Annotated in this window: 51 protein-coding genes (2 of these 51 only partly in view); 20 read left to right on the forward strand and 31 right to left on the reverse strand. The window is 74.8% G+C overall.

Going from position 1 to position 56181, the window contains the following annotated elements:
* The 6 genes from ACIGO8_RS05945 to ACIGO8_RS05970 form a co-directional block, all read left to right on the forward strand.
* Positions 1-1324, forward strand: partial view of a rhodanese-like domain-containing protein gene (locus ACIGO8_RS05945; RefSeq protein ID WP_399724512.1) — the 3' portion only. It extends 47 nt beyond the left edge of the window; 1324 of the gene's 1371 nt are visible here — the last part of the coding sequence; its start codon lies beyond the left edge, outside the window; its stop codon occupies positions 1322-1324.
* Between the two features lie 326 nt (positions 1325-1650).
* Positions 1651-2766 (forward strand): YncE family protein, encoded by a 1116-nt coding sequence (locus tag ACIGO8_RS05950; protein ID WP_399724515.1) that lies wholly within the window; start codon positions 1651-1653, stop codon positions 2764-2766.
* A gap of 85 nt (positions 2767-2851) precedes the next feature.
* Entirely contained in the window at positions 2852-3334 is a 483-nt protein-coding gene (locus ACIGO8_RS05955; protein WP_399724518.1) for an NUDIX hydrolase, read from the forward strand.
* A 186-nt stretch (positions 3335-3520) separates the two neighbouring features.
* Positions 3521-4390, forward strand: a complete 870-nt coding sequence (locus ACIGO8_RS05960) for a DUF6585 family protein (protein ID WP_399724521.1) — start codon at positions 3521-3523, stop codon at positions 4388-4390.
* Between the two features lie 101 nt (positions 4391-4491).
* The gene (locus ACIGO8_RS05965; protein WP_399724524.1) at positions 4492-5733 is read left to right on the forward strand and encodes a phosphodiester glycosidase family protein; all 1242 of its coding nucleotides are present in this window, start codon (positions 4492-4494) and stop codon (positions 5731-5733) included.
* 119 nt (positions 5734-5852) lie between these two features.
* Entirely contained in the window at positions 5853-6650 is a 798-nt protein-coding gene (locus ACIGO8_RS05970) for a VOC family protein (protein WP_399724527.1), read from the forward strand.
* A gap of 96 nt (positions 6651-6746) precedes the next feature.
* Here the strand turns inward: ACIGO8_RS05970 and ACIGO8_RS05975 are convergent, their stop codons facing one another.
* The 6 genes from ACIGO8_RS05975 to ACIGO8_RS06000 form a co-directional block, all read right to left on the reverse strand.
* Positions 6747-8285, reverse strand: a complete 1539-nt coding sequence (locus ACIGO8_RS05975) for a hypothetical protein (protein ID WP_399724529.1) — start codon at positions 8283-8285, stop codon at positions 6747-6749.
* A gap of 213 nt (positions 8286-8498) precedes the next feature.
* On the reverse strand, positions 8499-8693 hold the full coding sequence (locus ACIGO8_RS05980; RefSeq protein ID WP_399724532.1) for a hypothetical protein: 195 nt from the start codon (positions 8691-8693) through the stop codon (positions 8499-8501).
* A 180-nt stretch (positions 8694-8873) separates the two neighbouring features.
* Positions 8874-9959, reverse strand: coding sequence for an acyl-CoA dehydrogenase family protein (locus ACIGO8_RS05985; RefSeq protein WP_399724535.1), 1086 nt, complete (start codon positions 9957-9959; stop codon positions 8874-8876).
* Positions 9956-11152, reverse strand: a complete 1197-nt coding sequence (locus tag ACIGO8_RS05990) for an acyl-CoA dehydrogenase family protein (protein WP_399724538.1) — start codon at positions 11150-11152, stop codon at positions 9956-9958. The genes ACIGO8_RS05985 and ACIGO8_RS05990 overlap by 4 nt, the downstream gene beginning before the upstream one ends.
* Complete coding sequence (locus tag ACIGO8_RS05995; protein ID WP_399724539.1) at positions 11149-12117, reverse strand: NADPH:quinone oxidoreductase family protein; 969 nt, start codon at positions 12115-12117, stop codon at positions 11149-11151. The genes ACIGO8_RS05990 and ACIGO8_RS05995 overlap by 4 nt, the downstream gene beginning before the upstream one ends.
* Positions 12118-12209: 92 nt before the next feature.
* Positions 12210-12869 (reverse strand): helix-turn-helix domain-containing protein, encoded by a 660-nt coding sequence (locus ACIGO8_RS06000; protein ID WP_399724542.1) that lies wholly within the window; start codon positions 12867-12869, stop codon positions 12210-12212.
* Positions 12870-13011: 142 nt separating this feature from the next.
* On the opposite strand from ACIGO8_RS06000, the gene ACIGO8_RS06005 reads away from it, so the two are divergent.
* Together ACIGO8_RS06005 and ACIGO8_RS06010 are read left to right on the forward strand one after the other, a co-directional pair.
* On the forward strand, positions 13012-13923 hold the full coding sequence (locus tag ACIGO8_RS06005) for an SDR family oxidoreductase (protein ID WP_399724545.1): 912 nt from the start codon (positions 13012-13014) through the stop codon (positions 13921-13923).
* 105 nt (positions 13924-14028) lie between these two features.
* Positions 14029-14808 (forward strand): VOC family protein, encoded by a 780-nt coding sequence (locus ACIGO8_RS06010; RefSeq protein WP_399724548.1) that lies wholly within the window; start codon positions 14029-14031, stop codon positions 14806-14808.
* Positions 14809-14896: 88 nt separating this feature from the next.
* On the opposite strand, the gene ACIGO8_RS06015 is transcribed toward ACIGO8_RS06010, so the two are convergent.
* The 13 genes from ACIGO8_RS06015 to ACIGO8_RS06075 all read right to left on the reverse strand — a co-directional run bounded on the left by ACIGO8_RS06015 (position 14897) and on the right by ACIGO8_RS06075 (position 28243).
* Positions 14897-15730 (reverse strand): enoyl-CoA hydratase/isomerase family protein, encoded by an 834-nt coding sequence (locus ACIGO8_RS06015; protein WP_399724551.1) that lies wholly within the window; start codon positions 15728-15730, stop codon positions 14897-14899.
* A 66-nt stretch (positions 15731-15796) separates the two neighbouring features.
* Entirely contained in the window at positions 15797-16558 is a 762-nt protein-coding gene (locus tag ACIGO8_RS06020) for a PIG-L deacetylase family protein (protein ID WP_399724553.1), read from the reverse strand.
* A 60-nt stretch (positions 16559-16618) separates the two neighbouring features.
* Entirely contained in the window at positions 16619-17512 is an 894-nt protein-coding gene (locus tag ACIGO8_RS06025) for an SIS domain-containing protein (RefSeq protein WP_399724556.1), read from the reverse strand.
* A gap of 81 nt (positions 17513-17593) precedes the next feature.
* Entirely contained in the window at positions 17594-18739 is a 1146-nt protein-coding gene (locus tag ACIGO8_RS06030; RefSeq protein ID WP_399724558.1) for a substrate-binding domain-containing protein, read from the reverse strand.
* Between the two features lie 246 nt (positions 18740-18985).
* Positions 18986-20299 carry an alpha/beta fold hydrolase gene (locus ACIGO8_RS06035; RefSeq protein WP_399724561.1) on the reverse strand — a complete coding sequence of 438 codons (1314 nt, stop codon included), beginning with the start codon at positions 20297-20299 and terminating at the stop codon, positions 18986-18988.
* A 102-nt stretch (positions 20300-20401) separates the two neighbouring features.
* The gene (locus ACIGO8_RS06040) at positions 20402-20803 is read right to left on the reverse strand and encodes a VOC family protein (RefSeq protein WP_399724563.1); all 402 of its coding nucleotides are present in this window, start codon (positions 20801-20803) and stop codon (positions 20402-20404) included.
* 221 nt (positions 20804-21024) lie between these two features.
* Positions 21025-21855, reverse strand: coding sequence for an ammonia-dependent NAD(+) synthetase (gene nadE / locus ACIGO8_RS06045; protein ID WP_399724566.1), 831 nt, complete (start codon positions 21853-21855; stop codon positions 21025-21027).
* Between the two features lie 51 nt (positions 21856-21906).
* Positions 21907-23073, reverse strand: a complete 1167-nt coding sequence (locus tag ACIGO8_RS06050; RefSeq protein ID WP_399724569.1) for a sulfite oxidase — start codon at positions 23071-23073, stop codon at positions 21907-21909.
* A 104-nt stretch (positions 23074-23177) separates the two neighbouring features.
* On the reverse strand, positions 23178-24776 hold the full coding sequence (locus tag ACIGO8_RS06055) for a molybdopterin-dependent oxidoreductase (RefSeq protein ID WP_399724572.1): 1599 nt from the start codon (positions 24774-24776) through the stop codon (positions 23178-23180).
* A 227-nt stretch (positions 24777-25003) separates the two neighbouring features.
* A complete protein-coding gene (locus ACIGO8_RS06060; RefSeq protein WP_399724574.1) occupies positions 25004-25918 on the reverse strand; it encodes an amino acid ABC transporter permease in 915 nt (304 codons plus the stop codon).
* Complete coding sequence (locus ACIGO8_RS06065) at positions 25915-26580, reverse strand: amino acid ABC transporter permease (RefSeq protein WP_399724577.1); 666 nt, start codon at positions 26578-26580, stop codon at positions 25915-25917. Before ACIGO8_RS06065 ends, ACIGO8_RS06060 begins: the two co-directional genes overlap by 4 nt.
* Positions 26581-26596: 16 nt before the next feature.
* The gene (locus tag ACIGO8_RS06070; RefSeq protein WP_399724580.1) at positions 26597-27436 is read right to left on the reverse strand and encodes a glutamate ABC transporter substrate-binding protein; all 840 of its coding nucleotides are present in this window, start codon (positions 27434-27436) and stop codon (positions 26597-26599) included.
* 51 nt (positions 27437-27487) lie between these two features.
* On the reverse strand, positions 27488-28243 hold the full coding sequence (locus ACIGO8_RS06075; protein ID WP_399724583.1) for an amino acid ABC transporter ATP-binding protein: 756 nt from the start codon (positions 28241-28243) through the stop codon (positions 27488-27490).
* Between the two features lie 253 nt (positions 28244-28496).
* Between ACIGO8_RS06075 and ACIGO8_RS06080 the strand changes: the two genes are divergently transcribed.
* Positions 28497-29222 (forward strand): hypothetical protein, encoded by a 726-nt coding sequence (locus tag ACIGO8_RS06080; RefSeq protein WP_399724586.1) that lies wholly within the window; start codon positions 28497-28499, stop codon positions 29220-29222.
* A gap of 89 nt (positions 29223-29311) precedes the next feature.
* The gene (locus tag ACIGO8_RS06085; RefSeq protein WP_399724589.1) at positions 29312-29770 is read left to right on the forward strand and encodes a cyclic nucleotide-binding domain-containing protein; all 459 of its coding nucleotides are present in this window, start codon (positions 29312-29314) and stop codon (positions 29768-29770) included.
* Between the two features lie 52 nt (positions 29771-29822).
* Here ACIGO8_RS06085 and ACIGO8_RS06090 read toward each other — a convergent pair whose 3' ends face one another.
* Entirely contained in the window at positions 29823-30299 is a 477-nt protein-coding gene (locus ACIGO8_RS06090) for a GNAT family N-acetyltransferase (protein ID WP_399724591.1), read from the reverse strand.
* A gap of 347 nt (positions 30300-30646) precedes the next feature.
* On the opposite strand from ACIGO8_RS06090, the gene ACIGO8_RS06095 reads away from it, so the two are divergent.
* The 4 genes from ACIGO8_RS06095 to ACIGO8_RS06110 all read left to right on the forward strand — a co-directional run bounded on the left by ACIGO8_RS06095 (position 30647) and on the right by ACIGO8_RS06110 (position 33770).
* Positions 30647-31984, forward strand: coding sequence for a diacylglycerol/lipid kinase family protein (locus tag ACIGO8_RS06095; RefSeq protein WP_399726749.1), 1338 nt, complete (start codon positions 30647-30649; stop codon positions 31982-31984).
* Positions 31977-32633, forward strand: a complete 657-nt coding sequence (locus tag ACIGO8_RS06100; RefSeq protein ID WP_399724594.1) for a phosphatase PAP2 family protein — start codon at positions 31977-31979, stop codon at positions 32631-32633. Before ACIGO8_RS06095 ends, ACIGO8_RS06100 begins: the two co-directional genes overlap by 8 nt.
* Positions 32634-32766: 133 nt before the next feature.
* Complete coding sequence (locus ACIGO8_RS06105) at positions 32767-33294, forward strand: MerR family transcriptional regulator (RefSeq protein ID WP_399724597.1); 528 nt, start codon at positions 32767-32769, stop codon at positions 33292-33294.
* Between the two features lie 44 nt (positions 33295-33338).
* A complete protein-coding gene (locus ACIGO8_RS06110) occupies positions 33339-33770 on the forward strand; it encodes a PPOX class F420-dependent oxidoreductase (protein ID WP_399724601.1) in 432 nt (143 codons plus the stop codon).
* Between the two features lie 82 nt (positions 33771-33852).
* On the opposite strand, the gene ACIGO8_RS06115 is transcribed toward ACIGO8_RS06110, so the two are convergent.
* The 9 genes from ACIGO8_RS06115 to ACIGO8_RS06155 form a co-directional block, all read right to left on the reverse strand.
* On the reverse strand, positions 33853-34569 hold the full coding sequence (locus ACIGO8_RS06115) for a GntR family transcriptional regulator (RefSeq protein WP_399724604.1): 717 nt from the start codon (positions 34567-34569) through the stop codon (positions 33853-33855).
* A 41-nt stretch (positions 34570-34610) separates the two neighbouring features.
* Positions 34611-35570 (reverse strand): ornithine cyclodeaminase family protein, encoded by a 960-nt coding sequence (locus tag ACIGO8_RS06120; protein WP_399726751.1) that lies wholly within the window; start codon positions 35568-35570, stop codon positions 34611-34613.
* Positions 35571-35680: 110 nt separating this feature from the next.
* The gene (locus ACIGO8_RS06125) at positions 35681-36790 is read right to left on the reverse strand and encodes a proline racemase family protein (protein ID WP_399726754.1); all 1110 of its coding nucleotides are present in this window, start codon (positions 36788-36790) and stop codon (positions 35681-35683) included.
* A gap of 11 nt (positions 36791-36801) precedes the next feature.
* The gene (locus tag ACIGO8_RS06130; RefSeq protein ID WP_399724607.1) at positions 36802-37806 is read right to left on the reverse strand and encodes a proline racemase family protein; all 1005 of its coding nucleotides are present in this window, start codon (positions 37804-37806) and stop codon (positions 36802-36804) included.
* 16 nt (positions 37807-37822) lie between these two features.
* Complete coding sequence (locus ACIGO8_RS06135) at positions 37823-38731, reverse strand: dihydrodipicolinate synthase family protein (RefSeq protein ID WP_399724610.1); 909 nt, start codon at positions 38729-38731, stop codon at positions 37823-37825.
* A 131-nt stretch (positions 38732-38862) separates the two neighbouring features.
* Positions 38863-40395: an FAD-dependent oxidoreductase gene (locus tag ACIGO8_RS06140; RefSeq protein ID WP_399724613.1), complete on the reverse strand. Its 1533-nt coding sequence runs from the start codon at positions 40393-40395 to the stop codon at positions 38863-38865.
* Complete coding sequence (locus tag ACIGO8_RS06145; RefSeq protein ID WP_399724616.1) at positions 40376-40687, reverse strand: (2Fe-2S)-binding protein; 312 nt, start codon at positions 40685-40687, stop codon at positions 40376-40378. Before ACIGO8_RS06145 ends, ACIGO8_RS06140 begins: the two co-directional genes overlap by 20 nt.
* A gap of 11 nt (positions 40688-40698) precedes the next feature.
* Positions 40699-41853, reverse strand: a complete 1155-nt coding sequence (locus ACIGO8_RS06150; protein ID WP_399724619.1) for an NAD(P)/FAD-dependent oxidoreductase — start codon at positions 41851-41853, stop codon at positions 40699-40701.
* Positions 41854-41920: 67 nt separating this feature from the next.
* On the reverse strand, positions 41921-44248 hold the full coding sequence (locus tag ACIGO8_RS06155) for a collagenase (RefSeq protein WP_399724622.1): 2328 nt from the start codon (positions 44246-44248) through the stop codon (positions 41921-41923).
* 226 nt (positions 44249-44474) lie between these two features.
* On the opposite strand from ACIGO8_RS06155, the gene ACIGO8_RS06160 reads away from it, so the two are divergent.
* The 3 genes from ACIGO8_RS06160 (at position 44475) to ACIGO8_RS06170 (ending at position 47990) form a co-directional block, all read left to right on the forward strand.
* Positions 44475-45065 carry an HD domain-containing protein gene (locus tag ACIGO8_RS06160; protein WP_399724625.1) on the forward strand — a complete coding sequence of 197 codons (591 nt, stop codon included), beginning with the start codon at positions 44475-44477 and terminating at the stop codon, positions 45063-45065.
* Positions 45066-45118: 53 nt separating this feature from the next.
* Positions 45119-45712 (forward strand): TetR/AcrR family transcriptional regulator, encoded by a 594-nt coding sequence (locus ACIGO8_RS06165; protein WP_399724628.1) that lies wholly within the window; start codon positions 45119-45121, stop codon positions 45710-45712.
* Positions 45713-45914: 202 nt separating this feature from the next.
* Positions 45915-47990 (forward strand): discoidin domain-containing protein, encoded by a 2076-nt coding sequence (locus tag ACIGO8_RS06170; RefSeq protein WP_399724630.1) that lies wholly within the window; start codon positions 45915-45917, stop codon positions 47988-47990.
* A gap of 92 nt (positions 47991-48082) precedes the next feature.
* On the opposite strand, the gene ACIGO8_RS06175 is transcribed toward ACIGO8_RS06170, so the two are convergent.
* Together ACIGO8_RS06175 and ACIGO8_RS06180 are read right to left on the reverse strand one after the other, a co-directional pair.
* The gene (locus tag ACIGO8_RS06175; protein WP_399724633.1) at positions 48083-49975 is read right to left on the reverse strand and encodes a glycoside hydrolase family 5 protein; all 1893 of its coding nucleotides are present in this window, start codon (positions 49973-49975) and stop codon (positions 48083-48085) included.
* 119 nt (positions 49976-50094) lie between these two features.
* Entirely contained in the window at positions 50095-51387 is a 1293-nt protein-coding gene (locus tag ACIGO8_RS06180) for a YncE family protein (RefSeq protein WP_399724635.1), read from the reverse strand.
* 301 nt (positions 51388-51688) lie between these two features.
* Between ACIGO8_RS06180 and ACIGO8_RS06185 the strand changes: the two genes are divergently transcribed.
* The 3 genes from ACIGO8_RS06185 to ACIGO8_RS06195 form a co-directional block, all read left to right on the forward strand.
* Positions 51689-52894, forward strand: a complete 1206-nt coding sequence (locus tag ACIGO8_RS06185; protein ID WP_399724638.1) for a sensor histidine kinase — start codon at positions 51689-51691, stop codon at positions 52892-52894.
* Positions 52882-53523: a response regulator gene (locus ACIGO8_RS06190; protein ID WP_399724641.1), complete on the forward strand. Its 642-nt coding sequence runs from the start codon at positions 52882-52884 to the stop codon at positions 53521-53523. The genes ACIGO8_RS06185 and ACIGO8_RS06190 overlap by 13 nt, the downstream gene beginning before the upstream one ends.
* A 189-nt stretch (positions 53524-53712) precedes the next feature.
* Positions 53713-56181: the 5' portion of an AAA family ATPase gene (locus tag ACIGO8_RS06195; RefSeq protein ID WP_399724644.1), read on the forward strand. The gene runs 612 nt beyond the window's last position; only the first 2469 of its 3081 coding nucleotides appear in the window; its start codon is at positions 53713-53715; the stop codon falls past the right edge of the window.

Raw genomic sequence — 56181 nt, forward strand, 5'->3', positions numbered from 1 at the left:
CTATCTCCTGGTCAGCGGCGACGAGGCCGTGGTCGTCGATCCGCAGCGCGACAGCTGGGAGTTGGCCGAGCGCTGCGCCCGGCGCGGGGTGCGCATCCGGTACGTGCTGGAGACGCATGTGCACAACGACTACGTCTCCGGCGCCCTGGAGCTGCGGGCGGCGACCGGTGCGGTGGTGGCCGGCCCGGCCCGCGCCCCGTACGCCTTCGACCATCTGCCGCTGGCCGAGGACGACGAGATCACCGTCGGCGACGTCACCGTACGGGCGATGGAGACGCCCGGGCACACCGCCGAGCACACGGCCTACCTCGTCCTCGACGAGCCCGGTGGTCCGCCGGCCGCCGTGTCCGCCGTGTTCACCGGGGGCAGTCTGCTCGTCGGCAGCGCGGGCCGCACCGACCTGTCCGGTGCCGGGCACACGGAGGAACTGGCCCGCGCCCAGTACCGCTCGCTGCGGCGGCTGACGCTCCTGCCGGACGCGACCCGGGTGCTGCCGACGCACGGCGCGGGCAGCTCCTGCGCGGCCGGGCCGGTGTCGCGGGCCCGCGACCGTACGACGACCGTCGGGGCCGAGCGGCGCGGCAATCCGGCGCTCGCGCCGCCCGACGAGACCGCGTTCGTGGCGCGGCGCGCCACGGGACTGCCGCCGTATCCCGCGTACTACCGCCACATGGCGCGCCTCAACCGGTCCGGGCCCGCCGTCCTCGGCGGCCCGCCCGCGGCCCGGCCGCTGTCGCCCGCCGTGGTGGCCGGCCTCGCCGGTGAGGGCGCGCAGATCCTGGACGGGCGCGGGCGCGCGGCCTTCGCCGCGGGGCACGTGCCCGGGTCGCTGTGCGAGGAGCTGGACGACCGCTTCGCGAGCCTGGTCGCGGAGGTCGTCCCCTTCGGCACCCGGCTCGTCCTCGTCCTTCCCGAACCGGAGGAAGAGGCCGCGCGGGAAGCGCTGGTCCAGCTGCTGCGGATCGGCTACGAGAACGTGGCCGGAGTGCTCGCGGGCGGCACCGGGTCGTGGGAGGCGGCCGGCCGGCCGCTGCGGACGTTCCCCACCGCGGACGCCACCGAGCTGGCCGCACGGCTCGGCGAGGTCCTGGCCCTCGACGTGCGCCCGGACCGGCCGGAAGGCGGAGTGCCCGGCACGCTGGCCGTCCCGCTCGCCGAACTTCCCGCGCGGGTGGGCGCCTTGCGCCGCGACCGGGAGATCTGGCCCTTCTGCGGCAGCGGGCGCCGCGCGTCCGTCGCGGCCGGCCTGCTGGCCCGCGCGGGCATCCCGGTCCGCCCCGTGACGCACGGCGGCGCGGCGGACCTGATGGGAGGCAGAGGTTGACGGGGTCGGGCGCGGGCGCGGCCCTTTCGGCGGGCTGCCGGCGCCGGCGCGCATCTTGCGGCGTCCGGCCGAGCGCCGGGCGGACCGGGCCGGGCGCCGGGCGGTCGGGCGGCCCGGACCAGGCAACCGGGCGGGCCGGGCGGTCGCGCGGCCCGCCCGGCAGATCGGGCCGACCGGGTCGGCTCGCGGGTCGGCCAGGGTGGCGACGGGCGGGTCGGCCGATCGGCTGATCCCCGGCGGCGGAGACCGGCGGAGCATGGGAGACGGAGGCCGGCCGGGCAGGCGGGCCGTTCCTCGTCCCTTACGCGTCCGCCGGGAGTCCGCCGATGAACCGCACCCGTGTCCTCGCCGTGCTGTCCCTCTCCGTCGCGCTGCTCGCCGGGTGCGCGCAGGGCGGCGGCGAGCCCGCGCGGGCCGACGGCGGCGGCCGGCCGGCCGCGCCCACGGCGAAGGCTCCCGCCGGCGGCACACCGAAGGGCACGCTGCTCGTGGCGGACTTCGGCGCCGACACGGTCAGCTTCGTGGACCCGGCGCGCGGCGCGTTCGACTCCGTGCGGGTCGGGACGGCGCCGTACGGGCTCGTCGTCGGCGCCGACGGACGGGCCTGGGTGGCCACCGCCGAGGGCGTGGCCGTGGTGGACACCAGGAGCCGTACGCGCCTCGCCCTCGTCCCGTACCGGACCGCGACCGGTCCTGCGACCACCGGCGAGTACCGGGGCGGCGGCATGGGCATCGCCCTCGCGCCCGACGGCCGCCGGGTCTACGTCGGCGTCAACGTGCCCGGCGACAACGGCGTCCTGGAGGTGATCGACACCGGCTCGCTGCGCGTCACCGACCGGGTGCCGGTCGGCCGGCGGCCCTTCGACGTCGACGTCGCGCGGGACGGCTCCGAGGTGTACGCCACGGGCCACGACTCCTTCGACGTGACCGTGGTGCGCGCCGACACGCTGCGGACCCGGCGGATCGAGGTGGCTCCGTACGGTACGGAGGGCGGGCTCGGCTCCTGGCTGAAGCCGCACTACGCGGCGGTCCGGCCCTCGGACGGGCGGCTGCTCCTGCCGTTCGAGGGCGAACGGCTCGTCGTCCTCGACCCGCGCACCGGCCGCTCGGAGATCCTGCGGATGACGGCCGACACCCACCAGCACGGTGTCACGGTCACGCCCGACGGCACGCTGCTCGCCGTCGGCACCGGTCCGATCGACCCGGCCGTCGACCACGGGCCCTCGCTCACCGTGCGCGCGCCCGACGGCGCCGAGCGGGTCTTCCCGCTGGACGGCCCGCACGAGGACGTCGCCGTCTCGGCGGACGGCCGCACGGCCTACGTCACGGGCGGCTTCACCCGTGACGGTTCCTGGGACGGCCTGACGGTCGTCGACCTCACGCACGGCTCCTCGCGCCGGCTCGCGGCCGGGTCCCGGCCGCTGGGGATCGCCGTCCTCTGAGCCGTAGAGGGGCAGGGAGTGTCAGAGCCGTGGTGTTGGCTGGGAGCCGCAGCTGCCGACCCGCACCACCGCACGAGGAGACGCCATGACCGCACCCGCCCACCGCAACGCCCAGCCGCCCGCCGCCCAGGCCTCCCTCGGCGCCGGCGTCGTCGTGACGGACGACGCCGGCCGGGTCCTGCTCGGGCTGCACCGCTCGGGCGTGTGGGAGCTGCCGGGCGGCAAGGTGGACCCGGGCGAGTCCATCGAGCAGGCGGCGGTGCGCGAACTCGCCGAGGAGACCACGCTCGTCGCGGACGCGGCGGACGTGTCGGTGATCGGCCTGATCCTCGACACCGCGACCTCCGCGGAGCTGACCCGGCTGACCGCCGCGACCGTCGTCCACGCCCACACCGGCTCCCCGGCCGTCGCCGAACCGGACAAGATCGAGCGCTGGGAGTGGTTCCCCACCGACCGCCTTCCCGCCGGCCTGTTCCTTCCCTCCGCCCAGACCCTGAAGTTCTGGCGCCCCGAACTCCCGCTCCCGGAAGGCCCGTTCCACCGCTACGAGGTCGTGGGCCGACGCTAGGGGGTGTCTCGCCGAACACTGCGGGCAGAGATCGGGCGGGCTCGGGCGCGGTGGGAGCTGGTCGAGTGCGCCCTCGGGTGCGGGCATGACGACATCGGAAGCCGCCCGGACCTCCGACAGGTCGTGGCAGAGGCACTGACAGGAGCACGGAACCGCTGACATCATGACGGGACGGGGGGATGTGCCATGGGACAGCTCGACCGGGTGACGGTGCCTCCGCCGGACGAGGCGGCGACACGGGCGGCGCGGGACGCGGGGCTCGGCGTGTATCTGCGGGCGTTCCGGGCCCGCCACACGGGCGACGACGACGAGCGGCCGGCGCCGCGGCGGTCCTTATCGCCGCCGCTGGTGCTGCTGGCGGCCGCCGTGGCGCTCGCGCTGCCGGCGCTCGCCACCCGGCTGGTCGGGCCCGGACTCGGGATCCCGCTGCTCCTGGTGCCGTTCGGGCTCGCCGGCCGCTTCCTGTGGCGCTCGTTCCGCGCGCCCGCGGCCGCGCTGCGGCCCGGCGAGTACGTGTACCTCTACGAGCGGGGCCTCGTCTGCCCCGGTGAGGGCGGCGCGGCCCGCGCGGTGGCCTGGCGGGCGGTCACGGCCATGCACCAGGACGTCGTGCGGACCTCCGTCAACGGCGGCTACACCGGCACGTCGTACCTCTACCGGCTCCGCGTCGGCGAGCGGGCCGGCGTGAGCGTCGGCGGTTTCCTCAACGAGGAGACGGTGCCGCTGCCCACCGACTCGCAGATCCGTGAGCTGGCCCAGATCGTCCTGGACGAGACCGTGCGGCGCGCGCTGCCGCCGGCGCTGACGGCTCTGGAGTCGGGCGGGCGGGTCGCGTTCGGTGAGGTGGTGCTGCACGGGCAGGGCATCGGTCTGCCGTCGGGGACGGCGCCGTGGGAGCGGGTGCGGCGATGCGAGTGGCGCGGTGACGGTCTGGTCGTGGTGCGGACCGCGGGCGCGGGCCGCTGGGCGCGGCAGGCGAAGGAGATCCCGGATTTCCCGGTGTTCTGGGCGCTGGTGAAGGAGCTGTTCCCGCACGCGCGTGAATACCGTCGCTGAGCGGCCCCGTTCCGTGCCGGCCGTCCGGGCGCCGCGTCGACCGGGTCTGGAACGGGGAGATGTGACGGTACGCCAGGTGGGGTGTCAGGAGAGGCGGGGGAATGTCCGGGACGGGTTCGGGGACGCGGTCGCGCACGGTGGTGGTCTTACTGCTCGCCTGGTGCGTGCTGGCCGTCGGGCTCGCACCGGGCGCGGCCGGCGCGACGGGCCGGGCCGCGGAGGTCTGGCAGGAGCTGGCGCCGGGCGTGGCGTACCGCGCCTTGGACATGACGGCGGCGCACGGGCCGGTCCGGGTGCATCTGCTGGCGGTCGATCTGCGGGCCGACGGCGTCGACGTCGATCTGCTCCATCCGGGCGTGGTGGCCGCGCGGGCCCCGCTGTCCGGGCTCGCGGACGCGCGCGGGGCGCTCGCCGCGGTCAACGGCGACTTCTTCCATGTGTCGGAGACCCAGCACCCGGGCGTCGAGGCGACCGGCGCGCCGGTGGGCCCGGCGGTGGCGGGCGGGCGCGAGCTGAAGGCTGCGGTGCCGCGCGGGCAGCGCTTCGGGCCGGCGCTGCCGCCGGGGACGGGGACGCTCGAGGTGTTCGGCGTCGGGATGGACCACCGGGCGCGGACGGGCCGGCTCGTCCTGGACGGGTCGGTCACGGGCCGGGCCGGCTCGTTTCCGTTGGGCGGGCTGAACCAGTACGCGCTGCCGGTGGGCTCGGTCGGTGTGTTCACCGCCGCCTGGGGCGGGGCCTCGCGGGCCCGGGCCGTGTGCGGGACGGACACCGACCGGGCGGCGCCGTGCACGACGGAGGCGTACGAGGTGACCGTGCGGCGCGGCCGGGTGGTGGCGGTGGCGGACGCGCCGGGCCGCGGTCCGGTGGCGGCGGACACCGAGGTCCTGGTGGGCCGGGAGGAGGGGGCGCGGCGGCTGCGCGGCCTCGCGGTGGGCGACCGGGTGCGGGTGCGCCACCGGCTGGTCGCGGAGGGCTCCTCGGTGCCGTACCGCTTCGCCGTCGGCGGCTGTCCCCTGGTGCGCGACGGTGCGCCGCTGCCCGGCCTGGACGGGGTGACGCCGGCGGTGCGGACGGCGGTCGGGATCACGCACGGCGGTCGCGGGCTGCTCCTGATGGCCCTGGACGGTTCTCCCGGGCTACGGGTCGGGATGACGGTGGCCGAGGTGGCGGCGCTGCTCCGGGAGCAGGGCGCGCGGGAGGCTTTCGGGCTGGACGGCGGCGGTTCGTCCACGCTGGTCGGCCGGGCGGCGGGCGAAGGGTCGGTCACGGTGCGCAACCACCCGAGCGGAGGCGCGGAGCGGCCGGTCCCGAACGGCATCGGTGTGCTGGTGCGCCGATGAGTGGACGGCGGCGCGGCGGACACCGTGCGTCACCGCGCGGGGCGGGCCGGACGTGGCTAGCGTGGCCGTGAGACAACGACGTCATCGATCGCGAGATCGCAAGAGAGAGAGTCACCGTCATGGCCTCACGACCTGAAGGCACGCCGGTCTGGACCGACGCCATGTTCACCGACGTCGAGGGTGCGAAGTCGTTCTACGAGGACGTCCTCGGCTGGACCTTCGGCGAGTCCGCCTCGGAGTACGGCAACTACACGCAGGCCTACAAGGGCGACAAGGCGGTCGCGGCGGTCGTGCCGCCGATGCCGGGTCAGGACGGCGAGCCGCAGTCGGCCTGGTGTCTGTACTTCGCCTCGCCGGACGTCACCGCCACCGCCGAGAAGATCAAGGAGGCGGGCGGCTCGCTCCTGATGGAGCCGATGCAGGTGGGTGACTTCGGCTCCATGTGCATCGGGCAGGACCCGACGGGCGTGGTGTTCGGCGTGTGGCAGGCCGGCAGCCACGAGGGCTTCGAGGTCGAGGGCGAGTCGGGCAGCTATGTGTGGGCGGAGGTGTTCACCCGCGAGCCGGCGAAGTCCGACGACTTCTTCACGCGGGTCTTCGGCTACAACTCGAAGAAGATCCAGGACGAGCACGTGGACTACCGGGTGTTCGACCTCGGTTCCGGTCCGCTGCTCGGCCGGATGGTGATGACGGCCGAGGACTTCCCGGCCGAGATCCCGCCGTACATCCAGGTGTACTTCGCGGTCGACAACTGCGACAAGGCCGTCGAGAGGGCCGAGGGGGCCGGCGGCCGCAAGGTCTTCGGCCCGATGGACAGCCCCTTCGGCCGGTTCGCGGCGATCGTGGACCCGCAGGGTGCGGCGTTCGCCGTGATCGACGTGCGCACCACGGTCGGTGAGATGCCCGAGATGGCGTGAGCCCGCACGCGTGCCGGGTGCCCGGGGCCGCGTGCGGTCCCGGGCACCCGGTGCGTCGTGGCTCAGGCGCCGTCGTGGCTCAGGCGCCGTCGTGGCTCAGGCGCCGTCGTGGACGGCGACGATGCCGTTGAAGACGCCGACGTAGGCCGTCCCGTCGGGCCCGATGGTGATCGGGGCCCAGTTGTTGTCGTAGGCGGGGCCGGTGCCGGTGAACCGTGTCCAGGCGCGCTCGCCGGTGCGGAAGTCCACGGCCGTCAGGTACCAGGCGTCGATGCCGAGGCCGCTCGGCCGCTTCTCGTAGAAGTAGAGAAGCCCGTTGGCGGTGGAGAGCTTGGGCACGGTGGACGGCGAGCGGACGTCGCTCTCCCAGACGGTGTCGCAGCCGCTGCCGTCGGGGCGGACGTCGATCCGGGTGGCGCCGCCGACGACGCTGCGGCCGAAGGTGAGCGAGGTGGGGTTCTCGTAGCCGTAGTTGTTCTCGACGACGAGGCTGTCGCCCCAGCTGATCAGCGAGTTGTCGGTGGTGGAGGCGCCGGAGCCGAAGACCGGGACCTTGCAGACGAGGCGGTCGGCGTCGGGGACGTCGGTGCCGCGCCGGTAGACCAGGACGTTCATGCGGTCGTCGGCGTTGTCGGTGATGGCGACGTACTTCGCGCCCCGCTGCCCGAAGAGGTCGGGAGTGGTGCCCGAGCCCTGGTTCACGGAGCCGGGCTTGGTGCCGGTGCCGCGGTCGTAGGTCTGGCGCCACTGGACGCGCGGGGTGCCGTCGGGGTCGGCGCGGAAGCTGTAGAGGGCGTGGTCCGAGACGATGGAGACGCCGTCCTCGGCGACGGAGAAGGAGTTCTGGATCTCCTCGCCGTCGAGCCGGATCGCGCGCAGCGCGCCGGTGGCGGGGTCGACGGTGCCGACCCGGCCGAGGCGGGTGACCCACCAGATGCGGCCCTGCCAGTCGGGCATGACGGAGGTGACGGGGTCGCAGACGCCGCTGGGGAAGAGGTGGGTCCAGCTGACGCAGTCGTGCGGGACGAGGGAGGTCAGGTCCCAGTCGTCCTCGACGACGAACTCCCACGCGCCGTCGGCCTGTTGACGGTGCGCGAGGCGCAGGACGTGCTGGCGGGAGTCGGCGAGGACGACCCGGTCGCGGTGGTCCAGGTAGAAGTAGGCGCCGCCGGAGGTGTCCTTGAAGATCTTCTCGAAGTCGAGCCGGGTGATGGCCTCGACGGTCGAGGAGCGCTGCGGCAGCTTGTACTCGGCGAGGGTGGCGAGGGTGCGCGGGTCGAGCAGTTTGAGCAGGAAGCCGCTGAAGGTGCCGCAGACGGTGACGAGCCGGCCGCCGGCGTCGAAGGTGGCGGTGGCGCACTCGCCGCCGAGCGCGGCGATCTTCTCGCTGCGCACCTGCGGGTCCCGGCCGAGCGGCCCGGACCACGGGTGGGTGCCGCTGCCGGCGGCGTCGGCGTGCATGCCGCTGCGGCCGTTGGGCGCGAGGTACGGGTGCTGGGGCGGGGCCTCGCCGGGCACGGGCCGGGCGGTCGCCGGGGCTCCGTCGTAGTGCGCGACGAGCCGGTGCCCGGGGGCGAGCGGTATCTCGTCGGCGAGGGCGGCGGGAGTGGCGAGCGCGAGGGCGGTCGCGCTCACCGCGGCGATCAGCGCGAGTACGCGGGCTCGCCGGCGGGGCGGTCGGCCGGGCGGTCGGCCGGTTGGTCGGCTGGTCAAGGCGGCTCCTCGGGTCGTCCGTACGAAGGTCGTCGCGCCGGCGGCCGACGCTAGGCCCGAGTGCGTGAGATGTACATGGAAACAGCGGTCGTTTCACGGGCACTTCACGATCATGAAACGATCCGGCGGTGCGGGTCAGGGCCGCAGGCTGGAGACCACGTTGGCGGTGGCGGCGACTCCGTTCTGGATGGTCGGGGCCATGCTGGTGCTCGCGAGGAAGAAGCCGAGCAGGGCGCAGACGAGGGCGTGCGAGAACTTCAGGCCGCCGTTGCGGAGAAAGATCACGGCCAGGATCAGCAGAAGCAGCACCACGGACACGGAAATGGCCATCACGCTCACCTTCCTTGCACCGCACCGGAATTGCGGCGTTCGGCGGACAGTGTGACGGAAGGGAGGATCCGGACGGCGGTACGGCGTGGCGGCCATCCGGGTGACATTGAAGAGCGGGCCGTTCCTCGGACCCGTCCCCGCCTCTCGCCCGGCGAGAGGCGGGGGCCTCGTGAAGGTGTCCTAGCGGGGAGCGGGCAGGTCCGCCAGGGCGGCGACGGTGTCCTGGTGGCGGCCGGCCGAACCGAACGCGATCTGGGCGGACTTGGCCCGCTTGAGCGCCAGGTGCGCCGGGTGCTCCCAGGTCATTCCGATGCCGCCGTGCAGCTGGACGCACTCCTCGGCCGCGTGCACGGCGACCTTCGAGCAGTACGCCTGGGCCACGGCCACCGTCAGCGCGGTGTCGGCGGCGCCGGTCGCGAGCGCGTCGGCGGCGGCGCGGGCCGCCGCGCGGGCACCCACGACTTCCAGCCAGAGCTGGGCCATTCGGTGCTTCAGGGCCTGGAAGGAGCCGACCGGGCGGTTGAACTGGTGGCGCTGCCTGGTGTGCCGGACGGTCTCCTCCAGGCACCACTCGGCGATGCCGAGCTGCTCGGAGGCGAGCAGTCCCGCGCCCGCGAGCAGTCCGCGCCGTACGGCGGCCCGGCCGGCCTCGGCGTCGGCGAGCCGGGTGCCGGTGGCGCCGCTCGCGTCGACGGCGGCGAGCGGCCGGGTGAGGTCGAGCGGGACCTGGGCGGTGACCACCGCGTCCGCCGCCTCGACGGCGTACAGACCGTCGGCGCGCGGCACCAGGAACACGTCGGCGGCGGCCGCGTCCGCGACGGCGGGCACGAGCCCGTCGGTCCGCGGCGCGGCGTCCGGGGCGGTGGAGAGCGGGACGGCGAGGACGGCGACCCGTTCGCCGCTCGCGAGCGCGGTGAGCAGGCCGGCCACCGGGCCGTCGTCGGCGCCGAGGGCGAGCAGGGTCTCGGTCGCCACGACGGCGCCGGTGAGGTACGGCACGGGTGTCACCGCCCGGCCGAGCTCCTCCAGGACCACGGCCGCCTCGCGGTGGCTCGCGCCCTGGCCGCCCAGCTTCTCGGGCACGAGCAGCCCGGCGGCGCCGATCCCGCCGCCGAGCGCCTCCCACAGGCCGGGCAGGTAAGGGCTCGGGGTCTCGACGCGGCCGAGCAGGGTGGCGGCGTCGGCCCGGTCGGCGAGCAGCGAGCGCACCGCGGCCCGCAGGTCGTCCTCGGCCTCGGAGTAGAGGAGATCCGGCGCTTGCGTCATCGGGCGAGGTCCTTCCAGGCGACGTCCTTGTCGTTGCGGGGCTCGGGCGGCAGGCCGAGGACCCGCTCGGCGACGATGTTGAGCAGCACCTCGGTGGTGCCGCCCTCGATCGAGTTGCCCTTGGAGCGCAGATAGCGGTAGCCGGCGTCGCGCCCGGTGAAGTCGACCAGATCGGGCCTGACCATCGCCCACTCGCCGTACAACAGGCCCTCGTCGCCGAGGAGTTCGACCTCCAGGGCGCTGATGGCCTGGTTGAGCCGGGCGAAGCCGAGCTTCATGGCGCTGCCCTCGGGGCCCGGCTGGCCGGCCACGAGCTGCTGGCGCAGCCGCTCGCCGGTGAGCCGTGCCACCTCGGCGTCCACCCACAGGTCGAGGAGCCGCCGGTGCAGGTCGTGGGTGCGCAGTTCGGGGCGCGTCCGCCAGGTCTCGGCGGCCTTGCCGATCATGCCGCCCTCGCGCGGGATCCGGGCGCCGCCGATGGAGACCCGCTCGTTCATGAGCGTGGTCTGGGCGACCCGCCAGCCGTCGCCGGGCTCGCCGAGGCGGTGGGCGTCGGGGATGCGGACGTCGGTGAGGAAGACCTCGTTGAACTCGGCCTCGCCGGTGATCTGGCGCAGCGGCCTGACCTCGACGCCCGGGTCGGTCATGTCGCAGACGAAGTAGGTGATGCCCCGGTGCTTGGGCAGGTCGGGGTCGGTGCGGGCGATGAGGATCGCCCAGCGGGCCACATGGGCGCTGGAGGTCCACACCTTCTGCCCGTTGACCACCCAGGTGTCGCCGTCGCGCACCGCGCGGGTGCCGAGCGCGGCGAGGTCGGAGCCGGCGCCCGGCTCGCTGAAGAGCTGGCACCACACCTCCTCGCCGACCCACAGCGGCTTCAGGAAGCGTTCCTTGACCTCCTCGGAGCCGTAGGCGAGGAGGGTGGGGGCGGCCATGCCGAGGCCGATGCCGATCCGGCGCGGGTCGTTGTCGGGCGCTCCCGCGGCGGCGAGTTCGGTGTCGACGACGGCCTGGAGGGCGCGCGGCGCGTCGAGTCCGCCGAGGCCGACGGGATAGTGCACCCAGGCCAGGCCGGCGTCGAAGCGGGCGCGCAGGAAGTCCAGACGGCCGGTGGTGGCGGGCGGGTGCTCGGCGAGCAGACGGCGAGTGCGGTCGACGAGTGCGGCGGCGTCGGTGCCGGTCCCGGTCGTCATGCGCGGGCTCCTTCCGGGAGGACGACGAGCCGGCCGGTGGTCACGCCTTCGGAGAGCCGCTGCACGGCGTCGGCGGCGCCGTCGAAGGCGACGCGCTCGCTCACGTACGGCTTGATCAGGCCCTTGGCGGCGAGTTCGGTGAGGGTCTCGTGGCAGCGCAGGACGGCGGCCGGGTCCTTGAGGTTGTAGAGGCCCCAGTGGAGTCCCACGATCGAGTAGTTCTTGATGAGGGCGTGGTTGAGCGTGGGCGCGGGGACGGTGCCGCTGGCGAAGCCGACGATCACGATCCGGCCCTCGAAGGCGACGACCTTGGCGGACTGCTGGTAGGCGGCGCCGCCGACGGGGTCGTAGATCACGTCGGCGCCGCGGCCGCCGGTGGCCTCCTTGACGGCGGCGACGACGTCCTCGGCGTGCCGGTCGACCACCACGTCGCAGCCGAGTCCGCGGGCGACGGCGGCCTTGTCCGCGCCGCCGACGACACCGATGACGGTGGCGCCGGCCGCCTTGCCGAGCTGGACGGCGGCGCTGCCGACACCGCCCGCGGCGGCGTGCACGAGCAGTGTCTCGCCCTCCTTCAGGCCGGCCCTGCGGTGCAGGCCGAACCAGCCGGTCTGGTAGCCGATGTGGAGGGCGGCGGCCTCGGCGTCGTCCAGCGCCTCGGGTGCGGGGAGCAGGGCGGCCGCGTCGGCGACCGCGTACTCGGCGAGTCCGCCGTACGGCAGCGCCGGGGTGGCGATGACGCGGCGGCCGTCCTCGGTCTCGGCGCAGATCTCGACGCCGGGCGTGAAGGGCAGCGGGGGCCGCACCTGGTACTGGCCCCGGCACAGCAGCGCGTCGGGGAAGTTGAGGCCGGTGGCGCGGACCTTCAGCAGCACCTGGCCCTCGCCGGGCGTGGGCCGGTCGGTCTCGTCGCGCTGCATCACCTCGCCCGGTTCGCCGTTCTCGTGCACTCGCCATGCCTGCATCCGCATCCGGAGGCCTCCAGCCGCTGTCGTCGTTCCGTACTGCGCGGTCGGTCGCATACTAAGCGGTTGCTTGGATGTGAGGGAACAGGCGCTCAGGACTTCTTGGGGCGGGCCCGTACGTGTATCCGCTCGCCCTGCGGCCCGTACAGGCTCAGGAACTCCACGCGCCGCTCGTCCGCCGGCCCGAACCAGTGCGGCACCCTCGTGTCGAACTCGGCCGCCTCGCCCGGCCCGAGCACCACGTCGTGCTCGCCGAGGACGAGCCGCAGCCGCCCGGAGAGCACGTACAGCCACTCGTATCCCTCGTGCACCCGTGGATCGGGCACGTCGCCGCCGGGCTCCTGGACGATCTTGTACGCCTGGAGGCCGCCGGGCTGGCGGGTGAGCGGGAACATCGTCCGGCCGTGACGCACGATGGGCCGTGCCTTGATCCGGGGATCTCCGGCCGGCGGCGCGCCGACCAGCTCGTCCAGCGGGACCTGGTGGGCGCGGGCGATCGGCAGCAGCAGCTCCAGGCTCGGCTTGCGCCCGCCGGACTCCAGGCGGGAGAGGGTGCTCACCGAGATGCCGGTGGCGGTGGACAGCTCGGCCAGCGTGGCGCCGCGGTCGCGGCGGATGCGGCGCAGCCGTGGGCCGACCTCGCTCAGGACCTCCTCGATGCGTTCGTCGGCGCGTTCGTCCGAGCGCTCGTCGGAGCGCTCGTGTTGGCGCTCGTGGTGGCGCTCATGCCTCGCGGGTTTCTCTGCGCTCATGGGTCCATTGCAGAAACGGCAAGTTTGTTTGTCAACAGCGCGAGCGGCCGCGGGCGGCGGAGGCGACGGCCGGACGGTGGCGACGGCGGGCCGCGGGGCCCGGTGTCTTCCGTTCTCACGGGGCGCGCGCTATCGATGCGGCATGACCGACGACATGCGCGCGGGTCCTGGCGGCCCGCCCGGGCTGCCCGGACCTCCGCCGCTCGGGGCCAGCGCGCTGCCGGGCGGGACGTTCGCCGGGCAGGTGGTGATGGTGACCGGCGGAGGGTCGGGTCTGGGCAGGGCGATCGCCGCCGAGTTCGGGCGGCTGGGCGCGGACCTGGCGATCGTGGGGCGGAACGCCGGGCGGCTCGCGGCGGCGCGTGCGGAGCTTGCGGCGGCCGGCGGGACGCGGGTGGCGGAGCTGGTGTGCGACGTCCGGGACGCCGAGCGGGTGAGCGCCGTCTACGACGGCTGCGAGGCGGTCCTGGGCGCCCGGCCGGACGTCCTGGTGAACTGCGCCGCCGCCAACTTCCCCGTGCCGGCGGAGGATCTGTCGCCGAACGGCTGGCGCGCGGTCGTCGACATCACCCTCACCGGCACCTGGTTCACGACCCGGGAGTTCGCCCGGCGCCACCTGGCCGCCGGGACGCCCGGCTCGGTCGTCAACGTCGGCGCGTCGTACGCCTGGACGGGCGGCCCCGGCTACGCGCACTCGGCGGCGGCGAAGGCCGGGGTGAAGAACCTGACCGAGACGCTGGCCGTGGAGTGGGGACCGTACGGCATCCAGGTCAACGGCCTGGTCCCCGGCCTGATGCCGCACACGGACATGACGGACGGCATCCGGGCGAATCTGGAGCGGGCCGGCGCGTCGCTCGGCGACCGCCAGCCCGCCCTGCGGGTCGGTCTGCCGCGCGAGCTCGGCTGGGCCGCGACCTTCCTCGCCTCGCCGTACGCCCGGTTCGTCAGCGGGCACACGCTCGTCGTGGACGGCGCGAACTGGCAGCGGCGGGCCCTGGTGAACGAGCCGGTGGTGCCGGTGCGGGAGCAGCTGGGGCGCGGGCCGTTCGGATGAAACCCGGCGGACCGGGCCGCGGGGAGCCCGGGAGGGCCCGAGGATCGGCCATCGTGGCCGGAAGACCTCAGAGACCTCGCTCCACGGAAGGACGGGACCCTCCCTATGCTCGGTACGGACTTCACCTCGGGCTCACCCTGCTGGCTGGACCTCGGCAGCCCCGACACCGACGCCGCCGCGGCGTTCTACGGCCGGGTCTTCGGCTGGGACTTCGCCTCCGCCGGCCCCGAGGCCGGCGGTTACGGTTTCTTCCAGCAGGGCGGCCGTACGGTCGCGGCGCTCGGCCCGCTCACCGAGTCCGGTGCGAGCAGCGCCTGGACCGTGTACTTCCGGACCCCGGACGCCGAGGCCACCGCCCACGCGGCCGAGGAGAACGGCGGCACGGTGCGCCGCGAGGCCTTCGACGTGATGGACGCGGGCCGGATGGCCGCCCTGACCGACCGCGGCGGCGCCGAGTTCGCCGTGTGGGAGCCGGGCCGGGTCCAGGGTCTCGACCGGACCTCGGAGGTCAACGCGCTGCTCTGGGTCGAGCTGCACACCGGCGACCCGGAGGCGACGCTCGCCTTCTACGGCGCGCTGTTCGGCTGGCGCTGGGAGGAGATGAAGACACCGGGCATGACCTACCGGGTGATCTCCACGGCCGAGGGCGATCCGAAGGACGCCTCGTTCGGCGGGGTGGCGCCGCTGCAGGGCGGGGCCGACAAATCCCGCTGGATCCCCTACTTCATGGTGACGGACCCCGACATGACCGCCACCACGACGCAGGAGAACGGCGGTTCGGTGCTGATGCCGCCGGCGGACGTGCCCGACGTGGGCCGCATCGCCTGGCTGGCCGACCCGTTCGCCGCGCCCTTCGCGATCCTGCGGCCGGACCCCGCCATGTGACCCGGCCGGCTGCCCGGCGCGATGCCCGGCGGCCTCGCCGGTCTCGTCGGCCTCGCCGGTCTCGCCGGTCTCGTCGGCCTCGTCGGCTTCAGCGGCCTTCGAAGCGGGGCGGCCGGCGGGCCGCCTTCGCCGCGTAACCCTCGCGGACGTCGTCCGAGGTCAGGGTGAGCGCCGCGGCGAGCGCGGTGCGGTCGAGGGCTGCGTCGAGGCCCTGGTCGGCGTAGGCGTCGACGTTCCGCTTGACGGCCCGGACGGCGAGCGGGGCCGCGGCGGCGACGGCCGCGGCCGTCTCGTACGCCGTCGCCGTCAGCTCTTCCGGCGTCGTGACGCACTGGACCAGGCCGAGCCGTTCGGCGGTGGCGGCGTCGATCCGCCGGCCGGTGAGCGCCAGGTACTTGGCCCAGCCGGCGCCCGCCTCGCGGGCGATCCGCAGGTCGCCGCCGGCGTCGACGGCCACGCCGATGCCGGTCTCGGGCAGGGCGAAGACGGCGTCGTCGGCGGCGATACGGATGTCGGCCATCAGCGCCAGTTCGAAGCCGAAGCCGAGGCAGTAGCCCTGGACGGCGGCGACGACGGGCTGCGGCAGGCGGGCGAAAGCGGCGAACCTCTCGTGGGCCCAGCGGACGCCCTCGGCGTAGTGCGCGGCCCGTTCGGCGTCCGACCGTCCGGTGACGGCGCCGCCGGGCGCGGTGACGTCGATGCCCGCGCAGAAGGCCCGGCCCTCGGCGCGGAGCAGCACGGCCCTGATCCGCTCGTCGAAACGGATCCGGTCGGCGAACACGCCGAGCTGCCGGGTGGCCTCCCAGCTCCAGCCGTTGAGCTGGGCGGGCCGGCACAGGGTGAGCACGCCGATGCCGTCCTCGACGCGGAGGGCGAGGCGCTCCTCGCCCTCCGGTATCGCCTGGTCGAGCGTGTCGATCACCGTATGCCCTCCGCTTCCTGACGCTCCGTCAGTTCGGTTGAGGAGGCGGAGCCTACCCGGGCGCCGCTAGCGGGGGAACACCTCGAACGCGACCGCCGGGCGGCCGCCGAAGCGGGCGGTGGCGCGGCCGGTGGACTCGGCGACGAAGTCGCGGCAGTAGTCCTCGGCCGTGCGGTCGGTGAGGGCCTCGATGTACGTGCGGTGGGCGAGCAGCGAGCGGGTGGCGCGTTCCAGGCCGGGGCCCGCGTCGACGGCGTGGGTCGGCAGGGAGGAGCCGGCGACGGCGACCCAGCGGACGCCGTTCCAGGGCGCGAGGCCCTGCTCGGTGAGCTCGGGGAAGATCCAGCGGTTGCCCGCGTCGGCCGCCGCGTCCAGGGTCGCGCGGCCGACGGCGCGGTGGTCGGGCGTGTTCCAGTAGCCGCCGGGCTCCGGGCCCCAGGTGTCACGGTGGTTGAGGGTGATGACGAGTTCGGGCCGGTGCCGGCGGATCGCGGCGGCGATCTCGCGGCGCAGCCCGAGTCCGTACTCGATCACGCCGTCCCGGTGGTCGAGGAACTCCACGGTCCGCACGCCCACCACCGCCGCGCTGTCCCGCTGCTCGCGCTCGCGCAGCGGTCCGCAGGCGGCCGGGTCGAGCGTGTCGATGCCCGCCTCGCCACGGCTGACGAGCAGATACGCGACCTCCTTGCCCGCGTCGGTCCAGCCCGCGACGGCGGCGGCGCAGCCGTACTCCAGGTCGTCGGGGTGGGCGACGACGGCGAGCGCGCGCTGCCAGTCGGAGGGCATCTCGGCCAGCTGGGGCAGGTCCTGTCCGGTTTTCTCGATCATGGCCGCAGGATACGGGCCGGGCGGCACGGCCCCGATGGGCGCGGTGCCGACGGCGCGCGCTCAGCGGGCGCCGGCGAGGATGACGGACCGGGTGAGGTGGCGCGGGCGGTCGGGGTTGAGGCCACGGCGGCCGGCGAGGGCGACGGCGAGCCGCTGGGCGCGCACGAGCGCGGCGACCGGGTCGACGGCGTCGGCGACGAAGTGGGCTCCGGTGGCGGAGACTTCGTCGGACAGGCCGGGCGGCACGGGCCCGAAGCACCACACCAGGCTGCCGGGATCGCTGATGCTGATCGGGCCGTGCCGGTACTCCATCGCCGGGTAGGACTCCGTCCAGGCGCGGGCGGCCTCGCGGAGCTTGAGCGCGGCCTCGTCGGCGAGGCCGACGGTCCAGCCGGTGCCGAGGAAGGTGAACTGGTTCTGCCGCAGCCAGGCGGCGGGCAGCGGCTCGTACAGGGCGAGTTCGGCATCCGCGATCGACGGGTCGAGGTCGACGCCGAGTCCGGCGCGCAGCACCTGGAGCGCGGTGGTCGCGAACCGGGTCTGGACGACGGAGCGTTCTTCGGCGAAGGCGAGGTCGAGGACGGCGCCGGCCTGGTGTCCGGCGGGACTGTCGGGCACGCCGGTGAGCGCGAGCGTCGGGATCCGCCCGGCGGCGCGGGCGAGCAGGCCGGCCACCTCGGTCGTGGTGCCGGAGCGGGTGAGGGCGACGATCCGGTCGTAGCCGCGGCCGAGCGGCGTCGGGTCGGAGGCGGGGAAGGCGTCGGTCTCGCCGGCGCCGAGCGACTCGCGCAGGGCGGCGTAGGCGCGGGCGATGAAGTACGAGGTGCCGCAGCCGACGACGGCGATCCGCTCGCCCGTGCGCGGCAGCAGGTCGGCCCGCTCGGCGGCGGTCTCGGCGGCGCGCCGCCAGCAGTCGGGCTGGCTGGCGATCTCGGTGTCGACGTGGCTGGTCATGTCGTCCTCTCTCGGCGCGGGCAGCCCGCGAGGGGCTCGGACGGAGTTCTATCCCGCGCACCGGAAGCACACCATGAGCAATCAGTGAGCACCGCTTGGACTTTTGTGCGGCGCCTCCGCGCGGCCGGCCCCGCAGGAGCTGCGGACGACCAGACGGGGCCGCAGCTGCACCTGGTGGAGCGGGGAGGCGTCGCCCTCGGCGAGCCGGCGCAGCAGGATCTGCGCGGCGAGCCGGCCGAGCTGGAACTTGGGCGGCGACACGGCGGTCAGCGGCGTCTCGGCGACGTCCGCGAACTCGTTGTCGTAACTGACGAGGGCCAGGTCGTCGGGGACCGCGAGGCCGGCCCGGCGGGCGGCGGCGAGCACCAGCGCGGCCTCGCGGTCGCCGAAGCAGAGCGCGGCGGTGACCCGGGCGGCGCGCAGCGCGGCCACGGCGGCGTCGGCGCGCGGCGGGTTCCACTGCCGCATCACGTCGCTCTCGTGGCGGGGCGCGGGCAGGCCGAGGTCGGCGACCGCGCGGGCGAAGCCGGACTCGATGGGCGCGGTGGTGGGCGCGTCGGAGCGGACCACGAGCGCGAGCCGGCGGTGGCCGAGGCCGCTGAGGTGGCGTACGGCGTCGTAGGCGCCGCCCTCGTGGTCGGTGCACACGTGCTCGGTCGGGTCGCCGGGCCCGTGGGCGGCGAGCCGCCGCTCGACGAGCACGGCGGGCACGGGCAGGGCGAGGAGTTCGCGGGCGCGCCGGCCCGGGTCGCCGGCGGTGTGCAGGGTGGGCACGAGCAGCAGCCCGTGGACGCCCGCGGCCAGCAGCCGTTCGACGGCGGCGTCCTCGGCCTCGGGGTCGTAGTGGGAGCAGGCGAGGACGAGCCGGGCGCCCGCCGCGGTGAGTTCCTTCTCGATGCCGTGCAGCACGCGCGGGTAGTAGAAGGCGGTGTCGGGGACGAGGACGCCGACGACGGTGCGGCCGGCGCGTTCCTCCTCGGGGCGCTGGGCGGCGAAGGTGCCCGCGCCCTGGCGGCGTTCGACCAGGCCGAGGGCGACGAGGTCCTCGTACGCGCGGCGCACGGTGGTCACCGAGACGCCGGCGCCGGCGGCCAGGGCCCGTTCGGTGGGGAGTTTGCTGCCGGGCGGCCAGGTGCCGTCGAGCATGCCCTGGCGCAGCTGGGCCACGAGCGCCCGGAACTTCAGCTCGCGTCCGGCTGCCTGCGCGGGAATCCCGCCCTGTGCCATCGGGCCTCCTGATGCTCGGGCTTCCGGGTGCTCGGGCCGCCGGCCGCCGCGCGCGGTGCCGACCGCCGCGTGTCGACCGTCGCGTGCGCGGCACCGGTCGCCGGGTGCCGACCGCCACGCGCGCACCGATCGCCGGGTGCGGGGCGCCGATCGCGGGTGCGGGGCGCCGATCGCCGGGTGCGCGGTGTCGCGTGCTGATCGACTGCGCCGCGCATCCTATCCCCGCGCGGGGCGCCGGGCGCCCGCTCAGAGCTCGCCGCGTGCCAGGGCGAGGAGCCGGTCGAGGACCCGCGGTCCGCCGGCCCGTACGCCGTCGTGCTCGAACTCGTCGGTGACCCAGGTGCGCAGGCCCCGGATCGCCCGCGCCGTCTGCAGCGAGTGGGCGGTGTCCACGTACATGTCGTCGTGGTAGACGGCGGCGGCGACCGGCACCTCGTTGGCGGCCAGCCGCGCCGGGTCGTACAGCTCGGGCCAGTCGGTGCGGGCGGCGAGGTGCTCGGCGGTCTCGCGCAGCGGGCGCAGCGCCGGGTCGGTGGTGAAGTGCCAGGGGTGCACGGTCTCGCCGGTGAGGAGCACCGGGCCGTCGCCGGCGAGCGCCTTGGCGGCGTCGAACTCGGGGAACTCGGCGCGGACCCGTTCGGCGGCCCAGTCGGTCGGGCCGTGCCCGCGGCCCGGGCCCTGGGCGTAGATGGGCTCGTGGAGCACGGCGTAGAGCGGGTGGCCGGCGTAGGACAGCTGGGCCTGGACGTCTTCGAGGAAGGCGTCGGAGAGGGCGGGGCCGGCCGTGGTGGGGACGAACGGGTCCTCGAGCAGCAGATGGAGCTGGTGGGTGCCCGTGCCGCTGCCGAGGAGGATGCCGAGGGACTGGAAGGCCTCGGGAGTGAGGTGGCCGCCGCCGGGCAGGGTCACCCGGTGCTCGTGGAGGTGGGCGGTGATCCGGCGGACCCGCTCGACGTCCTCGGGATAGCGGTCGTAGTGGGCCTCGTTCTTGCGGCGCACGCGCGGGTAGGCGGCCCGGTAGACGTCGTCGGCGGTGGCGTCGAGGGAGGGCAGTCCGCCGGTGACGAGGACGGTCGCGAGGCCCTCGGGCGCGGCGGAGAGGTAGTGGGTGGCGCAGAATCCGCCGAAGCTCTGGCCGAGGACGGTCCACGGGGCGCCGCCGGTCAGCTCGCGGCGGACGCGTTCGCAGTCCTTGACGATGGAGTCGGCGCGGAAGTGGGCGAGGTAGTCGGCCTGTGCGCGCGGGGTGCCGCGCAGCGGCAGGGTCTGCCGGGTGGCGGGAGTGGAGCGGCCGGTGCCGCGCTGGTCGAGGAGGAGGACGCGGAACTCCTTGACGGCCCGGCCGAGCCAGGCCTGCGGGCCGACGGAGCGGCGGGCGCCGAAGCCGGGCCCGCCCTCCAGGTAGACCAGCCAGGGCAGGTCGGTCCGGTGCGCCTTGTCGCTCGCGACGGCCTCGCGCCCGTAGAGCTCGATCGTCTCGCCGCCCGGCCGGTCGTGGTCGAGCGGGACGGTGAAGCGGTGGTCCGTGAGGACGAGGCCGGGCTGGCGGTAGGTGGACAAGACTGCCTGCTCCTGTTCGTGTGCACCCGTCGCGTGTGCACGCCGGGCGTGACGCCCCCGCCGGGACAGTGCATCACAGGCCGGGGCGTCCGCGGAACCCGCTCAGCGCTGGAGCACCGCGAAGACGTTCTTCGCCGGGTCGGTGAACCAGGCGATGGCCGGGCCGCCGCCCTCCCCCTGGCGGCAGATGCCCTTGTCGTCGAACTCGAAGCCCGGGTAGCGCTGCGGTTCGACGCCCTTCGCCTTCAGCCCGTCGACGGCGGACTCGATGTCGTCGACCTGGAAGTTCAGGACGGTGAAGCTCGCCGGGGCGTGCTCGCCGCCCTTCGGGTAGACGAAGACCCTGCCGCCGCCGGAGAGGGTGAGGAACAGCACCCGCATGTCCTCCGCCTCCGCCGCCTCCTCGAACGTGGTCTCCAGACCGAGCGTCTCGCCGTAGAAGCGCCGGGCGGCGTCGAGGTCGTCGACCGAGAAGCTGCTGAATGCCGTGGTGTTCCCGAACACGGGCGGTTCTCCCTTCGATGGAACGTCTGCTGACGCCTTCTCAGGGCACACCACGCCGTGCCCGCCCGGCCGTCCCCGCCACGCGGAAACGGCCGGACGGCCCCCGCCCTGTCACTCTCGGGAGCCGACCGGGACACGCGTCGGTGCGGTCAGGACGGTCGGCTCGGTCCGGGCGGTCGGTGCGGTGGGGAGGGCAAGGGCGGTCGGTGCGGTCGGGAGGGTCAGGGCGCGATCGGCAGGCGGCGCTTGTGGTCGGTCAGCTCGTAGCGGCGCACGATCGACGCGAAGGCGGCCTCGCCGACCGGCTTGCCCTCGAGGAAGTCGTCGATGTCGTCGTACGTGACGCCGAGCGCGTCCTCGTCCGGCTTGCCCGGGTCCAGGGTCTCCAGGTCGGCCGTCGGCGTCTTCCAGACCAGCTCGGCCGGGGCGCCGAGCTCGGCCGCGACGGCGCGCACCCGGCGCTTGGTGAGGCCGGTGAGCGGGACGAGGTCGGCGGCGCCGTCGCCGTACTTGGTGAAGAAGCCGGAGACCGCCTCGGCGGCGTGGTCGGTGCCGACGACCAGACCGTTGTACGCGCCGGCGACCGCGTACTGGGCGATCATCCGCTGCCGGGCCTTGATGTTGCCGTGCACGAAGTCCTCGTGGGGGGCGTCACGGAAGACGACACCGGCGGCGCGGGCCGCCTCCAGGGCGGCGTCGGAGGCCGGCCGGACGTCGACGGTGAGGACCTCGTCGGCCTGGATGAAGCCGAGCGCGAGCTGGGCGTCGTGCTCGTCGGCCTGCGTGCCGTAGGGCAGGCGCATCGCGTAGAAGGTGGCGTCGTGGCCGACGGCGCGGGCCCGCTCGACGGCGAGCTGGCAGAGCCGTCCCGCGGTGGTGGAGTCGACTCCGCCGCTGATGCCGAGGACCAGGCAGCGCAGGCCGGTGGAGGTGAGGCGCTCGGCCAGGAAGGCCACCCGGCGCTCGATCTCCGCGCGCGGGTCGAAGGTCTCGGCGACCTCCAGCTCCCGGGCGATCTGCTGCTGCAGGGCGGTGGTCTCCGGGTCGGTCACGGAATGCTCCTCGGTCGTGCGGTGGTGTGCGGTGGACGTCCCACGCCGACTCTATCCCGGGCTCCCGGCGGGGCCCGGGTCCTCCGGCGTGAGGCACAGCACCTCGACCCGCTGGACCAGGTTGTTGCCGAAGCCGCCGCGGTTCCAGGGCGCGGTGAGCGGCTGGGCGCGGCCGGCGGCGTCGGTGGCGCGGACGGCCAGGCGGTACGCGCCCGGGCTCGCCGTCCAGGTGGTGCGCCAGGCGGCCCAGGCCCAGGGCCGGTCCGGGTCGGCGGTCACCTCGGCGTCCGTCCAGGTCTGCTCGCCGTCCGCGCTGAACTCCACCCGGACGACGGGTGCGCGCCCGGACCAGGCGCGGCCGGTGACGGGGACGGGGCCCGGCCGCACGACGCGGGTGCGGGACATGAAGTCGGGGAAGCCGGGCGGGATCATCAGGGCGCGGGGCGCGACGACGTCGACGGGCTCGCCGGGATCGTCGGGGCCCTGGCGGTAGCGGTAGGCGACGGTCTGCTGGAAGCCGGTGAACGGGGTGTCGGTGACGGTGATGTCGCGCAGCCACTTCACCGAGGCCATGCCGTACCAGCCTGGCACGACCAGGCGCAGCGGATGGCCGTGCTGGGGCGGCAGCGGCGCGCCGTTCATCGCGTACGCCACGAGCACGCCGCGGGCCGGGTCGGCGGCCACGTCCAGGGGCAGGCTGCGCCGGTAGTCCTGCTCGACGCCCCGCTCGACTCCGTGGTCGGCCCCGGTGAACACGGCCTCCACGGCTCCTTCGCGCACTCCGGCCTCGGCCAGCAGCCCGGCCAGCGGCACCCCGGTCCAGTCGGCGGTCCCGACCGCCTCCAGGAGCCAGGGCTGGCTGACGGGCCGGGGCTGGAGCCGGGCCCGCCCGTTGCCCGCGCACTCCAGGGTCACCCGGTGGGTGACGGCGGGCCGGGCCCGCAGGGCCGCCGGGTCGAGTACGAGCGGGCGGCGCACGAGCCCTCCGACGGTGAGCCGCCAGTGCGCGGCGGCGGCCTGGTCGACGGCCGGGATGTCGTAGTGGACGAGGACGTAGTGGAGGCCGGGCGGGGTGGTGTCGTAGCGCAGGGCTTCGAGCGGCAGTCCGTGGTTGCGCGCGGCGAGCGCCAGCTCCGCGGTGCTGATGCCCTCGTCCGCTCCGGCGACCCGCCCCGGTGCGCTGACGGAACCGAGGCCGGGCGTCTGCGTGGCGTCCATGTCTCCATGGTGCGCCGGTGGGCGGGAGGGCTCATCCCGGCCCGCGGCCCCGCGCCTCACGCGCCCCGGCCCGCGCCCGCCGTACGCCCACCGGATGCGGCGGCTCAGCCGTCGGCGGCGGACACGTTCACGCTGATCGTGTGCAGGCCGGTCGCGCCGTCCGGCATGGTGCCGGCGGTGCGGGCGGTCTGGACGGCGCCGGTGCCGTCGGTGGCGCGCACGGTGAGGTGGTGGCGGCCGGGAGCGGCCTGCCAGGTGTGAACCCACTGGCGCCAGGTGTCGGCGCTGTCCTCGGCCGCGAGCCGGGCGGTCTGCCAGGGCCCGTCGTCGACCCGTACCTCGACGCGGGAGATCCCGCGGTGCTGGGCCCAGGCGACGCCGGCGACGGCGACCGGCCCGGCGGTGATCCCGCCGCCGGAGCGCGGGGTGTCGATCCGCGACTGCGTCTTGACCGGCGCCTGGGCCGCCCAGCCGCGCGGCACCCAGTAGGCGTCGTACGCGGCGAAGGTGGTCAGCTCGATGGACGAGATCCACTTGCAGGCGGAGACGTAGCCGTACAGGCCGGGCACGACCATACGGACGGGGAAGCCGTGCGCGAAGGGCAGCGGTTCGCCGTTCATGCCGAAGGCGAGGAGGGCGTCCCGGCCGTCCATGACGGTCTCGACGGGCGTGCCGATGGTCATGCCGTCGACGGAGCGCGCGACGAGCTGGTCGGCCGGGCCGCCGGCCGACGGCGGCCGCACGCCGCACTCGCGCAGCAGGTCCGCGAGGCGGACGCCGAGCCAGCGGGCGTTGCCGACGAGGTCGCCGCCGACCTCGTTGGAGACGCAGGCGAGGGTGATGTCGCGCTCGACGACCTCACGGCGCAGCAGCTCGGGCAGGGTGACGGTGCGCTCCTGGCTGACGCCCGTGCCGTGGATGCGCAGGTGCCAGGTGTCGGCGTCGACGCGCGGGACGACGAGGGCGGTGTCGACGCGGTAGAAGTCGCGGTTGGGCGTGACGAAGGGGCCGATGCCCTCGACGGGGAGCTGGGCCCCGGGCGGAACGGCGGGCGCGGGTGAGGCGGGCCGGGGCAGGCGGAGGGCGGCGCGGGAGGCCGTGGCGTGCTCGGACCGGTGGGAGCCGACGCTCCGGCTCAGCACCAGCGCTCCGGTCGCGCCGACGGCCACGCCCGCGCCGGCCCGCAGGAAACCGCGCCGGCCGGCGGCGGGGTCCGCGGCGGGCGGCGCGGTGAGCCGTCGGACCAGCAGGGAGAGCAGGAGGGCCGCGGCCGCAGCGCCCACGAGGGACGGCAGCGCGTCGGCGGCCGAGTCCGAGTCGGGCCGGGTCAGCGCGGCGAGTGCGCCGACCACGCCGAGCGCCGCCACCCCGCCGAGCGCCGCGGGCCGGCTGCGCAGCGCGAGCCGCCCGAGGGCGGCGGCCAGCAGGGCGAGCAGCACCAGGATCCCGGCCTCCAGGACCGCCTTGTCGCTCGCGCCGAACGTCCTGATCGCCCAGCGTTCCACCGCCGCCGGCGTCCGGTCCACCACCGCGTCGGCCACCGCCGCCAGCGGCCCGGCCTCGGGCCGTACGAGAACGCCGGCCAGCGCGGCGACGGCGAGCCCGCCGTAGCCGGCGACGAGCCCGCCCAGCGCGGCGAGCAGACGATCGGTACGGGTGGGCGGCGCGGGCGCGTCGGGCGGCGCGGGCGAGGCGGCGGTCATGCCCTCGATTGTGGTGACGGGAACGCCCGCCGGGCCCCACCGGGCGGACCGGGCGTGTCACGGACGGAACCGGACCGGCCGGACCGGGCGCACCGGCCGGACCAGGCGGCCTGGCCGGACCGGTCGGACCAGGCGCACAGGCCGGACCGGGCGCACAGGCCGGACCGGGCGGCCCGGGCGCACCGGGTCACGCGCCCGGGACCAGGCCCCGCACCGGGCCCGCTCGCTCACGGACCCTTCCCGCCCGTCGGCGGGTGTTCGCCCGGAGCCGCCAGGTCCTCGACGGCCTCGGCGCCGACGACCGCGCCGGTCGACTTCTTGCCGCGGCGCAGCCGGGCCTCCAGCCGGGAGGCGAAGGTGGTGAGGGCGAAGTTGAGCAGGACGAAGACGACGGCGACGACGGTGAAGCAGGCGATCGTGTTGGCACCGTAGTTGGCGCTCATCGGGCGGACCGAGGCGAGGAGTTCGGCGAAGCCGAGCATCGCACCGCCCAGCGCCGTGTCCTTGACGATGACGACGAGCTGGCTGACCAGCGCCGGCAGCATCGCCGTGACCGACTGCGGCAGCAGCACGTACGTCATCGTCTGGCCCTTGCGCATGCCGATCGCCTTGGCCGCGTCGGTCTGGCCGGCCGGCAGGGCGAGGATGCCGGCCCGGACGACCTCGGCGAGGACGGAGGCGTTGTAGAGGACGAGGCCGGTGACGACGGCGTACAGCGGGCGGGTCTCGGGGCTGACGCCGGTGAACTCCGCGAAGGCGGCGTTGGCGAAGAGCATCAGGATGAGGACGGGGATGGCGCGGAAGAACTCCACGACCGTCCCGGCCACGCCGCGCACCCACCGGTGGTCGGAGAGCCGGGCGATGCCGAAGAAGGCGCCGAGGGGCAGCGCGATGACCATGGCGAGGGCGGCGGCGACGACGGTGTTCTTCAGGGCCGGCAGGACGTAGGTGGTCCAGACGCGCGAGTCGGTGAAGAAGGGCGCCCACTTGTCCCAGTCGAGCTGGTCCTTGTCGGCGAGGCTCTCCACCACCCACCACACCACGGCGGCGAGGGCCGCCAGGAACAGCACCGTGTACAGGACGTTGCGCCGGCGGGCACGCGGACCGGGCACGTCGTAGAGGACGGTGGGCTTCTCCTTCACCGTTTGACCGCCACCTTCTTGGCGAGCCAGCCGAGCAGCAGCCCGGTCGGCAGCGTCAGGCACAGGAAGCCGACGGCGAAGATGACCGAGATCAGGATGAGCTGCGCCTCGTTCTCGATCATCTCCCGCATCAGCAGGGCGGCTTCGGCGACGCCGATGGCGGCCGCGACCGTGGTGTTCTTGGTGAGGGCGATCAGGACGTTGGCGAGCGGGCCGACGACCGAGCGGAAGGCCTGCGGCAGCACGATCAGACGCAGTGTCTGGGTGAAGCCGAGGCCGATGGCGCGGGCCGCCTCGACCTGTCCGAGGGGCACGGTGTTGATTCCGGAGCGCAGCGCCTCGCACACGAACGCCGAGGTGTAGGCGGTGAGTCCGAGGACGGCGAGCCGGAAGTTGATGACGGTGAAGTCGCTCGCGCCGAGGCTGACGCCGAGGGTCTGGAAGAGGCCGAGCGAGGTGAAGACGATGATGACGGTCAGCGGGATGTTGCGGACGATGTTGACGTACACGGTGCCGAAGCCCCGCATCAGGGGGACGGGGCTGACGCGCATGGCGGCCAGCAGCGTCCCCCAGACGAGGGAGCCGATCGCGGAGTAGACGGTCAGCTGGACCGTCGTCCAGAAGGCTCCCAGCAGGTCGTAGCCTTCGAGGAAGTCGAACACGGTGCGGTCACCCGGCTCACTGGACGACGACGCCGATCTTCGGCGCGGGCTCGTTCTTGTAACCGGCGGGGCCGAAGTTCTTCTTCACGGCCGCGTCCCAGGATCCGTCGGCGACCATCTTCTCGAGCGCCTTGTTGATCTGGTTCTTGAGGTCGCTGCCCTTCTGGACGCCGATGCCGTAGTTCTCGTTGCTCAGCTTGAAGCCGCCGAGCTTGAACTTGCCCTTGAACTGCGGCTGGGAGGCGTATCCGGCGAGGATCGAGTCGTCGGTGGTGATGGCGTCGATGACGCCGTTCTCCAGCCCTGTCAGGCACTCGGAGTAGCCGCCGTACTCCTGGAGCTGGGCGTCGGGTGCGATCTTGGTCTTGACGTTCTGCGCGGAGGTGGAGCCGGTGACCGAGCAGAGCTTCTTGTTGTTGAGGTCGGAGGGCTTCTTGATGGAGTCGTCGTCGGCGCGGATCAGCACGTCCTGGTGGGCGAGCAGATAGGGACCGGCGAAGTCGACCTTCTCGGCCCGCTTGTCGTTGATGGAGTACGAGGCGGCGATGAAGTCGACGTCACCGCGCTGGAGCATGGTCTCGCGGTCGGCGCTCTTGGCCTCCTTCCACACGATGTCGCCGGGGTCGTGGCCGAGCTGCTTGGCCACGTACGTCGCGACGTCGACGTCGAAACCGGTGTACTTCCCGTCCGGCGTCTTGAGGCCGATGCCGGGCTGGTCGAACTTGATGCCGACGGTGATCTTCCCGTTGTCGTCGGCCGGCACCGACCCGGCCGACGCGTACGCGGAGCCGGTGAAGGAGAGCACGATCGCGGTGGCCGCGATCACGGTGAGCCTGCGGGTCCTGAGCGGGTTCATGCGATCACCCCTCGGTGATACGGGCCGTACGGCGCGGACGTGTCGTACGGGTCAGTGGTGGAGGATCTTCGACAGGAAGTCGCGGGCGCGCTCGCTGCGCGGGTTGCCGAAGAACTCGTCGGGTGTGGCCTCCTCGACGATCCGGCCGTCGGCCATGAACACCACACGGTTGGCGGCCGAGCGCGCGAAGCCCATCTCGTGGGTCACGACCACCATCGTCATGCCGTCCCGGGCCAGCTGCCGCATCACCTCCAGGACCTCGTTGATCATCTCCGGGTCGAGGGCGGAGGTGGGCTCGTCGAAGAGCATCACCTTCGGTTCCATCGCGAGCGCGCGGGCGATCGCCACGCGCTGCTGCTGGCCGCCGGAGAGCTGCGCCGGGTACTTGTCCGCCTGGGTGGCGACGCCGACCCGTTCCAGGAGCGTGCGGGCGCGCTGCTCGGCGGCCTTGCGGTCCTTCTTGCGGACCTTGATCTGGCCGAGGGTCACGTTGTCGAGCACGGTCTTGTGGGCGAAGAGGTTGAAAGACTGGAAGACCATGCCGACGTCGGCCCGGAGCGCGGCCAGTTCCCGCCCCTCGGCCGGCAACGGCCTGCCGTCGACGGCGATCTCGCCCGCGTCGATGGTCTCCAGACGGTTGATGGCGCGGCACAGCGTCGACTTGCCGGACCCGGAAGGCCCGATGACGACCACGACTTCGCCGCGGTGGATGGTGAGATCGACGGACTGGAGCACGTGGAGCGCGCCGAAGTGCTTGTCGACGCCGCTCAGTACGACGAGCGCGTCACCGCCGTTCGGGCCGGGCATGGCACCCTCCTGGGGTCACGGCCCCCCGCTTGCCGCTCCTGCTTCACGTTCATGCTCCGCCCTCGGCCGGGCGGGCGCGAGCCGGGCGGCCCGCGCCGGGCACGGAGGGCGGCCGGGACACCGCGTTCCGTGACCGGTGGCGGCATTTCGGCATGCGGGACGCGCGCCACGAGGCCTTGCATGCGCCCGGCGGCGGTTGCTTGGATCTCGTCTGCTGGTGCTGCGCAGGCCCACGGAAAGGCTCCTCACGCCGATGTACGCGAAAGCCGCCGTCGTCGTCCTCGACGACCTTGACCTCCGTGACGACCCAGACGTCCACGGCGACCTCGACGTCCACGACTACCTGCGGGCCGAGGCCGCCGTGCTCACGGACTCCCTCATCCCCCTGGTGAACCGCTTCCGCACCCGCCAGTCCGCCGACGGCACGGTTCCCGCGCCGGACGCCGCCGACCGGGCGCTGCTCCGGCGGATCCGGGAGGAGGGCGCCGCCTGGTACCGGCGGCACGCCCTCGACGGCCAGGCCGAGGCGCTGGAGGCCGACGTCGACGGCTGGCTGGCCGCGGGCCTGGACAGCCGCCCTCGCTTCGGACGGTCGCGGGAGGCCCTGCCGGTCCCGGCCGACGGCGAGACCGTGTTCTTCCTCGGCCCGGTCCCGACGACCGAGGCGAAGGCCGGCACGGCGACCGGCTCGACGGCCGACGGACCGGCCGGCTCGACTGCCGACGGACCGGCCGGCGCCGGGGCCGGTCCCGCCGCCGTCCTCGCCACACGTCTCGACTGCTTCTTCGCCCTGCGGGCGCGGGCCGCGGACAGGGACGGCGACGCCGAGCCCGGCCCGCAGGCAGGACCCGACGGCCGGCCGCTCGTCCTGATCACCGGCAGCGCGGGCTGCGCCGCGCCGAAGGGCCCCGGCCGGGCGGCTGGCGAGACCGACGGCGGCGCGGCCACCTGCCGCAGGGGGCGTACGGCGTCCGTGTGACGGAAGGCGTGCGGCGACTGCGGCCCGGGCGGTGGCGGCGGACACTGGATGCGGGACGCACCGCAGCCGCCGCTTCGAGGAGGCCCGCCATGAACAGCGCCGCACCCAAGGTCAGCACGCTGCCGCCCGAGCACCGGGAGCGGCTGATGGCCTTCGCCGACGACGTGTACTTCGAGGCCGGGCACCGGCTCTTCGAGGAACAGGACCGCGCCGAACGGTTCTGGATCGTCAAGACGGGCGCGATCACCCTGGACGCCAAGGTGCCGGGGCGCGGCAGGCCCGTGATCGAGACGCTGCGGCACGGCGAACTGGTGGGCCTGTCGTGGCTGTTCCCGCCCTATCTGTGCCAGTCGGGCGCGGAGGCGATGACGCCGGTCAGGGCGTACGAGTTCGACGCCACGGCCGTACGGTCGCTGATCCGCACGGACCCGGACTTCGGCTTCGCCGCGACGTACTGGGTCGGACAGATCCTCGCCCACCGCCTCCACGTCACCCGGGTCCGGCTGCTCGACCTGTACGCGCCGCACGGGAGCGGGATCCTGGCCTGAACCGTACGGCGCCGCCGGCGCGGGCACGGGCGACCGGGAGCGTGCCCGCGGCTCAGCCGGCCGTCAGCACCCGTACGTACCAGTCGAGGAGCGCGCCGCCCCGGTGGCTGATCTGGCCGCGGCGGGTGAAGCCGGCGCGGCGGGCGACCGCGGCGGCCGGCAGGTCGGCGGCCGGCGCGAGGATCACGGCCCGCCGGGCGCCCTCGCGGTGGGCGTGGTCGCAGGCGAGGAGCACCGCGCGGGTGGCGAGGCCACGGCCGCGGGCCTCGGGCTCGAGGGCGTAGGACACGTCGACGTCGCCGTGGGCGGGTCCGGCCTGGGCCGGGCGCAGTTCGACGGTGCCGACGAGCCGGCCGGCCCGGATGCCGAAGGTGCGCGCGGGGCCGTGGACGCGCCACGGCTCGCGGTGGGCGGGTCGGGCCGGAGCCCCGGTCACGGTCACGGTCTGCTCGCCCGGACGGGTCGCCTCGTCGGGGCCGAGCGGCGACAGGGTGACGACCCCGTCGCAGAGCTTCGCATCATCACGCACCCGAGCGATCTTGTCGCCAATCCGTCCGTGCCACAATCGGTATCCGGACGGATACGCGTGGGCCCGCCCCCACGGTCACCCGAACAGCCGCGTGGAGCGGTGACGGGTGCGGCGCGGCGGCAGGCTGGGCCCGTGGCATGGGGAGGCAGACGGTGAGCGGACACGCGGAGACACCGGACCCGCGGGTCCGGACGTCGGCCCAGGCGTGGGCGCGGGCACGGGCGTTCGCGCGGGCCGCGCTGCTGACCGCCGTGGCGTCGGTCGTCTCCCTCTTCGTCCCGTTCGGCGGCGGCGGCATCCTGGTCGTCGTCAGCGGGCTGGCCGGTCTCGCGCTGTGCGCGGCGGGCATGTGGTGGTTCCTGGCGCACCGCGGGCCGGTGCGGCTGGTGGGCGCGCTCGTCGCGGCCGGCACGCCGGTGGGCGTCCTGATCCTCTACATCGACAGCGGGCTGTGGCGGACGGCGCTGACGGCGCTCGTGCTGTGGACCGCGGCTCTGCTGTGCGCGCGTGCGGCGCTGCGCCATCCCGGCGGCCGGCGCCACAAGGCCCGTCCCGCGGTGCCGCCACGGCGGGCGGTCCTGCTGATGAACCCGAAGTCGGGCGGCGGGAAGGTCGGCGAGTTCGGGCTCGTGGAGAAGGCGCAGCGCCTGGGCGCGCGCGTCATCCTCCTCGGCGAGGCCTCGGGCGCGGAAGCGGACTCCCCCCAGCCTGACGCAGAGCCCGGCTCGCGGCCCGACTCCGGCACAGAGCCCGACTCCGGCTCGGGCCCGGGCTCCGAGTCCGGCTCCGGCTCCGGCTCCGGCTCCGGCTCCGGCTCCGGCTCCAAGGGATTCCATGACGTGGCCGAGCTGGCCCGCAAGGCCGTCGCCGACGGCGCGGATCTGCTGGGCGTGGCCGGAGGCGACGGCACGCAGGCGCTCGTGGCCGCGGTCGCGGCCGAGCACGACCTGCCGTTCCTGGTGATCAGCGCGGGCACCCGCAACCACTTCGCACTGGACCTCGGGCTCGACCGCGCCGACCCGGCCCGCTGCCTCGAAGCCCTCGTCGACGGCGAGGAGCTGCGGGTCGACCTGGGTGACGTCGCGGGCCGGCCGTTCGTGAACACGGTGTCCTTCGGTGTGTACGCGGACGTCGTGCAGCGCCCCGAGTACCGCGACGCCAAGGCGGAGACGGCGCTCACCGTGATGCCCGACCTGCTGGCCGGCGGGGCCGGACGCCGCTTCGACGCGACGGCGGACGACACCCGGCTGCCCGCCCAGCAGGCGCTGCTCGTCAGCAACAACCCGTACGCCTCGCCCGATCCGTTCGGCAGCGGCGGACACCGACCGCGCCTCGACCGCGGCGAACTCGGCGTCATCGCCGTCCGGGTGGACGGCGCGGCCCAGGCGGCCGAGCTCGCCGTGCGCGGATCGGGCTCCACCGCCCTGAACGTGCTCACGGCCCGCCGCGTCGAGGTCACCGCCGACACCGACACCCTGCCCGTCGCCGTCGACGGCGAGGCCCTGACCCTGCCCACCCCTGTCGTCTGCACCGTGCGCCCGCGCGCGCTGCGGGTCCTGGTCCCCCGCGACCGGCCCGGGCAGACGCCGCCCGCCCCATCCCTGAACTGGCACCGGATCGTCGTGCTGGCCTTCGGCCGGAACCACGGCCGGAGCCGGAACGACCGAGGAGAGTCCCATGGCTGAGCCGCCCGTCAACGGAACCGAGGCCGCGGCCGCGGCGGACGCACCGCCGCCCGCCCGCGGGCTGTGGCGCGGACCGTCCGCCGTGCGCGCGATGCTGTCCGATCTGCGCGCCGTGGACGGCGCCCTGTACGCGGCGGTCGCCGCGACGCCCACTCCGGCCCTCGACCACGGGCTGCGCCGGCTCTCCCACGCCGCCGACCACTCCAAGATCTCCTTCGCCGTCGCCGCGGCCCTCGCCCTCGTGCGCGGCCGTCCGCGCCGCGCGGCGGCGGTCGGGCTCGGCTCGATCGCGCTGGCCTCGGCCTCCGCGAACCTGCTCGGCAAGCGTCTCGTACGGCGTCCCCGCCCGGACCGGGAGGCGGCGCGGGTCACCGTGGACCGTCATGTGCGGATGCCGACCTCGGCGTCGTTCCCGTCCGGGCACACCGCGTCGGCGGTCGCGTTCGCCACGGCCGTGGGCGTGGTCCTGCCGCCGGCGGCGATCCCGCTCGGGATGCTCGCGAGCGCGGTGGGCTACTCCCGGGTCCACACCGGTGTGCACTACCCGGGTGACGTCGCCGCGGGCGCCGTCCTCGGCATGGCCAGCGCGGCCGCCGCGCTCACGGTCGCGGACTTCGTCCCGCGCTGGCGCGCCGCCCGCCCGTCCTGACCGGAACGGCCGCCTCTCGCCCGGTCCCGCCCCTCCGCCCGTCCCTACCACCGCCGTCGCCTCGGCCTTGACCTTGCCCCTGGGGCAGGGCTGAGGCTCGTGCCGCACCTGACGGACGGGCGAGGATGAGGCCGTGACACGTTTGACCATCGGAGAAATCGCGACGCGCTCGCGCCTCTCGCCCAAGGCCCTGCGCCTCTACGACCGGCTCGGTCTGCTCGCCCCGGCGACCGTGGACCCTGCCACCGGATACCGCGGTTACGCCGTCGAGCAGGTCGAGCGGGCGCGGCTGATCGCGCTGCTCCGCCGGATCAAGATGCCGCTCGCCGAGATCGGCGACCTGCTCGCCGTCGCCGAGCGCTCCGGGCGGGAGGCCGCCGAGGAACTCGCCCGCTACTGGGACGGCGTCGAGCGCGGGATCGCCGCGCGGCGCGGGGTGCGCGTGGAGCCCGCGTGGCGGCTCGCGGCCACCCGGCTGACGAAGGAGCGGATGACGTATCCGCGGATCCTGGGCGCCTACGCGGCGGTGGAGGACTGGCTGCGGCGCAACGGCGAGGTGATCGTCGCTCCCGCCCGCGAGGTGTATCCGGAGCCCGACTGGGACGGGGCCGCTGCGGCGGACGTGGTGGGCGAGGTGGCGTTCCCGTTCGCGAGCGCCTGAGCCGCGGGGAACAAAGCACGGATCCAAGGGACTTGAAGAGGGACATGACGACCACATCGTTCGACGCCCGCGCCCTCCTCGCCAAGAGCCGGCTCGGCGTCCTCGCCACCCTCAAGGCCGACGGGCGCCCTCAGCTCTCTCCCGTCATGCCCTTCTACGACCCCGCGGCCGACGCGCTCTACGTGTCGATGACCGAGGGCCGCGCCAAGACGGCGAACCTGCGCCGGGACCCGCGCGCGGCCCTGGAGGTGACCAGCGAGGACGGCTGGTCGTGGGCGACCGCCGAGGGCACCGTCACGCTGACCGGGCCCGGCACGGATCCGTACGGGCCGGAGGTGGAGGCGCTGGTGGAGTACTACCGGCTGGCCGCCGGTGAGCACCCGGACTGGGAGGAGTACCGGTCGGTGATGGTGGCCGACCGGCGGGTGCTCATGCGGATGTCCGTGGACCACGTGTACGGGCAGTCCGTGCGCTGACGCGTTCGCCGGCGGTCCGGTCCTCCGGCCGTACGGTCCTCAGGTGGCGCGGCTCGGGCCGGCCGAGCCCGGCCCGCCCGGGTCAGGCCTTGCGGACCGGGCCGAGGCGGCCCGCCGGGCGCTCGACCGGCTCGTCGCGGGCTTCGGCCCACAGCGAGCGGACGTGCCCGAGGTGCCGCAGCATGCAGGCCTCGGCGGCCGCCGCGTCACCGGAGATCATCAGATCGAGGAGCTCGATGTGCTCCTCCGCCGACGAGACCAGCTTGCCGGCCTCGTCGAGCCCGGTGAGCCCGTAGAGGCGGGACCGCTTGCGCAGGTCGCCGACCGTCTCCACCAGCCGGTCGTTGCCGGCCAGGCCGAGCAGGGTGAGGTGGAAGCGGCGGTCGGCCTCCAGGTAGCCGATGAGGTTGTGCTCACGCGCGTTGGTGACGATCTCCTCGGCGAGCGGGCGCAGCTCCTCCAGCTGCTCCCGGCCGGCCAGGAGCGTGACCCGGCCGACCGTCGGCACCTCGATCAGCATGCGCAGTTCGGTGCACTGGTCGAGTTCGCGCTCGCTGACCTCGGTGATCCTGAAGCCCTTGTTGCGGACGGGCTCGACGAGGCCCTCGCGGGCGAGGTCGAGCATGGCCTCGCGGACCGGGGTGGCCGACACACCGAGCTCGGCGGCGAGGCCGGGCGCGGAGTAGACGCTGCCCGGCCGGAGTTCGCCCGCTATCAGGGCGGCTCGCAGCGCGTGACCGACCTGGTCGCGCAGCCGTTCCTGGGCCTTGATGAGACTGTGCTGCTTCAGGTCACCCACGCTGATTCCTCCGAGAACTCGCAGGAGCACAGCGTACAATGTCACGTTTCGCGGCCGGACCCGTCGGTCGCCGCCCGGTGCACGGCCACCGCCACGGCCAGATCCTCCCAGGCCATGCCGACGCTCTTGAAGAGACGCGGGGCCGTCGGGTCCGCCGGTCCGCGGCCCGCGACCAGGTCCGCCAGGGTGCCCGCGACGTGTCGCGGGCCGATGGCGCCCTCGGCTCGCGGGATCAGCAGGTCGCCGGCCTCCCGCAGCGCCGCCGACCGCGCCTCCACGTACACCGCGGCCCGCCGGACCAGTGCCGTGTCGGTCTCGCGCGCGTCCGGTTCGTGCGAGCCGACGGCCACGACGGTGGCGCCGGGCGCGACGAGCCGCCCGTCGAAGAGCGGCGTGCGGGCGGTGGTGCAGCACAGGACGAGGTCGGCATCGGCCACGTCCTCGGCCGTGCCGGTACGGGCCTCCGGCACGCCGAGCGCGCGGGCGTGCGCGGCGAGCCGCCGGGCCCGCTCCGGGTCGCGGCCGACCACCACCGCCCCGGCCACCTCGCGTACCGCGAGCGCGGCCTCGATGTGGCCGTACGCCTGCGGTCCCGAGCCGAACAGCACGAGGCGCAGCGGCCGCCCGTCCGGCGTGAGGTGACGGATCGCCAGGGCGGAGACGGCCGGCGTGCGCAGCGCGGTGAGCGCGGCGCCGTCGAGCAGGGCGACCGGCCGCAGGGTCGGGCCGTCCAGGAGCAGATAGCTGCCGGTGATGCGGGGCAGGCCGAGGGCGGGGTTGCCGGGCGCCACACCGGCGATCTTCACTCCCGCCCAGGAGCCGGAGGCGGCGGGCATGAGCAGCAGTTCGCCGGCGGGCACGGGCACCGCGGTGCGCGGCGGGCACCGCTCCGGGTCGAGGCCCGCGCGCAGTACCTCGGCGAGCGCGTCGGCGGCCTCGGCCGGACCGATCAGCCGGGCGACGTCCCGGCCGCCGAGGTACGACGGCCCCGCGCCGGACAGCGCTTCGCCCGCGTCGCCACGGGGGCCGGGCCCGGCGCCGTACGCCGGGCCGGCGTCGTCGGCCGGTCCCTCGCCGCGCTCTCGCCCGGCGCCGCGGTCGCGTGCCGCGCTCACAGCGGGAATCCCGTGCCGAGGGCGTCGTACGGGTCGCGGGTGAAGAGGTGTTCGCCGGTGCGGTGGGCGGTGCCGGTCACCTCGGTGACCAGGCCGTCCGCCGCCGCCGTGGCCGTCGCCGTGGCGGGCGGCACGCGGCCGGTGAAGACGGTGCCGACGACCGACTCGTGCGTCAGTTCCCGGCCCTCGGCGAGCCGGCCCTCGTCGGCGAGCAGGGCCAGCCGGGCGGACGTGCCGGAGCCGCAGGGCGAGCGGTCGGTCTGGCCGTCGGCGAAGACGGTGACGTTGCGCTGGTGCGGCCCCGTCGGGGTGTCGGGAAGCTCCTCGTACAGGATCACGCCGTAGACGCCGGACAGCAGCGGCCCGTCCGGGTGCCGGGTGGCCGGGTGGCCGGCGAGCGCGGTTCCGATCTCGCGGCCGGCGCGGACCAGTTCGTGCAGACGGGCCCGGTCGACGTTGAGGCCGAGGGCGCGGGCGTCGAGCGAGGCGTAGCAGGCTCCGGCGTACGCGAGGTCGACGGTGGCGGTCCCGAAGGAGGTGGTGACGGGGACCGCCCGGCCGGTGACCCGGGCCGGGACGTTGCGGAAGGTGACGCCGGTGGTGCGGCCGCCGGCGCGGTGCACGACGGCCGTGACGCGGCCGGACGGGACGTCGACGCGGACGTGGGCGTCGCCGTCGGCGGGGGCGGCGACGAGGCCGGAGTCGACGGCCCAGGCGCCGAGCGCGATGGTGCCGTGGCCGCAGGCGGTCGACCAGCCGTCCTTGTGCCAGAACAGCACGCCCAGGTGGGCGCCGTCGTCGTCCGGCGGCACGACGAAGCCGCCGTACATGCCGGCGTGACCGCGCGGCTCCTGGACGAGCAGCCGGCGCAGTTCGTCCAGGGGGCCGGGACGCGGGGCGGTGCCGGAGCCTCCCGGGCCGAGGAGCGTCGCCCGGCGTTCGGCGACGGTGTCGCCGGGAGCGGGCGGCAGTCCGGCGGCCGCGCCGGCGGTCAGGTCGACGATGCGGAAGGGTTCTCCGGCCGTGTGGTAGTCGGTGGCCCGCACGCCGGCCACCGGTCCGGCGGCCACCGGACCGCCGGCGGCCGGCGTACCGGTGGCCCGCATGGGGGTGGACGTCACAGCAGGAAACCTCCGGGGAAGGGGTCGGCCGGGTCGAGAAAGTACTGCGCGGTGCCGGTGATCCAGGCGCGCCCGGTGACAGTCGGCACGACGGCCGGCCGGCCCGCGACCGTGGTCTCGGCGACGAGCCGTCCGGTGAACTCCGTACCGATGAAGGACTCGTTGACGAAATCGGTGTCGAGCGCCAGCAGTCCGCGGGCGTGCAGCTGCGCCATGCGCGCGCTGGTGCCGGTCCCGCACGGGGAGCGGTCGAACCAGCCGGGGTGGATGGCCATCGCGTGCCGGGAGCGGCGGGCGTCGGAGCCGGGAGCGGCGAGGTAGACGTGTTTGACTCCGGCGACGGCGGGATCCTCCGGGTGGACCGGGCGGTCCGGGCCCGCGTTGATGACGTCCATGAGGGCCAGGCCGGCCGCCAGCAGGTCCTCCTTGCGGGCCCGGTCGAAGGGCAGGCCGAGGTCGTCGAGCTCCACGAAGGCGTAGAAGTTGCCGCCGTAGGCGAGGTCGTAGGTGACCGTGCCGTGGCCGGGAACCTCGGCCTTCAGGTCGAGGCCGACGCTGAAGGCGGGCACGTTGGTGAGGGTGACGGCGGTGGCGGCGCCGTCCTCGACGCGGACGTCCACGCTCACCAGGCCGGCCGGGGTGTCGAGGCGGACGGTGGTGACGGGCTCCGTGACCGGGACCATTCCGGTCTCGACGAGGACGGTGGCGACGCCGATGGTGCCGTGACCGCACATCGGGAGCAGGCCGGAGACCTCGATGAACAGCACGCCGTAGTCGGCGTCGGGACGGGTGGGCGGCTGGAGGATCGCGCCGCTCATGGCGGAGTGGCCGCGCGGCTCGTACATGAGGAGCGTACGGAGGTGGTCGAGGTGCTCCACGAAGTGGAGCCGGCGCTCGGCCATGGTGGCGCCGGGGATCACTCCGACTCCCCCGGTGATCACCCGGGTCGGCATGCCCTCGGTGTGCGAGTCGACCGCGTGGTAGACGTGACGGGTGCGCATGGGTTCCCCCCGGGTGTCAGTGGTGGCCTTCGGCGAGGGCCTTCTCGGTCGCGGAACGTACGGCGGTCCCGGTGGCGCCGGTCAGCGGGTGGCGCGGCGGGCGGGTCGGGCCGCCGTGGCGTCCCGCCAGGTCCATGGAGAGCTTGATGGCCTGGACGAACTCGGTCTTGGAGTCCCAGCGCAGCAGCGGGTGCAGGGACTTGTAGAGCGGCAGGGCGGTGGCGAGGTCGCCGGCGACGGCGGCGTGGTAGAGCTCGGCGCAGGAGGCGGGCAGGGCGTTGGGGTAGCCGGCGATCCAGCCCACGGCCCCGGCGAGGGCGAGTTCGAGCAGGACGTCGTCGGCGCCGATCAACAGGTCGAGGTCAGGGGCGAGTTCGGCGATCTCGTAGGCGCGCCGGACGTCGCCGCTGAACTCCTTGACCGCCACGACGTGGCCGGCGGCGTGGAGCCGGGCGAGCAGCGCGGGAGTGAGGTCGACCTTGGTGTCGATGGGGTTGTTGTACGCGACGACGGGCAGTCCGGCGGCGGCGACCTCGGCGTAGTGGGCGAGGACGGCCTCCTCGTCGGCGCGGAAGGCGTTGGGCGGCAGCAGCAGGACGGAGCCCGCGCCGGCCTCGGCGGCCTGCTCCGCCCAGCGGCGGGACTCGGCGCTGCCGTAGGCGGCGACGCCGGGCATGACGCGGGCGCCGTCGCCGGCCGCCTCGACCGCCGTGCGGACGACGCGGGCCCGCTCCTCGTCGGTCAGCGTCTGGTACTCGCCGAGGGAGCCGTTGGGGACGACGCCGTCGCAGCCGTTGTCGAGCAGCCAGCGGACGTGCTCGGCGTAGGCGTCGTGGTCGACGGACAGGTCCTCGCGGAGCGGGAGGGCGGTGGCGACCATGATGCCGCGCCAGGGGCGGGCGGTGGTCCAGGCGGTGACGCTCATCAGCAACTCCTTTGTAGTGTGTGACATTTTACTGAAGCCCGTACGATGGCCACAAGACCGTGAGCAGGGCGAGTTGAGCGGAGATCGCGAGGGGGAGCGGGTGCGCGGGTGGCGGGCGCTCAGGACTCCCCCTAGGACTCCTCCGGCAGCCGGGCCAGGTGACGCAGCGGGACCGGGCACGCCAGCGGTCTGCGGTCGGGCGCCGCGCCGGCGCCGCAGAGCGCCGCCACGGCCGGTCCGCACATCCGGCCCTGGCACCAGCCCATGCCCGCACGGGTGAGGAGTTTGACGGTCCGTGCGTCGTGCGCGCCGAGTTCCCCGGCCGCCTCCCGTACGGCGCCCACGGACACCTCCTCGCACCGGCAGACGTCGGTGTCCGCGCGCAGCCAGTCCGTCCAGCCCTCGCCGGGACGGTGGGCGGCGGCCATGGCGGCGGCGAAGGCGCGCAGGCGGTCCCGGCGCCGGCCCAGGGAGGCGAGGGTGCCGGGCGCGGCGCCGGCGATCGCGCGGGCGGCCAGTTCGCCTTCCACGAGCGCCAGTTGGGCGCCGCCGATGCCGCCCGTCTCGCCCGCGGCCCAGATGCCGGGCACCGAGGTGCGCTGGTCGTCGGACAGGGCGAGGGCGACGGTGCCGTCGGGGCTCTGCCGGGTGGCGCAGCCGAGGGCCGTGGCGAGCGACAGCTCGGGCACCAGACCGTGGCCGACGGCCACCGCGTCGCAGGGGACGCGGCGGGCGGTGCCGGGAAGCGGGCGCCAGTCGCGGTCGAGCCGGGCGACGGTGACGGCCTCGACGCGGTCGGTGCCGTGCGCCGCGACGACGGCGTGCCGGGTGAGGAGCCGGGTGTGGTGGCGGGCCAGCGCGGCGCCGAAGCGGGCCGCTTCGAGCAGCTTGGCCGGGTTGCGCAGGAGGGTGGGCGCGTGGCCGCTGTACGCGGTGTAGGCGCCGGCCTCGACGACGGCGGGGACACGGGCTCCGGCGCTCGCGAGGGACGCGGCGACCGCGAGGAGCAGCGGGCCGCTGCCGGCGACGACGACGCGCCGGCCGGGCAGCACGAGGCCGCTCTTGAGCATGGCCTGGGCGCCGCCCGCGCCGAGCACGCCGGGCAGCGTCCAGCCGGGGAAGGGCAGTTGGCGCTCGTAGGCGCCGGTGGCGAGGAGGACGGCGCGGGCGGTGACGGTGGTGGCGGTGTCCTCGCCGTCCCGGGTGGTGCGGGCGTGAAGGGTCCAGCTCGCGCCGCCGACACCGCGTCGGTCTCCGCCTGCGGCTCCGGTTCCGTCACCGTCTCCTGGTCCGGTGCCGTGGTCGTGTCCGTGCCCGGGGAGCACGGTCCAGACGTGGGTGCCGGTGAGGCAGGTGACGCGGCGCGCGGCCTCGTGGTCGCGGAGGCGGCGAAGGCGGGTCGTGAAGGCCGTCCAGTCGTGGTGCAGGGCCTGCGGGCGCGCCGCGCCGAGACCGGCGGCCGGGCGGCGGTAGTACTGGCCGCCGGGGCCGGCTCCCGCGTCCAGCAGGACCACGCTCAGGCCGAGGTCGGCGGCGGTGACGGCGGCGGCCAGGCCCGCCGGTCCCGCGCCGACGACGGCGAGGTCGGCCCGAGCGGTCTCGGCAGCCCCGCCGGCGCGAGCGGTCCCGGCGGTCCCGGCGGTCTCAGCGTTCGAGTGCGGCACGGCCGGTTCCCTCCTGGGTGGTGACGGTGTCGCCCGGCCGGGCCGGGAGCAGGCAGGCGCGCTGGTTGGGGCGGCCGTTGACGGTGACCAGGCAGTCGAAGCACTGGCCGATCCCGCAGAACACGCCGCGCGGCGCGCCGGTGGTGCGGGTGGCGCGCCAGGCGAGGATGCCGGCCGACCAGAGCACGGCGGCGACGGTCTGGCCCTCCTGGGCGGTCAGTTCGCGGCCGTCGAAGGTGAGGGTGTACGTGGACCGGGGCGCGCCGCCCACGAGGTCGCGCGGGGTTCTCATCGCAGGGTCCTTCAGGGTGCGGGATGCTCGAAGGGTCGGTCCGGGCGGAAGGCGGCGCCGTCGAGCGGCGGCCGGGTGCCGGTGAGGGCCGCGGCGATCAGGGCGCCGGTCGCCGGGGCGAGCCCGATGCCCGCGCCTTCGTGGCCGCAGGCGTGGTAGAGGCCGGGGACGCGGGAGTCGGCGCCGATGGCCGGGAGGTGGTCGGGCAGATAGGGGCGGAAGCCGTGGTAGACGCGGATGACGTCCACGTCGGCGAGGACGGGGAAGAGCGCGGCGGCCTGGGCGGCGAGCCGGCGCAGGGCCTGCGGCGAGAGGGAGCGGTCGAAGCCGACGCGTTCGCGGGTGGCGCCGATGAGGACGGGCCCGGCCGGGGTGCCCTCGACGACGGCGGAGGACTGCAGGGCCGCGGAGCCGCTGGCCACGTCGGCGATGTAGTCGGCGGCGTACACCTTGTGCCGCACCACGCGGGGCAGCGGTTCGGTGACGAGGACGAAGCCGCGGCGGGGCAGGACGGGCAGGTGGGTGCCGGCGAGCCGGGCGACGTCGCCGCCCCAGGTGCCGGCCGCGTTCACGACGACGGGTGTGCGCAGTTCGCGGCGGGAGGTGCGCAGGCCGCGGACGGCGCCGTCGGGTGTGCGCAGGACGTCGGTGACCTCTTCGCCGAGGTAGGTGGTCACCCCGGCGGCGGCGAGCAGCCGGGCGGCGGCCTTGGCGGGCTGGACCTGGGCGTCCTGCGGGTAGTGGAAGGCGCCGGCGGTGCCGGGCGCGAGGTGGGGTTCGAGGGCGGGCAGGTCGTCGGGCGGGATCTCCACGGCCTGGACGCCGGCGGCGCGTTGGCCTTCGGCGAAGGCGCGCAGCGCCTTGAGGGTGGTCTCGTCGGGCGCCACGACGAGACCACCCTTGGGCTCGTACTCGATGTCCGGTGGGAGTGCGCCGGACAGTTCGCGCCAGAGTCTCGTGGACAGCAGCGCGAGGTCGAGCTCCGGGCCCGCCTCCTTGTCGGAGACGAGCAGATTGCCTTCCCCGGCACCGGTGGTGCCGCCCGCGACGGGACCGCGGTCGACGACGGCGACGGAGAGGCCGGAGCGGGCGGCGTAGTACGCGCACGCGGCTCCGACGACGCCGGCACCGATGATCACGGCGTCCAGGGAGTGTCTGTTGGGCACGGCAGTAATATGTCACATTCTTCAGTCGGTGCCCAGGCCCTTGGCGGGCCTGGGCGTTGACGGGCGGTCAGCTGCGCAGCGGGCCCTCGCAGCGGTAGCCGGAGGTGCCGGCGGTCCGGTTGGACCAGATCTCGACCGGTCCGAAGGAGCAGTTCATGTCGGCGAGGTTGTTCAGCGCGGCGCCCGCGCGGTCGAGGAGGAAGTAGTCGACCGTCTCGGACATGTCCTTGAAGACCTGGTCCTCGCTGCCGGCGTTCGTCAGGTTCGCGGTGATGCGACCCGTGCAGATGAAGCGCCGCTTGCCGCTGTCGCCGTTCTCGACGCAGTCCGGGTTGCTGTACGTGGCCCCGGCGAAGGCGGTCCGGACTCCCGCCACGGTGGAGTACGTGAGCTGGTCGTTGGGCGTGAAGGTGGTGTTCGGCACGTACAGACGGTCGACCTGGGCGATCTGGGCGTCCAGGAAGCGGTCGTAGGCGGCCTGGAGGGCCGGGTCGGCGCCGAGGCGGTCGCGCCAGGCGTCGAAACCGGCGACGTCGTCGGCGCGCAGGCGCCCGTACATCTCGCGGAGCAGCCCGGGACGCTCGGTCCACAGGAACTCGAAGAAGGTGCCCGCGTAGTTGTAGAAGCGGAAGCCGTCGCCGTCGTAGGTGGCGTGCAGCAGCTGGCGCACGCTCATCCGGGGGCCGCCGCCGGCCGTGTCGTTGATGATGCCGCGGACCAGGGACTTGCGGACGGCGATGCCGTTGTCACGGGTGGCGCCGTCGAAGAACTCGGCGGTGCCCTCGTCCATGCCGGTGGTCCGGTCGCCCTGGTACCAGGGCCCTTCGCCGAAGAAGCCGGGGACGGCGAAGCGGCCGTTGAGGTAGTGCGTGTACTCGTGCCGGAAGAGCTCCTCGAGGGTGAGGGTGGAGTCCTGCGGGACGCGCCGCTGGTAGGTGTAGAAGGTGGCGCCGTTCTCGATGTAGATGCCGCCGTTGTTGGTGGAGTAGCCGGTGAGCAGCGGGTGGTAGTTCTCGTAGTCGGCGCGGGAGGCGTAGAGGACGATGTTCAGGGTGGTGTTGGGGTCGCCGGCGAGCGGGGTCTCGGTGCCGAGCACCCGGTGGTACTGCGCCTTGACCTGCTTGCTCGCGTAGTAGAGCTGGTCGACGGTGGCCCGGTCGAGGGCGGTGCGGACCTTGATGCCGCCGTTGTCGTAGCTGTAGGCGAAGGGGAAGAGTCTCTTCTCGATGTCGGCCTTGCAGACGCCGTAGGGCGCGCAGGCGTTGTAGAAGTTGAGCCAGGTGACGACCTTCGCCCACTGCTCGCTGCCGTAGCCGAAGCCGGACTCGACCGGGCGGAGCAGGGCGCCGAGGTCGGCGACGATCCCGTCCTGGAGGCCCGAGATCTGGCCGAAGCGGCCGTATTCGGAGAGCGCGTCGCGGACGACCCAGGCGTTGGCGGTGCCCTTGAGGTGGGTGTGTCCGGCGAAGGCCTTGAAGGCGGCGCGGTAGGCGGGGTCGGCCTTGGCGGCGGCGTGGAAGGCGGTGTCCTGGTTGCCCGGGTAGACGCCGAGGTAGTTGACGGAGAGCGCGGCGAGGGCGGCGCCGGCCCAGGTGGGGTCCTGGCTGGTCGCCGGGTGGGCGCCGTCCATGGTGGCGAGCACCTTGACGATCAGGCCGAGCTGGTGCTGGCGCAGGCCGGGGGCGCTGCCGGCGTAGAGGGCCTCGCGGAGGGTGCGGGCGTTGGCGGCGGTGACGTCGAAGGTGCGGGCGGCGGCGCCGAAGTCGGCGATCGCCCGGCGCATCGCGTCGACGGTGGGCGCGTCGGTGACGTCGATCTCGGAGCGGGAGTAGTCGTGGTAGGCCACGGCGTGGAGGTAGGTGAACATCTCCTCCAGGTGGGTGGAGTTCCGGCCGTCGTGGGCGGCGGCCAGGCTGGATATCCGGCGGGAGACGGCCTGCACGTGGGCGTCCGACATGACCGGGGCGAGCCGGGCGTCCCAGGTCCAGATGAGCCCGCGCAGACAGCCGTCGGCGGTGACGGCGGGATCGGCGAGGAAGTCGGCGAAGCGTTCGGGCGAGAGGCCGGTGACGCCGTCGAGGGTGCAGGGGACGCCGGCGGCGGTGGTGGTGCGGGCGGTGGCCGCGGCCTTGGCCTTGACCGGCCCGGGCACGCGGGCCTGCGTGCCGGCGCCGCCGGGCGCGGGCGCCGGGGCGGGCTTGGCGGCGCGCGGGTTGGCGAGGTGCTCGACCTCGTCGAACGGGTTCGCCGCGAAGGCGGCGGGCACCTGGGCGCGCGCCGGCGCCGAGGCCGGTGCCTCGGCCGGTGCGGGGCGCTCGGTGGCCTGGGCCGTGGTCTGGCCGGCGGAGGCGAGGAGGGTCACCGCGACGGCGGTGGCGAGGAGGGAGGTTCGCACGGCTGTGGGTCTCCTTGTGGGGGATGCGCGCGGCGGACTCCCTTGGCTCACACGGGAGTTGACGGCCTGTGGGCCGTCGGCGCGTGAGCGGTAACATAGTAATGTGAAATTGCACTGACAAGACCCCTGCGGCCACCAGCCGTTCACGCCACCCCCGGCCCCGTCCCGAAGGGGCTTCGGATCCCGGCCGCCTGGTGGCCCGTCAGGCCCTCGTTAACCTGGCCGGATGACCGCCGACCGCCTCCGCTCCCTCGCCCTCGACGACCTCGACGACCCGCCCCTGCGCCCGCTCCCGCACCCGGTCGCCGACCTCCTTGCGGCGCTCGCCGCCCCACCACGCCTCGTCGCGCACCTGCGCGCCGTCCACGACGTCGCCGCGCAGCTCGTCGAGTGGACCGGCCAGCGGCATCCGGCACTCCAGTTCGACCGCGCCGCCGTCCTCTTCGGCGCCGCCACTCACGACATCGGCAAGACGCTTCACCGAGGCGAACTGTCCGGCCCCGGCTCGGACCACGAGGCCGCGGGGCGGGATCTGCTGCTCGCCCACGGCGTGGACGCGCGGCTCGCCCGCTTCGCCGCGAGCCACGCGTCCTGGGACGCACCGGACGTCGGCTTCGAGGACCTGCTGGTCAGCCTCGCCGACAAGGTGTGGAAGAACAAGCGGGTCCCCGGTCTCGAGGACCTCGTCGTGGGGCAGCTCGCACAGGCCGGTGGGCGGGAGCGGTGGGAGGTGTTCCTGGAGCTGGACGACGAGCTCGGGCGGATCGGGGACGAGGCTGGGGCGCGGTTGGGGTTTCAGGCGGCACAGGCGGTGTGACGCGGGCGGTGCGGGGCGGGCGGTTACCCTGGCGCCGGGAGCGAGGAGGAAGCATGGCGCGGATGCCGTCGGCCGAGCGACGCCGGCAGTTGGTCGAGGCCGCGGTCCGGGTCATGGCCAGGGACGGCGTGGCGCGGACGACCACGCGGTCGATCTGCGCCGAGGCCGGGGTGTCGCTGAGCGTCTTCCACTACTGCTTCGACTCCAAGCAGGAGCTCCTCGAGGCCGCGATCGGCGCGATCACCGGCAACTACGTGTCCCGCGTGATGTCCGCCGTCGAGCCGAGGGCGACGCTGCGCGAGACGGTGCGGGCCGCGCTCGGCTCGTACTGGGACCATGTGGTGGCCCACCCCGCCGAGCACATGCTCACCTACGAGCTCACCCAGTACGCGCTGCGCGAGGCCGGCTTCGAGCACCTCGCGCGGGCGCAGTACGAGCAGTACGTGGCCTCCGCCGCCGTCCTGGTCGAGCAGGTGTGCGCGGTGCGCGCGGTGACGCCTGCGGTGCCGGTGGGACTGCTCGCGCGGGTGCTCGCGGCGACGATCGACGGGCTGACGCTGCAGTTCCTGGTCCTGGGCGACGAGGAGGCCGCCGCGGCCCTGCTGGACACCACCGCGGACCAGCTCGTGACGCTGATCGAGGGCTGACAGCACTCGGGCGAGGGGCACGACCGGGTACCCGTGCGCCGGGGCCGGGCAGCTGACGATCATTCAACAGGTCGTTTGACCCGGACTCTTGACTCACTCCGCGATCCTCGCGATCCTCGGCCCGAGCCGGTGTTACCGCGAGAAACCCCCACGGACGGCTCACAGCCCGGTATCCCCCTTGACCGAAGGCGTGGCTGACCACATGAAACGACCCTCTACGCGCGCGACGGGCGGCCGCGGCCGGCTCGCTCTCGCGTCCCTGTTCATCGCGCTGGCCACCGTCGTCTTCGGCGCCGGGCCCGTGCCCGCCGCCGACACCGGCGGTTCCTGGTGGGAGCCGACCGCCCGCCCGTCGACCGACTCCCAGATCAACGTCACCGGCGCCCCGTTCAAGGGCACCGACGCCCAGGGCAAGGTGCGCGGCTTCGTCGACGCGCACAACCACCTGATGTCCAACGAGGGCTTCGGCGGCCGGATGATCTGCGGCCAGACCTTCGCCGAGGGCGGCGCCGCCGAGGCGCTCAAGGACTGTCCCGAGCACTACCCGGACGGCTCGGGCGCCCTCTTCGAGCACCTCACCGGCGGTGACGACGGGCACCACGACCCGGTCGGCTGGCCCACCTTCAAGGACTGGCCCGCCCACGACTCGCTGAGCCACCAGCAGAACTACTACGCCTGGGTCGAGCGGGCCTGGCGCGGCGGCCAGCGCGTGCTGGTCAACGACCTGGTGACCAACGGTCTGATCTGCTCGATCCTGCCCCGCGACCGCGGCTGCGACGAGATGGACGCCATCCGCCTGGAGGCGCGCAAGACCTACGAACTCCAGGACTACGTCGACCGGATGTACGGCGGCCCCGGCAAGGGCTGGTTCCGCATCGTCACCGACTCCGCGCAGGCCCGCTCGGTGATCCAGCAGGGCAAGCTGGCGGTCGTGCTCGGCGTGGAGACCTCCGAGCCGTTCGGCTGCAAGCAGATCCTCGACGTCGCCCAGTGCGGTCAGGCGGACATCGACAAGGGCCTGGACGAGCTGTACGGGCTCGGCGTGCGCAGCATGTTCCTGTGCCACAAGTTCGACAACGCCCTGTGCGGCGTCCGCTTCGACAGCGGCACCACGGGCGTCGCCGTCAACATCGGCCAGTTCCTGTCCACAGGCACCTTCTGGGCCACGGAGAAGTGCGCCGGCCCGCAGGCCGACAACCCGATCGGCCTGGTGGCACCGGCCGCGATGGCCGCGAAGCTGCCGCCCGGCGTGAGCGTCCCCTCGTACGCCTCCGACGCCCGCTGCAACACCCGCGGCCTGACCCGGCTCGGCGAGTACGCCCTGAAGGGCATGATCAAGCGCGGGATGATGCTGGAGCTCGACCACATGAGCGTGAAGGCGGCCGGCCGGGCGCTGGACATCCTGGAGGCCGAGGAGTACCCGGGCGTCATCTCCAGCCACAGCTGGATGGACCTGGACTGGACGGAGCGGGTCTACCGCCTCGGCGGCTTCGTCGCCGAGTACATGCACGGCGCCCAGGGCTTCATCGGCGAGGCCGGCCAGAAGGCCGAGCTGCGCCGGAAGTACGGCGTCGGCCTCGGCTACGGCACCGACATGAACGGCGTCGGCGGCTGGCCGGGACCGGTCGGCGCGGGCGCCCCGAACGCCGTCACGTACCCGTTCAGGAGCTTCGACGGCGGATCGGTGCTCGACCGGCAGGTGACGGGGCAGCGGACCTGGGACCTGAACACCGACGGCGCCGCGCACAACGGTCTCGTCCCGGACTGGATCGAGCAGATCCGGCTCACGCCGGGCGGGCCGGGCGTCGTGGACGAACTGGCGAAGGGCGCGGAGTCGTACCTGACGACCTGGAAGGCCACCGAGACCCACGAGCCGGGCGTCAACCTCGCCCAGGGCGCGCCGACGGCCGCCTCCTCCACCCAGTGGTGGAACCCGTTCGTCGACTACTCCCCCGGCCTCGCCGTCGACGACAACACCGGCACCCGCTGGGCGAGCGAGTGGTCCGACGACCAGTGGTGGCAGGCCGACCTCGGCTCGGTGCGGCGGGTCGGCCGGGTGACGCTCGACTGGGAGCGGGCCTACGCGCGGGCGTACCGGATCGAGCTGTCGGACGACGGCGCGAACTGGCGCTCCGTGTGGTCCACGGACTCGGGTGACGGCGGCTACGACACGGCGGAGTTCGCCTCGCAGCAGGCCCGCTACGTACGGATCCACGGCGAGCGCCGGGCCACCGGCTGGGGCTACTCGCTGTACGAGGTGAAGGTGACCAGGTCCTGACCTGCCGCCGCTCCTGACCTGACGAAGAGGGCCCGCCGGACCGATGTCCGGCGGGCCCCTTTCTCGTACGCGTGCGCCTTCCAGGTACGGGTCTAGAGGGTGCGGCACAGCAGGGCGTCGGGTGTCTTGCCCTTGGCCCAGGCGCCGGTGAAGGCGATCCCGGCCGCGTACTCGCCGGTGGCGCACTGGCCCTTGTAGTTGCCCAGGGCGAACTCGCCGCCGGGCGCGCCGGCCGGGCGGTTGTCGCCGCGGTCGAACCAGACGGTGCGGCCGGCCGTGGGCAGCGCGCGGGCCGCGGGCGCGCACAGGGCGGCCGAGACGGCCTGGCCGCGGACGCTGTAGCCGGTCAGGAACTGCCCGCGGGGGCACTGGAGCTTGGTGTAGCCGGTGGCCCAGTCGCCGTCGGTGACATGGCGCTCGTCGGTGACGACGGTGAGGGCGCCGGCGGGCGCGGCGAGCCCGGGCGCGCCGGCGTCGGTGCACAGGCCGCGGCCGTCGCGGTGCGCCAGGCCGACGAGACGCTGCCCGTCCGGGCAGACGCCCTTGCGGGCGCCGCTGTCCCAGTCGCCGCCGGCCCGGGCGCGCAGCGACGCGACGGCGTCGTCGTGGTCGAGGTTCAGCATGTCCCAGGTGTCGGTGACGGGGATCTGGCCGGACCTGCCGGGTGCGGTGACGAGCCGGATCCAGTCGGTGGCGCGCCAGTCGGAGCCGTCGAGGATGCCGGAGCGGCGGCCGGCGGAGTCGTAGTCGAGGAGTTTCCAGCGGCCGTGGCCGGTGAAGCCCAGCAGCGGCCAGTAGGCGAAGTCGGTGTCGTGGGCGATCAGGTGGTCGACGAGGTGGCCGAACCAGGCGCGCGCCCGCGGATCGGTCTCGTCGGCGCCGATGCCGAACTCGCTGATCCAGACGGGTGCGGTGTAGTGCCGGCCGGTGTCCTCGGCGACGAAGAAGGCCTGCCGGTCGAGGGTGGCGAAGAGCTCGTCGCGGGAGAGTTCCTGATAGCGCGGGTCGTGGGTCTCGCCGGTGCCGGTGGCGCCGGTGTGGTTCGGCCCGGTGTAACCGTAGAAGTGGGCCGAGTAGACGAGCTTGTTCGCGGCGACGAGGGTGTGGGAGAGGGTGCGGGCGGGTTCGAGGGTGGGCCGTCCGTGCGGGAGGCCGTCGGCGGGGATGCCCTGCCAGTTGATGCCCTCGACGATGACGAGGAGGTCGGGGTTGGCCTCGGTGAGCAGCCGGTCGCCGAGCCGGCGGCTCGCGGTCCACCAGTCGTGGTCGTCGCCCCGGCCCCAGTTGGCGTCGTCCATGACGGTGCGGCGGACCTCGTTGTACAGGTCGGCGCCGACGACGCGCTTGTCGTCCTTGTAGCGGCGGGCGACGGCCAGCCAGTCGGCCTCCCACTGGGCGGTGGACTGGCTGGTGTTCCAGCGTTCGTTGCCGTCGAGGCCGCAGCACCAGCGGGAGGTGTTGGTGTGGTTGTTGAGGACGACGGCGAAGCCCTCGGCGGTCGTCGCGGCGATCACGGCGTCGAACACCTGGAGCGGGGTGCGGCCGCGCAGCTGCGGGTTGGCGGCGACGGCGGCGTCGGGGACGGGCCGCCGGTCGTGGAGCATCTCGTTGGAGAACGGCAGCCGGACGCTGTTGATGCCCAGGGCGTGGAAGTCGGCGAGGATCGTGGCGAGCGGGGCCCGGTCGAGGCCGAGGGGCAGCTGGTCGGACTTCTCGGCGTCGTGGTGGCTCGCGGGATCGGTGATGTCGCCGGATCCGTTCCAGGAGCCCTGGGCGCCGGACCAGTTGGCGGACCTCAGCTTGAAGCGGTCGCCGTCGGCGTCGACGAGGTAGCGGCCGCGGGTGCTGAGCGGAGGCCGCCAGCTGTCGGCGAGGGCGGTGGCCCCGAGCGGCTCCGCGCCGGTGCCGGCGGCGGAGCTGGCCGCCGGCACGGTCACGGTCGCCGAGACGGACGCGGGTGCGGATGCGGAGAGGGGCGCGGTCACGGAGACGGACGCGGATGCGTGGGCCGACGGTGTTCCGGCAGCCAGAAGGGCCGCGGCGAGCGCGGCCCCCAGGAGGGTTCTGTTCACGATGTCCTTCGCGGGAGGGTGAGGGGCGCGGGTCAGCGGGCCGCGGGGCCCGTCCAGTCGGCGGGCACGTGCGCCAGCCGTACGCGCTGCGGGTGGTCGCCGACGTCGACGGTGGCGACGCGCTGCCCGGTGGCGAAGTCGATGGCGGTCACCCGGTCGGCGCCGCTCTCGGAGATGACGCAGGACTTCCCGTCGCCGCTGACGGTCGCCCAGTAGGGCTTGCTCGCCTCGACCAGCGGCCCTTCCTTGAGGCTGTCGCGGTCGACGACGGTCGCGTAGTCGTCCATGGTGCCCGCGACGCACAGCCGGGTGCCGTCGGGGCTCATCGAGAGCCCGTGGTGGCGCGAGTCGTTGACCCAGGTGGTGCGGTCCGGGTCGGTCTTCGGGTTGCCGGGCAGGGTCTTGAGGCGGGTGATGCGGTCGGTGGCGACGTCGTACTCGAGGAAGCCGTTGAAGAAGGAGACCTGGAAGTAGAGCTTCTTCTCGTCGGGAGTGAAGACGAGCGGGCGCACGGCGTCGGAGAGGTCGCCGCGGCCGAAGGCGTCGAGGCGGTCGCGCATGTCGATGACGCGTACGGTCCTGAAGGTGTTCGCGTCGACGACGGTGATCTTCCGGTCGCCCTTGGTCCAGTCGAGCCAGGGCGCGTCGAGGGCGGTGGTGACCTCGCCGATGGACATGTTCCACAGCAGTCCGTCGGCGGTGAAGACGTTCTCGTGGGGCTTGCTGCCGGTCTTGAAGGAGCCGAGCTGCCGGCCGGTGGCGATGTCGAGGACGTGGACGGTGTCGGCGGTGGAGGCGGAGACGGCGACGCGGGTGCCGTCGGGCGAGACGGCCATGTGGTCGGAGCGGTAACCGGCCACGGCGAAGCGCCAGTTGATCCGGCCGGTGCGCAGGTCGACGGAGACCACGTCGGCGAAGCTGGGCCGGGAGACGACCATCGCGGAGCCGTCGGGAGTGGCGTACATGTCGTCGACGAACTGGTCGTGCCCCTCGCCCGGTCCGCTGCGGACGCCGAGGAAGAAGGCCAGCCTGATCGGGTCGAGGTGGATCTCCCGCATGCGTTCGTCGCGGTCGGGGATCACGTTCACGCGGGCCAGGCGGCGGAAGTCGCCGCGGGACTCGATGACGTCGGCGGTGCCGTCCCAGTTGTTCCCGACGAACATGACCTCGCGCAGGCCGGCCGCTCCGGCGGCGGCCGGCGCGTCCGTGGCGGCCGCGGTGGCGGCGGGTGCGGCCGCGGCTCCGCCGCTCACGGCGGCGAGGAGGGCGAGCGCGGCGGCGAGGGGGCCGGCGAGGCGCCGGCGGGGCAGGCGGGGAGAGGGCATGGGGGTTCCTTCTTCCGGCTCCAGGTGGGGACTTACCCGAGGTAACCACGGACACGCCGTACCCAACAAGCCCTTGGAGCCCGCCTGTTACCAGTGGGTACGCCCTGCCGCCACACCTCCCGCACACCGCCTTCACAGCCTCCACAAAACGGCTGGTAGCGGCCCTGTGCCCGGGTGTCTCGTGCGGGAGAATGCGGGCGGCGGGGGAACGCTGACGAACGATGGCGAAAGGGGAGGCGTGCTCGTGGCGGGCGGTTCCTTACCTGTGTGGCGATGGCGCGCACTACGGCGGACGGACGGCGTGGGCTCCGCGCTCCAGCGCGCCCAGTCCTTCATGATCCTCACCACCCTGCTCTACCGGGCGAGCCATCTCACCGTCGGCGTGCTCGCCGTCGCCCAGCGCCGCCCCGACCATCCCGCGCAGTACCTGGGGATCGCGGTCGCGCTCGGCCTCAGCCTGCTGCTGTACGGGACGGCGCTGCGGCGCGGCTGGTTCGACGGCCGGCTGGTGTGGGCGGACGTCCTGGTCACCGGCTGCCTCCTGCCGTTCGCGCTGTACGCGTGGGGCGGGGTGCGGGAGACGCCGGCCATCGGCTGGGCGATGCTGCTCGGCGGTTCGGCGAGCGCCGCCGCGGCCATCGCCCTCGCCCGCTACCAGGCCCTCACCGCGGTCGCCCTGCTCGTCGCGACCCATCTGGCGGGCTATCACCTGGTCGGCGCGAACCGCGCCGTCCTCGGCGGCCATCTCAACTCGCTGCTCTCCTCCGCCGTCATGGCCTGGGTCATGTGGTGGTACCTGCGCCGCCAGGGAAGGCTGCTGGACGAGGCCAACGCCCGCGCCGTCGCGGCCGAGGCCCAGAAGGCCCGCTACGCCGAGCGGCTCGACCACCACCGGGCGCTGCACGACACCGTTCTCGCCACCCTCACCACCCTCGCCGCCGGCGGCGTCGACGCCAACGCGCCCGCCGTACGCGAGCGGTGCGCCCGCGAGGCCGCGTATCTGCGCCGGCTGATCCAGCAGACGGCCGACGAGGTGCACCATCCCGAGCTCGGCGCCGCGCTGGAGGAGGCGGTCGAGTCGGCGGAGAGCCTGCGGCTGCGGGTCACCGCCCAGTACCACGAGCTGCCCGAGGTGCCGCCGGAGGTCGCCGCCGCGTTCGCCGACGCCGCCCGCGAGGCGCTCAACAACGTACGGCGCCACGCGGGCACCGGACACGCCTATCTCACCGCCACCGGCGCGCGCCACGCCCACCCGGACCAGGGCGCCATCGACGACGGCCACGGCACCGGCACCGGCACCGCGGGCTCCGGGGCCGGCGACGGCCGGAGGGCGGGCGCCGTCGTCACCGTCGTCGACCGCGGACCCGGCTTCGACCCCGACGACTACGTGCCCGGCTTCGGCCTGCGCGGCTCGGTGTACGCGCGGATGGCCGAGGTCGGCGGCCTCGCCGTCGTCGACACCGCACCCGGCGAGGGCGTACGGGTGGAGCTGAGATGGCCCGGATGATCGACGTCGCCGTGGTCGACGACGACCGGATGCTCCTGGACGGCATGCGGGCCTGGCTCGGCCAGGTGCCCGAACTGCGGCTCGTGGCGACCGCGGCCACCGTCGCCGAACTCCTGGCGACCGGCCCCGCCACGCCGCCCGACATCGTGCTGCTCGACCTGCTGCTACGCGACGGCTCGACGCCCGGCGACAACATCCGGCGGCTGCTGCGCACCGGCAGCCGGGTCCTGGTGATCAGCACCGTCCCCGACCGCACCCGCGTCATCGAGGCGCTGCGGGCCGGCGCAGACGGCTATCTCACCAAGGACAACGACCTGCCCACGCTGGTGGCCGCCGTCCAGGACGTCGTGGCCGGCCACGGCGCCCACTCCCCCGAGCTCGCCTTCGCCTGCGCGCACGACGACTCGCCCGCCGCGCCCCGGCTCTCGCCGCGCGAGCGGCAGATCCTGCTCGACTACGCGTCCGGGATGACGCTCAAGTCGGCCGCCCGGCGGGCCGGGATCACCGTCCACACGGCCAAGGACTACCTCGACCGGGTCAAGGCGAAGTACCAGCAGGCGGGGCGGCCGGCGTACACCAAGATCGACCTCGCCCGCCGGGTCCGGGAGGACAGCCTGGACGCCGGCTGAGGAGGGACCTGCGGCGGCCGGGCCGTCGCGGCGACCAGGCCGGGCTTCGCGCAAGCCCCCCAAACGGACGGCTGCAGGGGGCGTGGCCTGCTTCCTATCGTCGTCCACGGCGCCGCGGTCACACCCCCGTCGCCGCGGCGCCGTCCGGCCGGCCGGACTCCCTCTTCCCTCACCCACCAGGAGAGGCAGATGACGAAGCCGTACGCCCGTGCCACCGCGGTCCTCGCAGGTCCTCCCGTCGGGGGGCGGGAGGAACTCGTGGGCCGGCGTGAGGAGACGAGGCGCATCGGGGAAGTCCTGGCGGCCGCCCGCGGGGGGCGGGGCGGGGTGGTCGTCGTCACCGGCGAACCGGGTATGGGGAAGACCCGGCTCGCCGCCGAGGCGGTCCGGTCGGCCACGGGGGCCGGCATGACCGCGGTGCGGGGGCGGCCCGGCTCGGTGGGAGCCGCGGCCGCCGTCCCGTACCGGCCGCTGGTCGAGGCGCTCTACGGCCTGGCCCGGGCCGAGCGGCTGCCGGACGAGGCCAAACTCGGGCCGTACGCGAAGGTCCTGGCCCGGCTCCTCGACGACGGGGAGGGAGGCGGCACGGGAAGCACGGGGGTCTTCGCCGTGCCGCCTCTCGTGGCCGCCGAGGCGGTCCTGCGGCTGATCGGCGCCGTGGCCGGGCGGCGGCGCGGGTTCCTGCTCGTCCTCGAGGACCTGCACGAGGCCGACCCGGGAACCCTCGCCGTCGTCGACTACCTCGTCGACCACCTCGCACCGCTCCCGGCCGTGCTGCTGCTCACCACCGGCCCGGACGAGGCCCTCGTCGCCCAGGCACGCCGCTGCGAGAACGCGACGGTGCTGGACCTGGGTCCGCTCGGGCCCGCGGACGTCCGGCGGATGGCGGCGGGCGCGGTGAGCGGCGCGGTCGCGCGGCGGATCTGGGAGGAGTCGGCCGGCATTCCCTTCGTCGTACGGGAGTCGATACGGGAGCGGGCCCGCGGCTCGGATCGGGTGCCGGCCTCCGTCGCGGACGGCGTCACGCGCCGGGCGGAGCGGCTCGGGCCGGCGGCCGCGGAACTCCTGGGCACGGGCGCGCTGTTCGGGGCGCGCTTCCCGGTGCCGGTGCTGCGGGAGGCGACCGGCTGCCGCGCGGACGAGCTGGCCGCGTTGCTGCGGGCCGCGTCCGCCGCCGCCCTGATCGTGCCGGACCCGGCCGATCCCGACTGGTACGCCTTCCGCCATCCGCTGGCCGCGCGGGCGCTGCGGGAGGCGCTCGGGCCGTCCGAGAGGGCGGCGTCCGCCCGCCGGGCGGCGGCGGCCGTCGCCGCGCTGCATCCCGGCCTCCCGGACGAGTGGTGCGCCCGCGCCGCCGCACTGCACGCCCTCGCCGGTGACTGGAAGGAGGCCGTGCGCCACTACGTCGAGGCCGCCGGCCGCGCCACCTCGGCCGGACGTCCGGACCACGCGCTCGGACTGCTGGCCTCCGCGCACAGCGTCGCGCCCGCGCAGAGCCACGCCGAGGTCGTGGACCGTCTCCTGGACGTGGTGATCCGTACCGGCCGGCTGGACGCCCTGCCCGCCTGCGTCAGCGGCGAGGGCGCCCCGCTCACGCCCGGCGCACGGCCGGCCCGGGCGCCGGGCCGGACCGCCCTCGACGGTCCGCGGCGGCCCGGGCTGCACGCGCGGCTCGCGCAGGTGCACGTGCTCGCGGGCCGGCCCGGGGAGGCGGCGCGGGAGCTGGACCTGGCGCGGTGGGCGGCGGCAGCGGGGAGCGCCCGGGACGACGAGGACACGGCGGTGGTGGAGCTGGCGGCGGCGTACGTGGAGCCGGGGCGGGTGGCGCCGGAGCGGCTGACGACCGCCGCGGAGTCGGCCCGGCGGGCCGCGCGGGCGGCGTCGCGGGCCGGGCTGCCGGAGGCGGCCGGGCGGGCGCTGCTGGCGCTGGGCCGGCTGGTCCAGGACCGGGACGAGGAGGCCGCCGCGGCGTACTTCGCCCGGGCCCGGCAGCTCGCGGCGCCGGCCGCGCCGGCGCGGGAGCCGTCGCGCGGACCGGCGTGCGAATCGGCGTGCGAGCCGGCGCGGCCGTCGGGACCCGGGTCGGTGCCGTTGCGGATCGCAGCCGACGCCTGTCTGGCCCGGCTCGCGATGCGCCGCGACGGTCTGACGGCGGCGGTGGAGCAGGTGCGGCGGGAGGCGCTCGCCGCGGGACTTCGGCCGCTGGCGCACGAGACCGGCTTCGCGCTCGCGCTCGACCGGGTGCGGCGCGGGGCGTTCACGGCGGCCGGGGAGCTGGTCCAGGAGGGCGTGACGGACGCCGAACGCCACGGCCTGGGCCGGGCCGTGGCCCTGTGGCGGCTCGCGGACGCGGTGCGCGAGGCGCACCAGGGCCACCGGGCCGGGCTGCGCGAGGCGTTGGAACGGTTCGCTCCGCTGGCGGACGCGGCGCCCGGACTGCGGGCGATGGAGTACGGGCTCGCCCGGGCGTTCTGCTCGCTCCTGGAGGAGGACCACGAGGCCGCCGAGCGGGAGTTCGCCCAGGCCCTCGCGTACGACGCGGAGAACCCGGCGAGCGGTGACTTCGGCCGGCACGGCGTCGCCCTGCTCCTCGGTGTGCTGACCGGGCGTCTGGGGCGGCGGCACCACGACCGGGTCGCGGGCGTGAGCGCCGCGGCG

The organism is Streptomyces sp. NPDC053493 (assembly GCF_044544825.1).
Lineage (GTDB): Bacteria > Actinomycetota > Actinomycetes > Streptomycetales > Streptomycetaceae > Streptomyces.

What these genes read in the sequence shown, in the direction of transcription:
- ACIGO8_RS06165 (WP_399724628.1), top strand. Translation starts at nt 45,119, where the DNA reads ATGGCGCGGATGCCGTCGGCCGAGCGACGCCGGCAGTTGGTCGAGGCC.
- ACIGO8_RS05990 (WP_399724538.1), bottom strand. Translation starts at nt 11,152, where the DNA reads ATGACGACCGGGACCGGCACCGACGCCGCCGCACTCGTCGACCGCACT.
- ACIGO8_RS06080 (WP_399724586.1), top strand. Translation starts at nt 28,497, where the DNA reads ATGTACGCGAAAGCCGCCGTCGTCGTCCTCGACGACCTTGACCTCCGT.
- ACIGO8_RS06070 (WP_399724580.1), bottom strand. Translation starts at nt 27,436, where the DNA reads ATGAACCCGCTCAGGACCCGCAGGCTCACCGTGATCGCGGCCACCGCG.
- ACIGO8_RS06000 (WP_399724542.1), bottom strand. Translation starts at nt 12,869, where the DNA reads ATGAGCGCAGAGAAACCCGCGAGGCATGAGCGCCACCACGAGCGCCAA.
- ACIGO8_RS05965 (WP_399724524.1), top strand. Translation starts at nt 4,492, where the DNA reads ATGTCCGGGACGGGTTCGGGGACGCGGTCGCGCACGGTGGTGGTCTTA.
- ACIGO8_RS05955 (WP_399724518.1), top strand. Translation starts at nt 2,852, where the DNA reads ATGACCGCACCCGCCCACCGCAACGCCCAGCCGCCCGCCGCCCAGGCC.
- ACIGO8_RS06100 (WP_399724594.1), top strand. Translation starts at nt 31,977, where the DNA reads ATGGCTGAGCCGCCCGTCAACGGAACCGAGGCCGCGGCCGCGGCGGAC.
- ACIGO8_RS06110 (WP_399724601.1), top strand. Translation starts at nt 33,339, where the DNA reads ATGACGACCACATCGTTCGACGCCCGCGCCCTCCTCGCCAAGAGCCGG.
- ACIGO8_RS06055 (WP_399724572.1), bottom strand. Translation starts at nt 24,776, where the DNA reads ATGACCGCCGCCTCGCCCGCGCCGCCCGACGCGCCCGCGCCGCCCACC.
- ACIGO8_RS06190 (WP_399724641.1), top strand. Translation starts at nt 52,882, where the DNA reads ATGGCCCGGATGATCGACGTCGCCGTGGTCGACGACGACCGGATGCTC.
- ACIGO8_RS05995 (WP_399724539.1), bottom strand. Translation starts at nt 12,117, where the DNA reads ATGCAGGCATGGCGAGTGCACGAGAACGGCGAACCGGGCGAGGTGATG.
- ACIGO8_RS06030 (WP_399724558.1), bottom strand. Translation starts at nt 18,739, where the DNA reads ATGGCACAGGGCGGGATTCCCGCGCAGGCAGCCGGACGCGAGCTGAAG.
- ACIGO8_RS06085 (WP_399724589.1), top strand. Translation starts at nt 29,312, where the DNA reads ATGAACAGCGCCGCACCCAAGGTCAGCACGCTGCCGCCCGAGCACCGG.
- ACIGO8_RS06145 (WP_399724616.1), bottom strand. Translation starts at nt 40,687, where the DNA reads ATGAGAACCCCGCGCGACCTCGTGGGCGGCGCGCCCCGGTCCACGTAC.
- ACIGO8_RS05985 (WP_399724535.1), bottom strand. Translation starts at nt 9,959, where the DNA reads ATGACGCAAGCGCCGGATCTCCTCTACTCCGAGGCCGAGGACGACCTG.
- ACIGO8_RS06075 (WP_399724583.1), bottom strand. Translation starts at nt 28,243, where the DNA reads ATGCCCGGCCCGAACGGCGGTGACGCGCTCGTCGTACTGAGCGGCGTC.
- ACIGO8_RS06180 (WP_399724635.1), bottom strand. Translation starts at nt 51,387, where the DNA reads ATGCCCTCTCCCCGCCTGCCCCGCCGGCGCCTCGCCGGCCCCCTCGCC.
- ACIGO8_RS06050 (WP_399724569.1), bottom strand. Translation starts at nt 23,073, where the DNA reads ATGGACGCCACGCAGACGCCCGGCCTCGGTTCCGTCAGCGCACCGGGG.
- ACIGO8_RS06170 (WP_399724630.1), top strand. Translation starts at nt 45,915, where the DNA reads ATGAAACGACCCTCTACGCGCGCGACGGGCGGCCGCGGCCGGCTCGCT.
- ACIGO8_RS06130 (WP_399724607.1), bottom strand. Translation starts at nt 37,806, where the DNA reads ATGCGCACCCGTCACGTCTACCACGCGGTCGACTCGCACACCGAGGGC.
- ACIGO8_RS06020 (WP_399724553.1), bottom strand. Translation starts at nt 16,558, where the DNA reads ATGATCGAGAAAACCGGACAGGACCTGCCCCAGCTGGCCGAGATGCCC.
- ACIGO8_RS06125 (WP_399726754.1), bottom strand. Translation starts at nt 36,790, where the DNA reads ATGCGGGCCACCGGTACGCCGGCCGCCGGCGGTCCGGTGGCCGCCGGA.
- ACIGO8_RS06095 (WP_399726749.1), top strand. Translation starts at nt 30,647, where the DNA reads ATGTGGTGGTTCCTGGCGCACCGCGGGCCGGTGCGGCTGGTGGGCGCG.
- ACIGO8_RS05970 (WP_399724527.1), top strand. Translation starts at nt 5,853, where the DNA reads ATGGCCTCACGACCTGAAGGCACGCCGGTCTGGACCGACGCCATGTTC.
- ACIGO8_RS06160 (WP_399724625.1), top strand. Translation starts at nt 44,475, where the DNA reads ATGACCGCCGACCGCCTCCGCTCCCTCGCCCTCGACGACCTCGACGAC.
- ACIGO8_RS05960 (WP_399724521.1), top strand. Translation starts at nt 3,521, where the DNA reads ATGGGACAGCTCGACCGGGTGACGGTGCCTCCGCCGGACGAGGCGGCG.
- ACIGO8_RS05980 (WP_399724532.1), bottom strand. Translation starts at nt 8,693, where the DNA reads ATGGCCATTTCCGTGTCCGTGGTGCTGCTTCTGCTGATCCTGGCCGTG.
- ACIGO8_RS06025 (WP_399724556.1), bottom strand. Translation starts at nt 17,512, where the DNA reads ATGACCAGCCACGTCGACACCGAGATCGCCAGCCAGCCCGACTGCTGG.
- ACIGO8_RS06010 (WP_399724548.1), top strand. Translation starts at nt 14,029, where the DNA reads ATGCTCGGTACGGACTTCACCTCGGGCTCACCCTGCTGGCTGGACCTC.
- ACIGO8_RS05950 (WP_399724515.1), top strand. Translation starts at nt 1,651, where the DNA reads ATGAACCGCACCCGTGTCCTCGCCGTGCTGTCCCTCTCCGTCGCGCTG.
- ACIGO8_RS06135 (WP_399724610.1), bottom strand. Translation starts at nt 38,731, where the DNA reads ATGAGCGTCACCGCCTGGACCACCGCCCGCCCCTGGCGCGGCATCATG.
- ACIGO8_RS06005 (WP_399724545.1), top strand. Translation starts at nt 13,012, where the DNA reads ATGACCGACGACATGCGCGCGGGTCCTGGCGGCCCGCCCGGGCTGCCC.